Genomic DNA, 55,904 nt, shown 5'->3' on the forward strand with positions numbered 1-55,904 from the left:
GGACACCCAGCTCCCGGGTCATCGCGAGCACCCCGCCCTTGCTGGCGGTGTAGGCGATCTGTGAGGTGGCCGCACCGAGCAGGGGGCGCCGGGCCGGGACCGTTGTCGTAGACCCGCACGACCAGGTCGTCGCCGCTGTACCGCAGCTCGACGTCGACCGCCGCGCCGACCGCGTGCCGGCGGGCGTTGGTCACCGCCTCCTGCACGATGCGATAGGCGGTCAGCTCGATGCCGGGGTCGAGCGGCTGGACCGGGCCGCTGACGATCAGCCGGACGCCGCTGCCGGCCGTCGTGTCCCGGACCTCGTCGAGCAGCGTGTTGAGCTGACGCAACGCGGGCTGCGGGGAGAGTGCCGGTCCGGCGTCGGCGTCTTCCCGGAGCACCCCGAGCAGCCGGCGCATCTCGGTCAGCGCGGTCCGCGCGGTGTCCCCGATCGCGATCAGGCGGCGCGCGCCGTCCGGCGGCAGCCCCGGAGTGGCGAGCCGGGCCGCCTCAGCCTGCAGGGCGATCGTGGTGATGTGGTGCGCGACGACGTCGTGCAGTTCCCGGGCGATGCGGGCCCGTTCGCCGCGGGCGGCGTGCTCCAGCAGCGACGCGGCGGCGTGCTGGGCGGTGGCCCGGTGCCGGCGGTGCTCGTCGCGCAGCCGCAGCGTGGTGCCGGCGGCGATCGCCGCCGCCGCGACGGCAGCCGGCACGAGGACGCCGGGCTGCGGGACCACCACCGCGTACAGCGCGATCGGCCCCAGCGGGGCGGACGCCGCCCAGAGTGGACGGCAGCGGGCGGCGTGCGCGCCGAGCACGGCCAGCGCGACGACACCGGCAGCGGTGACCGGATAGGCGGCCAGCAGGCCGGACAGGATCGCCGCGACAGACAGCACGGCCGCTGTCACGGGCCAGAGGCGCATCAGGGCGAGCGGGACGACAGCGAGCAGCGCGACCAGGGTCGCGATCGCGGTGGGCCCCCGCTCGTACGCACGAGCGACCGCCTCGGCCACCGCGACGGCACCGAGGACCGCCGTCGCCACGGCTGGCCGCACGTTCACGCCTGTCATTGTGACCGTCCCGAACACCGGTGTCGTCCTCCTCGGCAGGGAGGCCTGCTCCCCCACCGGGGGGAGGGAACGCCGGGTGGAAATGCCACTGCGCCGGGACGCGCCGGGACCCGCCGCGCTCGTAGCGTGCCTGCATGGAACCCATCGAGGTACGCGCACTCCGCAAGCGCTACCGCACGACCGTCGCGGTGGACGGGCTGTCGTTCACCGTCCGGGCCGGCGAGGTCACCGGCTTCGTCGGGCCCAACGGCGCCGGCAAGTCGACGACGATGCGGCTGATCCTCGGCCTGGACACCCCCGACGAGGGCACGGCGCTGGTCGGCGGCCGGCCGTACCGGTCGCTGCGCACCCCGTTGACCCAGGTCGGCGCGGTGCTGGACGCCTCGGCGCTGCACCCGGGCCGCAAGGCCCGGGACCATCTGCTCTGGATGGCGCACAGCAACGGCATCCCCAAGGGCCGGGTGAGCGAGGTGCTCGACCTGGTCGGCCTGGCCTCCGCCGCACGCCGCCGCACCGGGGGTTTCTCCCTGGGCATGCGGCAGCGGCTGGGGATCGCCGCGGCGCTGCTCGGCGACCCGCCGGTGCTGCTCTTCGACGAGCCGGTCAACGGGCTCGACCCGGACGGCATCGTCTGGATCCGCGACATGATGCGGGCGCTGGCCGCCGAGGGCCGGGCCGTGCTGGTCTCCAGCCACCTGATGAGCGAGCTGGAGGGCACCGCCGACCACCTGATCGCGGTCGGCCGGGGCCGGCTGATCGCCGACACCAGCGTGGCCGCGCTGCTCGCCGCGGCGTCGAAGGACCGCGTCGAGGTCACCACCGCGCAGCGGGCCGACGCCACCGCCGTGCTCGCCAACGCCGGGGCGACCGTCACCGTCGCCGGGCCCACCGCGGTCGTGGTCGAGGGCCTGCCCGGCGACCGGACGTCGCAGCTGCTCAGTGAGGCCCGCATCCCGTTCTCGGAGATGCGGCGGCACCGTGCCTCGCTGGAGGAGGCCTACATGGACCTGACCCGTGGCGCCATCGAGTTCGTCCCCGGGGAGCAGCGGTGATGACCGCCCACGAGTCCTTCCCGCGGCTGTTGCTGGCCGAGTGGATCAAACTGCGGTCGGTGAGCCGGTGGCTCGTCACCCTGGTCAGCGCGGTGCTGCTCACCATCGGCCTCGGTTACCTGGCCGCGTCCGGCAGCCGCACCGACGTCAACAGGTTCCCCGACTTCGTGACCGGGCCGCGGGGTGAGCCGGTGGCCGACGAGTTCTTCTTCGTGCATCAGCCGGTCACCGGTGACGCCACGCTCACCGTCCGGGTGGCGTCGCTGACGACCGAGGAGGACCGGAGCACCGTGCGGATGGCCTCCGAGGAGCTGAGCCGGCTGGACGACCCCAGCCCGTTCGCGGGGGCGGCCGCCGGTCTCATGATCAAGGACGGTACGCGGCCCGGCTCCTCGTACGCCTCGGTGTCGTCCACCGCCGGCCGCGGCGCACGCCTGCAGTGGGACTTCGACGGCGACCGCCCGGGCAGCGCCGGCGGTGCCGCACGCTGGCTGCGGCTGCAGCGATCCGGCGCCACGATCACCGGGTACGAGTCGGCCGACGGTGTCACCTGGCGAAAGATCGGTACCGCCACTCCGAAGGCCCTGCCCGCCACCGCCGAGATCGGCTTCTACGTCTCCTCGCCTCCGGCGCGGTACACGACCCGCGGCGGCGGCAGCTCCTCGGTCGGCACACGGCCCACCGAGACCGAGGCCGTCTTCGACAACGTCAGCCTCGACGCGGGCGGCGCCTGGCAGGGCGACGCGATCCGGATGGCCACCGGCTCCGGTGAGAAGGAGGCGCCGCTGGTCGACGGCCGGGTCGTCGTGACCGGCAGCACCTACACCGTGACCGGCTCCGGCAAGATCGGTCCGCACCCGCCGGACGACGACATGGTGAGCGCGGCACTGATCGGCACTCTCGCCGGTCTCATGGCGCTCATCGCCGTCGGTGTCCTCTTCGCCACCTCCGAGTACCGCCACGGCATGATCCGGACCACGCTCGCCGCCTCTCCGCGCCGCGGCCGGGTGCTGGCCGCCAAGGCCGTCGTGCTGGGCGCCGTCTCCTTTCTGGTGGGGCTGGTCGGCACCGTCGGATCGTTCCTGGTCGCCGTGCCGGTGCTCCGCGACCAGGGCTTCACCCTGCCGGCCTTCCCCCGGCCGTCGCTCGCCGACGGCGCGGTGCTGCGGGCCCTCGTCCTGACCGCCGTTTTCATGGCCGGGGTCGCCGTCGTCGGGCTCGCGATCGGCATGCTGCTGCGGCACAGTGCGGCCGCCATCACGATCACCGTCGTGCTGGTTCTGCTGCCCCTGATCGCCGGCATGATCCTGCCGGGCACGTCACCGAAGTGGCTGCTGTACACCACCCTGGCGGGTGGCCTGGCCACGCAGCGCGCGAAACCGCCGGCGGTCACGCTCGCCGAGCCGTGGGCCATGATCGGGCCGTGGGCCGGGATCGCCGTGGTCGCGGCCTGGGTCGTGGGAGCCCTCGGGCTCGCCTGGTGGCAGCTGCGGAAGCGGGACTCGTGACCGCGTCGCGGCCGGTGCGGGCGATCCGGGCCGAGTGGACGAAGCTGCGGACCCTGCCGAGCACGGCGTGGCTGCTGCTGCTCGGCGTCCTCGGCACGGCCGGCCCCAGCCTCGCGATCACCGGATCGCTCGACTACCCGAGCTGCGGGACACCCTGCACCCTCGACACCACCCAGGTGTCCCTGGGCGCGGTACGCCTCGGCCAGGTGGCGATCCTGGTCCTCGCGGTGCTGGCCACGACAGCGGAGTACAGCACCCGGACGATGCAGCCCACACTGACCGCCGTGCCGAGCCGGCTTCTCGTGCTGCTCGGCAAGGTCGTGGTCCCGGCGGTCCTCGCCGGCGCCGCCGGGGTCCTGGCCGTGGCCGGATCCCTGGCGGCCGGCCGGACGGTGCTGCCCGGCAACGGGTTCACCGCCGCCCACGGCTTCCCGCCGGTCTCGCTCGGCGACGACCTCACCCGGCGTGCGGCCGTCGGCACCGTGATCTACCTGGTCCTGGTCGCCGTGCTGGGCTCCGGGCTCGGGCTGCTGCTGCGCGACACCGCCGGGGCGGTGACGGTCGCGCTGGCGCTGCTCTACGGGATGCCGGTGGTCGCCACGTTCCTCAACGATCCGGTGTGGCAGCAGCGCCTGCACCGGATCTCCCCGATGGAGGCCGGGCTGACCGTCCAGGCCACCCGCGACCTCGCGGCTCAGCCCATCGGGCCGTGGGCCGGCCTGGGCGTGCTGTCCCTCTACGCCGCAGCCGCGGTCGTCGCCGGACTGATCGCGCTCACCCGGCCCACTGTCGCCGACTGATCGCCTTCACCCGGCCCACTGTCGCCGACGGATCGCCTTCACCCGGCCTACTGGAAGACGATCGTATGGTTCCCGTGCCGGATGACCCGGTCCTCGCTGTGCCACAGCACCGCCCGGGAGAGCACCGCCCGCTCCACGTCGGCGCCGCGGCGCTGCAGCTCGGCGACGGTGTGCGCGTGGTTGACCCGGACCACGTCCTGCTCGATGATCGGGCCCTCGTCCAGGTCCTCGGTGACGTAGTGCGCGGTCGCCCCGATCAGCTTGACGCCGCGCTGCTTGGCCTTGGCGTACGGCCCGGCGCCGATGAACGCGGGCAGGAAGCTGTGGTGGATGTTGATGATCGGCACGCCCACCCGCTCGATGAAGTCACCGGAGAGGATCTGCATGTAACGGGCCAGCACGATGAAGTCGACGTTGCCGGCGAGCAGCCGCAGGTGCTGGGCCTCGGCGGCGGACTTGTCCGGCCCGGCCGGCGACGGCACGTGGAAGAACGGGATGCCGAACGAGCGCACCTCGTCCGCGGTGTCGGCGTGGTTGGAGATCACCATCGCCACCTTGATCGGCAGCTCGCCGCGGCGGTGGCGCCACAACAGGTCCAGCAGGCAGTGGTCGGCCTTGGAGGCGAAGATCGCCACCCGCTGGGGCACCGACAGGTCCCGCAGCGTGTACTCCAGGTCGAACCCGTCGGCGAGCCGTTCCCGCAGGTCGTGCTCGATCTGCGGGAGCACCGCCTTCAGCCCCGGCCGGCCGAAGACCGTGCGCTGGAAGAACGCGCCACCGTGCGGGTTGTCCGAGTGCTGGTCGAGCGACACGATGTTCGCCTCGTGCTTGCCGAGCACGGCGCTGACCGCCGCCACGATCCCGGTCCGGTCCCGTCCGTGCACGATCAGGACGGCCTGATCCGTGCTGGTCTCGGCGGGCCGGTGCGGTGCGGGGGCGTGCTGGGTCAGGGTCACGTGCGGGCGTCCTTCCTGAGGTTCTCGCCGGTCATGCTCCGGTGCGAGGATGCAGGGTAGTCGGCCGGGGCCCGCCGTTCCCACTCAGTTGAACACGACGACGCCCCCGGCGCGCTGCCGGAGGCGTCGCGGCGCTTCAGGACTCGGCCGGCGGCGGCACCTCACGCAGATGCCGGTTGTGCCGCGGCTCCTGCCGGGTCTTCGCGTCGTTGAGGCGCCGGCGCAGATCGTCGCGGCAGTCCATGACGGCGGCGTGCAGGTCCTCCTCGGTCGAGGTGGTGACGACCTTGTCGCGGCCACTGATCCAGCACTCCAGCGTGACCTTCTGACCGCGGGCCCCGCGGTCCTTCACCGAGATCTCCAACTCGGTGGCGTCGGCGTGGAACGCGGCGAGCCGGGCGTCCAGGGTCGCGCACTGCTCGGCGATCCAGACGCGATCACCCTGCGAGAAACCGGCGCCCACCCGCAGGCAGTCCTGCACGGTTGCGGGGTTGGCGACAGCGCTCATGAGACCTCCTCGATCCGGCGAACGGGACGAGAAGGTAGTACCCACACAGATCAACTCGGAACCTCGACCGGGCGGCGGCTTTGCCACCCCGGATGGCGGAACGGACGACCACTACGGTGCGATCCGTACATTCGGCGGTATAGCGTGCGCGCTGTGTACGGGGGCGACGCACCAACGAGCGGCAGTCTGCCGGTGCAGCGCGGTGGCCTGGAGACCACCGACGCCGCCGAGGCGCACGACTACCTCAACCGCACCTACATCGGGCACATCGTCCGGCTGCGCAAGCCGGCCCCGGACTTCGTCTTCCGCTCCGTGACCGCGACCGTTCCCGACCTCACCGTCGGCGAGCTGAGGTACCGGACCGGCGCCGAGGTGACCTCCGAACCGTGCCGGCAGATCACCATCTGCGCCTTCAGCGGCGGGCGCTACGTCATCGACAGCGGCCGTGAGCTGGTGCGCTGCGGCGCCGGCGAAGCCCTGCTGACGCCCGTGGACCGGGGCTTCGACGAGACCTGGGAGCGCACCGAGCTGCACGTCACGCAGGTGCCGCAGGCCGTGGTGCGGCGGGTCGCCGCCCGGCTCGGGGTGGAACCGGCGGTCTTCCGGTTCGACGGGATCGCCGCGGTCTCCCCCGCCATGAACCAGCACTGGCTCGCCACCGTCGACTACCTGCGCCACGCCTTCGCCGGGCCGGAGCCGGTGATCGCCAACCCACTCGTGCACGAGAGCACGCTGGAGGCGGTCGCCGCCGCGGCGGTCGCGGCCTTCCCGAACACCACGATGACGATCGGTTACCTGCCCGGGCCGGGCCGCATCGATCCGCGGGCGGTGCGCCGCGCGGTGGCGTTCATCGACGAGCACGCCGCCGAGCCGATCACCATCGACGACATCGCCACGGCCGCCGGCCTGAGCGCGCGCGGCCTGCAGGCGGCATTCGCCCGGCACCGCGACACCACCCCCACCGGCTACCTGCGCCGGGTACGCATGGAGCGCGCCCACCGTGACCTGCAGAGCGGCGACCGGTCCCGCGGCGACACGGTCGCGGTGATCGCCCGGCGGTGGGGTTTCCCGAACCCGGGGCGGTTCGCCGCCGAGTACCGCGACGCGTTCGGCCACTCCCCCGGTCACACGCTGCGCAACTGAGCCGATCGCAGCCGGCGCTGCCGCATCTGCTCGACGGCGATCGTCCGCAGGCCACGCGCGGCGGCGGTCAGGGCGCTCCCGCGGCGCGCCAGCGGAGAGCCGGCCATCGCCACCTCGGCCACCCGGACGCCGGCCGCGGCGAGCCGCAGGTGGATCAGGGTCTCCACCTCGAGGCCGTCGCCCCACACCGGACCGCCGTCGGCGGGCCGGGGCAGGGCCGGGTCGGGCAGCTCCAGCAGCGGGACGATCCGCCGCCAGAACACGGTGCAGCGGGAGCCGGACAGCAGGCTGCCCAGCCGGGCGGACCGGGCGGCGCGGGCGCAGTCGGCGCCGGCCGTCAGCGCCGCGACGAAGGGTGCGATCCCGGCCGGGCCGTCCGCGTCGATCACCGCGATGATGTCGCCGGTGCAGGCCGCGAACCCGCAGGCCAGTGCGTTGCCCTTGCCGGTGCGGGTGGGCCGGACCACGGTCGCGTCCGGCCGGTGCTGGAGCGTCACCTCGATCGTCCGGTCGACCGAGCCGCCGTCGACGAGCACCACCTGGACCTCGGGACCGAGCCGCTCCAGCAGGTGCGCGATGGTGCGGGCCTCGTTCAGCGCCGGGATCACCACGCTCACCGTCGGTGCAGTGTTGTCGCTCAAGAACCGCTCCCCACGCACGATCACCATGCCGGACTGCGGGATCGTACGCCGATCGATGCGGGCCCGCACCAGCGGTGCGGGCCCGGACCGGTCAGTTGCGCCAGGTGTCGTTCAGGGTGACCCGGCCGCTCGCCGGGACCGTGGCGGTCCGGTTGGCGCCGGACTCCCAGGTGACGCTGCCGTCGGTGTTCTTGCGCAGGTACTTGTACTGGAAGGAGGTGCCGGCCGGCAGCGAGACCGTGCCGGTCCAGACCGGGTAGCCGGCCGCGGACAGCGGCACCGCGCTCGCCGGGGCCCAGTTGCCGAGGGCGCCCTGGTTGCCGACGACGAAGATGTTCTGCCCGAAGCTGGTGGCGGCGTTGACCCCGAACGACGCGCCGGAGGCAGTGCTGCTGGTGACGGACGGGCTCGGCGACGGCGACGCCGGAGCCGAGGTGGCCGGGGTGGTGCCGCTGGCGCCGACGTAGAGGGCGACGGCGTCACCGGCCGGGATCGTCGCGGTGAACTGGCCCGCCGCGTTGACGGCGTACGTCGTCCCGGTGCACCCGCCACCCGGGGTCGGGTCGCCGTGCTGCACGTCGCAGTAGGTGCCGGCGGGCAGCGAGGTCTGGAAGGTGCGGGTCAGCGAGCTGCCCTCGTGGTTGATCGCCACGTAGCCCTTGCTGCCGCGGCCGAAGGCGATCTGGTCGCCGCCGTTGGTCCACCAGTTGGTGACCGCGGTGCCGGAGACCGCGTTGCGGAAGCCGACCATGTTGCCGATCTGCCGCCAGGCGTGCTGGCATTTCCAGCCGTCGGTGTAGCAGGCGTTGACCGTGCCGTTGTTCGGCGGGCCCTGGTCGTGGCCGCTGAACTCGTAGCCGGAGTTGACGTCGGGAGCGCCGTACGGCCAGGCGAGGGTGAAGACCTGGGCGAGCGTGTAGGCCGAGCCGTTCTTGTAGCTGAGCGTGTCGCCGCCGCGCTCGGTGTCGTGGTTGTCCACGAACACGCCGGCCTGGTTGCTCGGCAGGTAACCCCACGCCGTGCCGAAGTTGCTCAGGTAGGCGAGGTTCTCGTTGAGGAAGACCCGCTTGAGGTCACGAGCGAAGCGGAACTCCTGCACGTCGCCGGTGCCCGTGTACTCCGTCGGCTGGACGGCCTCGCCGGCGCCGAAGATGACCTCCTGCTTCCAGAACGCCCCGGTGTTGGACAGCTTGGACTTGATGCCGGCCAGGTCGGCCGCGGACATGTGCTTGGCGGCGTCGATGCGGAACCCGTCGACCCCGAGCGAGGCGAGATCGTTCATGTAGCCGGCGATCCTGCCGCGCACGTAGTCGCTGCCGGTGTTGAGGTCGGAGAGGTTGACCAGCTCGCAGTCCTGCACGTTGGAGCGGTTCGTGTAGTCGTTGATCGCCGACCGGCAGGAGTGGAAGTCGGCGTCGGAGTACAGCCCGGGGTAGTTGTACTTGGAATACGCCGTGCCGGCGGTGCCGGTGCCGGAGCCCGCGCTCATGTGGTTGATCACGGTGTCCACGACGACCTTCACGCCGGCCGCGTGGCAGGTGTTCACCATGTTGGTGAACGCCGCCCGGTTACCGAGCCGGCCACCGATCGTGTAGGACACCGGCTGGTACGACGTCCACCACTGGCTGCCTTGGATGTGCTCCTGCGGGGGCGAGACCTGCACGAACCCGTAGCCCAGCGGGCCGAGGGTGGTGGTGCACTCGCGTGCCACCGAGGCGAAGGACCACTCGAACATCACCGCGGTGACGTCTTTGCCGCCCGGCGGGGCGGCGAGCGCGTCGGGGCCGGTGACGACCGAGGCGACGCCGAAGCCGCCCAGGCCGACGGCGAGGGTGGTCGCCGCCAGCGCGGTCGCGAGCCGGCTCCGGCGCCGGGGACGGGGATGGGGATGGGGATGGGGATGGGTGTTCGGGAGGGGTTCGTCCACAACGATCTCCTGACGGGGGAAGGGGACCTGCGGGGCGTCTTGCAGAAACAGTCTTGAAACTTTCTGCAAATACTTGCGACAAAGATAGATAGACCCCCGAGGCCCGTCAAGAGTGTCGATGTCGGCGTCAGACCAGGCGCCGGATCTCCCCGTAAGCCCGGTAGAAGCCGCCCCGGCTCGCCTCGCGCAGGCCGGTGACCACGTAACGGCTGCCCCGCTCGCGGATGCCCTTGGGGAACTGCACCTGCCAGTCATGGAAGCCGGAGGACACCACCCGGATGCGCAACCGGCCGCCGATCTCGACGCACTCGACCACCACACCGTCGGAGACGTCGTGCACCACCTCGACCGTGGTGGACGGCACGACCGCGGCCATCCGCGGCGGCGCCTTCACGTCGAGCGCCTCCGGCACGGTGCCGTCCACCGCCGCGCGGATCGCGGCCTCGCTCGCGTCGATGCAGGCCAGCGACCCGTCCGTGGTGACGATGTAGAGGCGCTCGTCGCGATATTGCATCGAATAGGCGGAGCCGCAGCCGGTGCCCAGCTTCCACAGCCGGGTGCCGTTCGCGTCGAAGCAGTAGACCGACGACGCGCTGTCGCCGGCGAAGACATAACGCCCGTCCTCGGCGGTGGCGCACGAGAAGACCGGGCCGTCGCACTGGTAGGTCTGCCGCTGCACGCCGTCCTTGCCCAGCTCGACGACCTGCCGGGTGGACGTGCCGGCGTAGAGCGTGCTGCTCTCCTGCCAGCCGAAGAGCACCGGGCCGGTGCGGGTGTGCCACAGCTCGCGGCCGGTGCGCCAGTCGTAACTGGTGATGCCGGCCCGGTTGCCGTGGTGCACGGCGGTCGCGTCGCACCGCACCATCCAGGCCGCCGCGCCGCGGCCCGGGCGCTGCCAGAGGAACTCGTCCTCGTGGTCGATCGCCGAGATGCCGCCGCTCGCGTCGGAGACGCCCAGCACGCCGTCGTGGATGTCCAGCCAGTAGATGTCGATCTCGGGAGCGATCCGGTAGGCCAGGCGGGGCACCTTGCCGGACAGGTCGTAGACGTTGCCGTCGTCGCAGCCGGCATAGATCCAGTCGTCGTCGGCGACGATGCACTTCACCCCGTCGGGCAGCCGGAACTGCTGCAGCACCTGCGCGTCGTGGCTGAGCGTGGTGATCAGGCCGCTCTCGTTGCCGACCATGCACACGTCGTCGTCGACGAAGATGCCGAACGCCGGGCTGCCCGACGCGTAACGCCACAGGATCGGCGCCCGGGTCGCGGTCGAGCGGGTGCTGACGATCTGCCGCCGGGACACCGAGCGTTTCTGCCGGCCACCGGGGACGGCCGGCGCGTAACCCTTGCGGACCTTCTCCCCGATCTTCTTCGCCGCCTCCGCCTTGGCCTTGTCGTTGGTGGTGAAGGTGGACTTCTTGAGCTGGCCCCGGTCGCCGATCCGCCCGTAACGCACGGTCAGCTCCGTCCCGTCGACGGTCACCTCGTAGAACTTGTGCGCGCTCCCGCTGTCTTCGGAGAGCTCGAGATATGTGACGTCGGCCGGCATCGTGGCCACCTTTCCGCGACGGGGATCGATTGCCGGGAACCGTAGCGGTCGGGTCCGACACTTTTCGTTGACCTCAACCGCGGTTGAGGTTTTAGGTTTGCCCCGTGCTGAGCAACACCGAGACCGGCGAACGGTTCCGATCCGCGTTCCGCCGTCATCCGGCCGGCGTCGCGGTGATCTCCGCGATGACCCCGGACGGGCCGGTCGGGCTGACCGCCTCCAGCGTGGCCTCGGTGTCGGTCGCCCCGCCCGCGCTGTCCTTCTCGGTGCTGGGCAGCCGGTCCGCGCGGGGCATCCTCGAGGCGCCGAGCTTCGTGGTCAACCTGCTGGGAGCCGGGCACGCCCGGCTGGCGGACGACTTCGCCCGCGCCGGCCGGCCCCGCTTCACCCCCGACCAGGGGTGGGATCTGCTGCCGACCGGCGAGCCGATCCTGGCCGGCGCGGTGGCCTCGCTGCGCGGCACGCCCCTGCACCTGGTCCCGGTCGGCGAGTCGACCGTCGTCGTCGCAACGGTGCACGAGGTCCTGCTCGGACCCTGCGACGGCCGGCTCGTCTACCACGACCGCGAGTTCATCACCTATCCCGAAGGAATCCGGAACACATGAATCTGCGACGCATCCTCACCCCGCGCACCGTGGTGAGCGCCCACTGCGACCTGCCCTGCGGCGTCTACGACCCGGCCCAGGCGCGGATCGAGGCCGAGTCGGTCAAGGCGGTCTGCGAGAAGTACCAGGCCAGCGACGACCCGGAGTTCCGCACTCGTGCGCTGATCATCAAGGAGCAGCGGGCCGAGCTGGTCAAGCACCACCTGTGGGTGCTGTGGACCGACTACTTCAAGGCGCCGCACTTCGAGCAGTACCCGCAGCTGCACACCCTGTTCAACGAGGCCACCAAGCTGGCCGGCGCCGGCGGCGCGAAGGGCTCGGCCGACCCGGAGGTCGCCGACCGGCTGCTCGCCAAGATCGCGGAGATCACCGACATCTTCTGGGCGACCAAGAAGGCCTGATCTCAGGGCCGCAGAGCCAGCTTCCCGGTGGTCTCGCCGGCCGCGAGCGCGGCCAGCACCCGGGGGCCCTCGGCCAGGTCGTGAACGACCGGGCGGCCGGGCGGATGGACCCCGGCCGCCCGCAACGCCCGCAACTCGGCCATCAGCCCGGCGAACATCTCCGGCGCGGCCCGCGCCAGCGTTCCGATGTGCAGGCCGGTCACCTGGACCGGATGCTCGAAGACCAGGTCGCGGCTGGTGATCGTGGCGGCGCCGGCGGCGAACCCGTAGACGACGACCCGCCCGGTCACCCGCCGGGTCGCCGCCAGCGTCGCGGCGAATCCGGGACCGCCCGCCGACTCCAGGACCAGGTCGGCGCCCGCTCCGCCGGTCAGCCGCCGCACCTCGGCGGCCAGGCCGGGACGGTCCCGCTCCAGCACGTGGTCGGCGCCGAGCGCACGGACCGTCGGGTGCTTGGCCGCGGAGGCGACGGCGATCACGGTCGCGCCGTAGTGCTTCGCCATCCGCACCGCGGCCTGGCCGACACCGCCGGCCGCGGCGTGGATCAGCACGTTCTCGCCGGCGGCGAGCCGGCCCAGCGGCCGCAGCGCGGCCAGCGCGGTGGCCCAGTTCAGCACCAGGCCCAGCGCCTGCTCGTCGGCCCAGCCCGGCGGCACCGCCGCCGCCTCGGCCGCGGGCATCGTCATGAACTCGGCGAACGCGCCGCGACCCGCGCCGATCACATGCGCGCCGGGCGGCCAGCCGGTCACCCCGGCGCCGCGCCCCACCACCACACCCGCGGCCTCGAACCCCGCGAGGTACGGCGGACGCGGGCCACCCGCGTAGGTGCCGTGTGTCTGCATCACGTCGGCGAAATTGACCCCGGCGGCGGTGACCCGGACCAGGAGCTCGCCCGGACCGGGCACGGGCACCGGGACCTCGACGAGTCTCAGGTCGCCGGGACCGCCGGAAGTGTTCTGCCGCAGCGCTCGCATCGTACCCATGCCGGGACGGTAGAAGCCTGACGCTTGCGTCAGGGTCAAGCGCGCTCCCGGGCCGCGCGCAGATAGGCGTCGAGCGCGTCGCGATCGCGGGTCAGGCAGGCGATCCGGCCGTCGAGCTGGTCGCGCTGCCGGGCCACCTCGCCGATCATGTAGGCGCACGGCTCCCGCGGCAGCAGCTCGCCGGGCCCGTCCAGGTAGGGCAGGATCTCGCGGATCAACCGGGTGGGCAGCCCACTCTCGATCATCCCGCGGATCTGCCGGACGGCGGCCACCGCGTCGTCACCGAACTCGCGGTAGCCGTTGCCGCCGCGCTCGGGACGGATCAAACCCTCCTGCTCGTAGTGGCGCAAAGCGCGCACGCTGACCCCGGTCAACCGGGCCAGCTCACCGATTCTCATCCCCCGCACCTCCGGCGCAAGCGTTCCACCGCCCGTGCCGGACCGGCAACCAGGTCGATCTCCCAGTACCGTGCGCATGTGAGTGTGAACCCCACCGGGCGGTGGACAACGCAGCGCTGGTTCGCCGTCCTGCTGGTGGGCATGGCGGTGCTGATCGTGGGCGGCGCGGCGCTCGGCGCGGAGGCGCTGGCACGCACCACCGCGGTGTCCAACCGGCTCGCCGACCGCATCTCCCCGGCACGCACCACAGTGGTCGAGCTCGACGCCGCACTCCAGGAGCAGGCCTCCGGCGTACGCGGCTATCTGCTCAGCGGGCAGGACGCGCTGCTGCGGCCGTACCCCGACGGGGTTGTCGCCGAGCAGGCGGCCGCCGCGCGGATGCGCCGGCTGCTCGCCGGCGAGCCGGACCTGCTGGCCGCGCTCGCCGACCTGGAGAGCCAGGCCGCCAGGTGGCGCAGCGTCACCGCCGACCCGCTCATCGACGTCCGCCGCCGGACCGGCACGGCGCCGGTCGGCACCGGCGAGAACGACTTCGAGACCGTACGGCGGCAGGTCGCCGCCCTGGACCAGCGGCTGATCGCCGAACGGGAGGAGGGCCGCGCCGCGCTCGACAGCTCCCGCCGCAGCCGCGACACGGTCTTCGCCGGCCTGACCGTCCTGTTGCTCGCCGCGGTCGCCTCGATCGCCGTGCTGCTGCGCGTCGTCGTGCTGCGCCCGCTCGGTGAACTGGGCACCGCGGTCCGCCGGGTCGCCGCCGGCGACTTCGAACACCGGCTCACCCCCAGCGGCCCCGCCGACATGGCCGAACTCGGACAGGACGTCGAGGCGATGCGCGGCCGCCTGGTCGACGCGCTGGTCACCAGCCGGCAGGCCCACGAGGAGCTGCGCCGCTCCAACGCCGACCTGGAGCAGTTCGCCTACGTCGCCTCGCACGACCTGCAGGAGCCACTGCGCAAGGTGGCGTCGTTCTGCCAGATGCTGCAGCGCCGCTACGCCGATGCGCTGGACGACCGCGCCCAGCAGTACATCTCCTTCGCCGTCGACGGCGCCACCCGGATGCAGCGGCTGATCAACGACCTGCTGTCCTTCTCCCGCATCGGCCGGGTCTACGACGGCAACCACCCGGTCGACCTGAACGACGTGCTCGACCAGGTCGAACAGACCCTGGCCAACCGGATCGAGGAGAACGGCGCGCGGATCATCCGCCCGCCGCTGCCCACCGTGCCCGGCGACCTGACCCTGCTGACCATGCTGTGGCAGAACCTGCTCGGCAACGCGATCAAATTCCGCCACCCGGATCGCCCACCACAGGTCGAGATCACCGCCTCCGGCGCCGACGGCCTCTGGACCTTCACCGTCCGCGACAACGGCATCGGCATCGACCCGCAGTTCGCCGAGAAGATCTTCGTGATCTTCCAGCGGTTGCATCCCCGCGACCAGTACAGCGGCACCGGCATCGGCCTGGCGATCTGCAAGCGCGTGGTCGAGCATCACGGTGGGACGATCGAGCTCGATCCCGCTTACACCGAGGGGGCCGCTCTCACGTTCACTCTGCCCGGCCCCACCCCGACCGCGCCCGCCCCGGCCGCCGCCTCATCGGCCGCCGCCCTCTGAGCCGCCTTCGGGGTCACGGCAGGCTCAAACGCACAAGATCAACCGCAGAGCCTGCCCAACCGACGCTCACACATCAATCAACGCCCGGAGCGGCGTTGCGGCCGTGAGTGGGTGCCGGCCGGGCCCGGGTGACCGGCTGCTTGAGCCCGGCGGCCGCCGGACGGCCCGGACCGGGCAGGTGGTCGCGCGGGAAGGCGGGAACCACCTGATCCGACGGCACGCACCGAACTCGTACCGGGAAGCGGCGTGATCACCCGGAGGGCGCGCTGGAGACGCCGGGGAAATGGATGATCGCGGGCGAAAGCCGGCGGTGTCAGGCGGCGAGCAGGGCGGGGACCCCGACCGGCGCCAGGTGGTGGAGCAGGGAGCGGGCCGCCTCGACGACCAGCGCGCGGTCGTGGGTGATGGCGAAGTCGAAGCGGCGTTCGGCGTCCGGGCCGTCGTCGCCGAGGTCTCGGGCCACCAGCGCGGCGGCGCGATGGGGACCGACGACGATGACGTTCCATTCGCCGCGCAGGCGGTCGTCGCCGAGGCAGGCGCCGCGCACGCCGGGGGCCGGTTCGGCGGGGAGGCCCACGCCGAGGGCGGCGACCAGCGGGCTGTGTGCGGCGACCCGTTCGAAGCGGACTGCGGTGCGCGCGGTGAAGTGCTGCGCCTCCTGGAAGCAGGCGAGCAGGACGGGCGGTTCCGGGCCGGTGCCGGCGAGGGCTTCCAGGTGCCGGCTCAGCGGCATGAGCTGAGCTTTCGTGGCACGCCCGAGCGGCCGAGCGGCACTGACGATCTCGAACGGGGTGCGGTTGCTGGAGGCCGGCGCGGGCAGCAGCGGCAAAGGCGCTCCGGCCGGGACGAGGCTGGGCAGCGCGGCATGCGGCAGCCCGCCGGCGGCAGACGGCGGCGCGAGGGGAGGCAGCGGGGACGGCAAGGGGGCCGGGCGGCCGAAGTGCCAGCCCTGGCCGACCGTTGCGCCCATGGTGTGCGCCACCGCCAGGTGGTGGGTGGTCTCGATGCCTTCGGCCAGCACCACCGCGCCGCTGGCCTCGGCATACGCCGAGACCGCCGCGACCACCCGGGCGGTCGCCGGGTCGTCGGGGGCGCGCAGCAGGCCCATGTCGAGCTTGACCACGTCGGGGTGGACGAACGGCATCAGCGCGAGCGACATCGGGTCCGCGCCGACGTCGTCGAGGGCGACTCCCCAACCGGCTTCGCGGCAGTTCTCGGCGGCGGAGAGCAGCGCGGCGGGGTCGGCGGCGATGGCCCGCTCGGTCATCTCGGTGACCACCCGCAGGCGGGTGCGGGCCTGGTCGACGATCGGCTCCAGGTCGGCGGGGCAGCCGGAACGCCACGCGGTGGGTTCCATGTTGACGAAGAGCGTCAGGTCCGGGCCGAAGCCGGCGGCGAGCGCCGCGCGGTAGGCGACGGCGCGGCAGATCCAGTCGAGTTCGGCTTCGCGGCCGACCTCGCGGGCCGCGGCGAACAGCGCGCCCGGGAACTCCCAGGGTGTGCCGGCCGGGCCTCGGCTCAGGGCCTCGTAGCCGAGGACCCGGCCGGTGGCCAGGTCGATCAGCGGCTGGAAGACCGGGGTGACGGCACGCAGGTCGAGCAGGTCATGGATGTGCTGCACCGACATATCATCGACCGCCGCGCCCGGCGGTCAAGGTTTCCGCGGGCTCGGCGTCTGCCGATCGCTGGGCGCACGGAAACGGACAGCCTTGTGGGTGCCGTCACAGAACGGCTTGGTCGCCGAGCGGCCGCAGCGGCACAGGGCGATGGTTCCGCGGCCGGGGTCGATCGGCTCGCCGTCGGGCGTGTGCAGTTCGAAGTCGCCCCGCACGATCAGCGGGCCGTCCTCGTAGGGAACGATGGAGGCGGACACGATCTTCCTGTTCCCCCACGTCACGGGTGAGAAACAGATCGTTTGCGGCCGGTTCGGCGGGGAAGCCTGCGCAGCATGAAACTTCCTGCCGCCCGGGGGCCGATGTCGGCCGCGTTGATCGACGTCCTCAGCGGGAAGGGTGGCGCCCTGCCGTCACCGCCGCTCACCTTCGACGAGGAGGATCTGCACCTCACCCTTTTCGTCTGCTACGAATTCGCCTACCGCGGCTGGGACGGGGTGGACGACTCCTGGGAGTGGGATCCCGGGATGCTGCGGCTGCGCGCCGCCGCCGAGAAGCAGTTCGAGACCGATCTGTACGCGCTGGTCGGCGCCCCGGAGCCGGTCGAACCGGAGACGGTGCCGGCCCGTCTGCGGGAGATCGCGGACGCCGACGACGGCCCGTCGCTCTCCGGATATCTGCGGGCCCGCGCGTCGTACGACGAGTTCCGCGAATTCGTCATGCACCGCTCCGTCTACCACCTGCGGGAGGCGGATCCGCACACCTGGGCGATCCCGCGCCTGGCCGGTGACCCGAAGGCCGCCCTGATCGAGATCCAGCTGGACGAGTACGGCGGCGGCGTCACCCCCCGCATGCACCAGGAGCTGTTCAAGCAGACGATGCGCTGGTTCGACCTGGATCTGACGTACGGCGCGTACGTGGACTCGGCCGGCGCCGCGACGCTCGCCACGAACAACCTGATGTCGCTGTTCGGCCTGCACCGCCGCCGCCGGGGCGCGCTGATCGGTCACCTGGCCGCCTACGAGATGACCTCGACGCAGCCGAACCGCGGGTACGGCAACGGCCTGCGCCGGCTCGGCGGCGATCCGTCCGCCACGGCCTTCTACGACGAGCACGTGGAGGCGGACGCGGTGCACGAGCAGATCGCCGCGTACGATCTGGCCGGCGCCTTCGCCCGGGCCGAACCGGACCTGGCCGGTGACGTGCTGTTCGGCGCCCGGTGCGCGCTGGCCCTGGACGCCCGCTGGGCGCAGGGCCTGCTCGCGGACTGGGCGGCCCGCCGCCCGGCGGAGGTCGCCGCATGACCGTCGAGCAGACCGCGACCCGCCCCGAGCTGACCGCCGCCGACACCGCGCTGGTGGAGCTCGGCCGGCGGCTGAAGGCCGACGGTTACCGCTTCACCACGGTCACTCCGGCCACCCACGCGCGGGTCAACCGGCGCCCGGCCAACGCCCGCGCCCGCGGCCCGCGGGACGTCTTCGGCTGGAGCCGCCCGTTCGGCCCCGGCGTGCTGCCGGACTCGATCGTGACGGTGATGGACGAGGCGGGCGTGCTCGACCGGTCCGGGGACGAGTGGCGCAGCCGGGTCCGGTTCTCCAGCTATGACGGGGAGCTGTTCGTGCACTCCGCCTTCCCGACGGACGACGAGAATTCGGTCTTCTTCGGCCCGGACACCTACCGGATGGCGGACGCCGCGGCGGCCTGCCTGGCGGCCCGTGAGCAGCCGGTGCGCAGGGCGGTGGACATCGGCTGCGGCACCGGCGCCGGGGCGATCACGGTCGCGAAGCGGGCGCCGGAGGCGGAGGTGCTGGCTGTCGACATCAACCCGATGGCTCTGCGATATGCCGGCGTCAACACCGCCCTCGCCGGGGTGCGCACGGTCCAGCCGTGCCACAGCGACCTGCTCTCCGGCGTCGACGGCGACTTCGACCTGATCATCTCCAACCCGCCGTTCATGATCGACCCGGCCGGTCGGGCGTACCGGGACGGCGGGTCGCACGGCTACGAGCTGTCCCTGGCGATTCTCGGCGCGGCGCGGGAGCGGCTCGCCCCGGGCGGTTCGCTGGTGCTGTTCAGCGGCACCGGCATCGTCGACGGTGACGATCCGCTGCGGGCGGCCGCCGCCGAGTGCCTGGCCGGCAGCGATCTGCGCTGGTCATACCGGGAGGTGGACCCGGACGTCTACGGCGAGGAACTGGACGGGACGGCGTACGCGCACGCCGAACGCATCGCCGTGGTCGTGCTGACCGCCACCCGGCCGGCCCGGTGACCGGGGCGCCGACGGTCGGTGTCGAGGAGGAGTTCCTCCTGCTCGACCCGGCGACCGGGGAGAACGTGCCGGCCGCCGGCGCGGTGCTGGACGCGCTGCCGGCCGGTCTGCGGGAGCAGAGCCGGCCGGAGTTCCGGCTCAGCATGGTCGAGATGGTCACCCCGGTCTGCACCGGCCTCGCCGAGGTCGGGGAGCACCTGCGCCGGCACCGGCGGGCCGCTTCCGAGGCGGCCGGCGCCGCGGGCTGCTGCCTGGTCGCGGTGGGCGCCACCCCGGTCGCCGAGCCGCGGCTGACCGTCGCGGACGTGCCGCGTTACCGGGCGATCGCCGACCATTACGGCCCGATCGTGCGGGATCCGGCGGTGTGCGGCTGCCACATCCACGTCGGTGTGGCCGACCGGGAGCTGGCCGTCCTGGCCGGCAACCACCTGCGGGCCTGGCTGCCGGTGGTGCAGGCCCTCAGCGTGAACTCACCGTTCCACGCGGGCGCCGACACCGGCCACGCGAGCTGGCGGTCCATGCAGCTGGACCGCTGGCCGACGCTGGGACCGGCGCCGGCGTTCGCCTCCGCCGCCGACTTCGACCGCACGGTCCGGCTGCTGGTCGACTCGGGCGCGATGCTCGACGAGAACCTGGTGCTCTGGTACGCGCGCCCGTCGTCCCGCTATCCCACGCTGGAGGTGCGGGTGGCCGACGTCTGCCTGAGCGTCGACGACACCGTGCTGCTCACCGGCCTGGTCCGGGCCCTGGTCGCCACCGCCACCGAGGCCGTCGCCGCCGGGCGGCCCGCGCCCGACGTGCCGGACGGCCTGCTGCGGGCGGCCCACTGGAACGCGGCCCACCAGGGCCTCGACGGCACCCTGCTCGACCTGGGCCGGCGGGAGCCGCGACCGGCGTGGGACCTGGTCACGGATCTCGTCGAGGCGATCACCCCCGCGCTGGACCGGCACGGCGACCTGGACCTGGTGCACGCCGGGCTGGACCGGCTCCGCGCCGGGGGCACCGGCGCGCGCCGCCAGCGGGAGACCTACGTCCGCACCGGTTCCCTGCCGGCGACGCTCACCGAGCTGGCCCGGCAGACGGTCCGTTGAGCGCGACGGGATGCAGCACGTCGTGCGTCCGCAGGCGCCCGCACATGCCGGGCCGCTCGGCAGGGCTCTGCGGCGACGCGTACTGGGCCGCCTCCCGCAGATGCGAGCCGTCGCCGCCGCTCAACGCCTGGAGCAGCGCTTCCGTGCGCCGGGTTTCCGCCTCCACGGTGGAGCGCCACAGCTCGCGCCACCCGTCCACGGCCGGGCGGACCAGCGCCACCGCCTGCTCGTAGAACCCGTCCAGCAGCGCCGGGTCGGCGGCCAGCCGCAGGAAGCCCGCGACGGCCAGCTCCCGGCGCTGCGGCACGGGCAGCGCCACCGCCTCCCGGTAGCTGTCCGGCTCGGCGAGCACCGACGGCGGGAACGTCATCACGGCATCGCCCGCCTCGGGCAGCCCGGCGTTCGACATCACCACGACGACCCGCAGGTGACCGTGGTTGACCGCGCGGTGGATCGTGCCCGGGGTGAACCACACCGTCGACCCCTCGGCGAGCGGCGTCACCCGGTGCCCGGAGGGATCCAGGGTGTGCAGCTCACCGGCCCCGCCGACCACGACGTAGGCCTCGGTCGAGGCCAGATGCACGTGCGGGGTGCCGCCGGCCAGGCCGTCCGCGGCGCAGGCGTCCGGATAGACCGTCAGCCGCGTCACCGAGGTGCCGCCGGGAAAGGACACGGCGCTCACCAGCGCTTCTCGCTTGCGCTGAGCACGTCCCGGCCACGTTCGGCGAGGGTACGGGTACCGAACTCGCCGTGGTCCCCGGAGGCGATGACGACCGCGTACCGGAAGGCGAGGCTCTGTCCGTCGGGCAGGTCGAGTTCCTCGCTGAAGAACGGCGCCGGGTTCAGGCAGGCGAACTCCTCGCTGCGGGTGAACCACTGCGGCGGGTGGTGCGGGTTCGCGGTGTCGTCGACGATCACGACGGTGGACGCGGTGTCGGTCCCGTCGTGGCGGCCGCGGAAGGCGAACCACTCGGCACGCTTGCCACGCAGGTCGTCGGCGCCGGTGCCGTCGGGCGACTGGACGACGCCGCCGGTGAACGAGCGCGGCCCGCGCCAGAAGAGCCCGCCGTAACCGGCGTTCTCCCGCCCCTTGGTGGTCGGCGAGCCGAACGCGAGGGCGCCGCCGGACACGTTGGTCATCTCGGTCTCGAACATCAGCGTCCAGGCGGTGTCGCCGGCCAGGGCGGCGGTCAGCGCGCGCCGCTCGGTGAGGACCGGCGCGCCCCGCTGCGAGGTCCAGTCCAGCTCGTGGCGCAGCGTCGCGCCGTCGCCGGTGACGGACAGCTCGGTCATCGCCCGGTGGGTGGCGCTGCCGTTGTTGTCGAGCTGCACGTAGAACCGGCCGTGCACATAGGTCGGCCCGCCCCAGAAGTTGTGCTCACCGACGTGCGGCAGCGACCAGGCGATCCCCTTGTGCCAGACGTGGTCGTGCGGACGGTAGAGCGACACCAGCTCACCGCTGCGGGTCCGGATCGGGTGCAGGTAGGGCTTCGGCGACTCCCGTTGCGGAGTGTCCGGGCAGTAGACGTACGTGAAGAGGGGGACGTCGCCGTCCGAGACGGTGACCGAGCTGCCGAGTGTGTGGTCGACCCTCATCGGGCACGCACCGCCTCCCACGGCGCGCCGGTCCCGTTCATCCGGGCGGCGAACGGGCTGTCCGGGCCGATCTCGCCGCGGCGCACCGGCGCACCGGTGAACGCCGAGGCGTAGAGGGCGGCGATGAACTCCATGGTCCGTCTCGTCTCGTCGAGGGTGACCGGCGGCGGGGCGCCGGTGTCGAGGGCGTCGAGCACCGCGCTGAGCTGCCCGCCATGGCCGCTCACCGGGCTGCCGGGATCCGGCTCCCAGCGGATCTCGTGGCCGGGCGCCGGGGTGACGGTCCAGTCGGCGTCGGTGTAGCCGTAGAGGTGGTCCAGTTCGACGGTGGCGTGCTCGTAGTCGAACCGCAGGCGCGACGTCTGCCGTGGCGAGACCACCGAGTTGACCACCGAGGCGACGGCGCCGTCGGCGAAGGTCACGATCGCCATCGACACGTCCTCGGTGTCCACCTGCCGATCGCGGCGGGCGGCGACCGCGGTGACCTGCTCCCACGGGCCGAGCACCGACAGCAGCAGGTCGAACTGGTGGATGCCGTGGCCCATGGTCGGCCCGCCGCCCTCGGTCTCCCATCGGCCGCGCCACGGCACCGCGAAGTAGGCGGCGTCGCGGAACCACTGGGTCTCGCAGGTGGCGAGCAGCGGGCGGCCGAGCTCGCCGGCCGCGGTCATCGCCCGCAGCCGCACCGCCCCGGCGCCGAACCGGTGCTGGAACACGGTCGCCACGTGCGCGCCGGTGTCGCGGGACACCTCGGCGAGCTCGTCCAGCTCGGCCAGCGACAGCGTCGGCGGTTTCTCGACGAGCACGTGCACGCCGGCCTCCAGGCACTGCCGGGCGAGCGGCGCGTGCGTCGACGGCGGGGTGCAGAGATGGACGAGGTCGAGCTCGCCGCCGGCCAGCAGGGCGGTCAGGTCGGTGGCCACGGCCGGCGCGTGCCAGGCCTCGGCGAACGTGCGCGCACGATCGGCGTCGAGGTCGGCGACCGCGGTCAGCCGTACCCGGTCGGGGTGGTCCTGGATGGCCTGGGCGTGCGCCGCGGCGATGGCGCCGGTGCCGACGACGGCCGCGCGATATCGGGGGTCAGACATGCTTCCGTAGCTCCTCGCAGGTGCAGGAAAGCGCTTTCCTTCATCGTCCAGCAGCACTGGTCGGCGGTCAATAGAACGTTTCAACGGTGACACAGGACAAAGTGTCTTGATCGCGATAGAACTCCGGCCCGGGCGGGAGCAGGCTGTTCGGCGTCCCTCGATGTCTTGGAGAAGTCATGCTGGAGTCCACAATGCGCCGTCGTGCCCTGTTCGCCGCGGGTGGCGCCGTCGCCGGATCGATCGCTCTCGCTGCCACCCCGGCCGCCGCCTCGGGCCAGCGGCCAGAGACCCCGCGCGCCGCCCTGCGCGCGCTGATAGAAGGAAACCGCCACTTCGTCGCCGGGCGGGCCCGGCACCCGCGGCAGGGCCCGGAGCGGATCCGCGAGGTCGCCGCCGGTCAGGACCCGTTCGCGGTGATCCTGGGCTGCGCCGACTCCCGGGTCGCGCCGGAGCTGCTCTTCGACCAGGGCATCGTGACCTGTTCGACAACCGGGTGGCCGGCAACATCGTCGACGACCTGCTGCTCGGCAGCATCGAATACGCGGTGGAGGAGTTCGCTCCCCCGCTGGTCGTGGTCCTCGGCCACGAGCGGTGCGGCGCCGTCTCCGCGACGATCAACGCCATCCGCACCGGCACCCAGCCGCCCGGCCACATCGGCGCGCTGGTCGACGCGCTGCGCCCGATCCTCACCCCGTTCGCCAACGACCCCAACGGCGTCGAGCTGGGAGTGCGGGCGAACATCCGGGCACAGGCCGAGGCGCTGGTCGAGCAGAGCGAGATCGTCCGCGAGGCGGTCGAGCACGGCACCACCGCGGTGGTCGGGGCTCGCTACGACCTCGACACCGGCCTGGTCACCATCGTCTGACAATCGCTCGGTGGAGTTGCGGCGCGCTCCGCGCCGCAACTCCACCCAGGCACAACTTGCGGGTGAGGTCGCGGCGCGGCATCACACGGTGGGTAGGTCGCGGATCCAGAGGTCGAGGCGCCGAGACGGGACGGTGGGGTCGTCGGCGTCGACGACGGCCAGCAGGCGGATGCCGTCGGCGGTGATCTCGCGCACCGCCAGCCCCTCCACCTTGTCCGGCTCGGGCAGTTCGGCGACCGCGACCACCCGCTCCCCGTCGAGCAGGGCCACCGCCGCGCCGACGACCGGGCCGTCGTCCACGGCGTTCGGGGTGTCCTCGGCGGCCGCGCTGACCAGCACCCGGCCGTCCGGCAGCGCCACCGCGTCGGTGATCGCCAGCGCCACGCTGCCGATCGTGCCGAGGTCGTACCGTCGTACCCCATCGATCTTGATAGGGGCGGCGGCCTCGCCGCTGATCGCGGCGAGCAGCGCCGCGAGATCGACATCGACGCTCGCGGTGGGCGCTCCGGCCGCGAGGTTGGCGCGCTGGAACCAGCGCAGCCGGTCGCCGACCAGGCAGGCACCCTCCAGGTTCAGCTGGTCGGGACGCAGGTCCAGGGCAAGGGCCACTTCCCGGTACGCCGAAGTCACGTCCGCAGTCGCGAACGACGCCCCCGGCCGCACCAGGGACGCCCGCATCCGCGCCGGCGACGAGCCGGAGCCGAGCAGCAGCACCCCGGACGGGACCGGGCAGGCCGCCTCGAAGTCCGGCTTCAGGTGTTTCGTGCCGGCCGCCTCGCTGAACACCTCCAGACCCTCGACCGGTTCGGCGACGCGCACCGCCACCGTCGATCCGGGCCGCACCCAGGCCGCGTGGGTGGCGTCGTCCTGCACCACCAGCCATCCGTCGCCGAACGGCGCGACCGCGGAGGCCGCCCGCACCGGCGAGCCGTCGTCGAAGGTCAGGTCCGTCTTGTCTGCCACCTCTACCCGCACGCCTCCACCCTCTCAGGTTTCGGCGAGCCAGTGGCGGGCCTCGTGATACGCCTCCAGGCTTGACTCGCCGACCACCTCGCTCGCCTCGAAGATCCGGACGCCGTCCATCCGCACCAGCGTCCGGTTGCGTTCCACCTGCCGGACCACCGCCGGGTCGACGCCGCTGAGGTAGAGCCGTCCCCCGCCGTCGGCCAGCCGCTCGGCGTAGTCGGCCAGGACCGCGAAGGCGGTCGCGCCGAGCATGACCCGGCCCCGCAGCCGGAGCACCACGGCGGGACGGTCCGCTCCGGCTGGGTCGGGCAGGCGGGACTGGAGGGTCCGGGCGCCGGCGTAGAAGAGGCTGCCGTAGACGTCGAGCAGAACGACCCGCCCCGACTCCAGCCGGGGCGCGGCCGGCCGTTCGAGGAAACCGCCCCGGTGCGGGACCAGCTCCACCACCCGCAGGTCGATCGCCTCCTGGTTGAGCTGCATGAGCAGGGACAGCACCAGGCCCAGCCCGACCGCCGCGGCCACCGGCAGGAAGAGGGTCGCCACGAACGTCGAGATCATCGCGATCTGGGAGATCCGCCCGGTGCGCAGGATGGCCCGGGCCGCTCCGGGCCGCAGCGACCCGACCGCCGCGAAGATCAGCACCGCGGCCAGCGTCGACATCACCACCGCCCCGACCAGCCCGGAGAAGAGCAGCAGGATGAGGGCCATCCACAGGCCGGAGAAGATCGCGGCCCAGCGTCCCGCGGCGCCGGCCGAGAGGTTCAGCGCGGTCCGCCCGACCGAGCCGCCGACCGGCTGGCCACGGAAGAGCCCGGCCAGCACGTTGCCGACGCCCTGCGCCACGAAGTCGCGGTTCGCGTCGGAGCGGCTGCGGTCCGGGTTGGGCGCGGACTCGCTGACCCCGGCGCCCTGCACGAGCACCACCGCGGCGACCGCGAACGCGCCGGTGAGCAGGCTGAACGAGAAGTCCTCGAGCCGGGGCAGGACCGGCATGGGCAGGCCGCTGGGGATCTCGCCGATGTCACGGACCCGGGGCGCCCCACCGGCGGCCAGCACGGCCACCGCGAGGCTGGGCAGGATCAGCGCGATCAGCGTGGAGTACGCGGCCACCCGGGTGCGCCGCAACACCACCAGGATCGCCAGGGCGCTGATCCCGGCCAGGGCCGCGGCCGGCTGCACCCGATCCGGGTTCAGGATCAGGTCCCACGCCTTGGCCAGCGCGAACGGCCCGCTGGTGTCGGCGCCCACGAGGTGCGGGAGCTGCCCGAACACGATGTTGGCGGCCACCCCGGAGAGGAAGCCGATCATCACCGAGTGCGGCACGAACCGGGTGTAGCGGCCCAGTTTGGCGATCCCGGCGACGATCATCAGCGCCCCGGCGAGCACGGTCAGCAGGAACATCGCCCGCGGCCGGTCCTCATCCGGGACGGACGCCAGCGCCGACCCGGCGGCGAGCGCGGCCGCGCTGGTCGTGGTGATCACCATGAGGCGGGTGCTGGACGTCAGGCCCCCGCCGACCGGGCCGGCGATGCTCGCGTAGAGGCCGTGCACCGGGTTCACCCCGGCCAGCACGCTGGCGGCCATCCCGTCCGGCACCCCGCTGATCGCCCCGGGCAGGCCGGCGACGACGTCTTTGCGCAGCGTGCCCCGCTCCGGCGCCACCCGGCGCAGCCATCCTGTCGTCGCCACCCGGCCAGTGTGGGTGTGCCGGGCGGGCCCGGACCTCATCCGGCGCGGGTGAGGCCGGGCGCGCCCGGATGGGACAGGCTGGGCCGATCCGATCTCAGGGGTGGTGGATGCGATGTCCCGAGCAAGGGATCCGAAAGTCGTCGTGATCAAGGCGCGTGCCGCGGGCCGCAACCTCTCGGCGCTGGGCAACCGAGCCGGCCGGCAGGCGGTGGTCATCGGCGCGGAGGGCGCCCGGCGTACCGGTGGGGCGTGGACGGTGCTGCGTTACGGGCCTCCGCCGTCACGGCGCCGCCGGCGGACGGTGCTCTTCAGCGCGATCGTCGCGGCCGGGGCGATCGGCGCCGCCGCGGCGCTGGCGGTGCAGCGCAGACTCGCCGCCGAGCCGGTTCCCGCTCTCCACACCACGACGCCGGCGCCCGATCAGGGTGGCGTCCGTACGTCACCCTGAGATCGTGGTACGCCTCATTCTCAACATTCTCTGGTTCATCTTCTTCGGCTGGGCGCTCGGTATCGCGTACGGGATCGCCGCTCTGATCTGTTTCCTGCTGATCGTGACGATCCCGTTCGGTGTCGCCTCGCTGCGGCTGGCCGTCTACGCCGTCTGGCCGTTCGGGCGGACCATCGAGAGCCGTCCCGGTGTGCACGTCGCCTCCGGGATCGCCAACATCCTGTGGCTGGTGCTGGCCGGGTGGTGGATCGCCCTCACGCACATCCTTGCCGGGATCGCCCAGTGCGTGACGATCATCGGCATCCCGTTCGGCATCGCCAACTTCAAGCTGGTCCCGGCGGCGTTGTGGCCGCTCGGCCGGGAGATCGTCACCCTGCCGTAAAGGCCGCTGTGGGGATTTCGGGTGCGCTGGGCGCCCGAAGTCCCCACGATCATTTGGGCAGGCCGGCCAGGAGCTTCTCGGTCAGCGTGGTCAGCGTCGCCAGCTCGGCCGGGGTGAGAGCGGCGAACCACTCGGCCACCGCCGCCTCGTCGTCCGCGTCCCGCTCGCTCCAGTAACGGGCGCCGTCCTCGGTCGCGGCGAGGCGGCGCCGGCGCCGGTCGGCCGGGTCCGGCTCGGTGCGCAGCATGCCCTTGCGCTCCAGCGCGGCGACCAGCTGGGCCACGTTCTGATGGGTGGTGCCGAGCGCGGCGGCGGCCTCGGTCAGCGCCGGCCGGTCCAGCGCCCGGACCACGGTGAGCAGGGCGGCCTGCTGGGTGGTGAGCCCGTCGGCGCGCAGGCGGTCGTCCATCAGGTAGCGCAGCCGCTGGGCCAGCACCAGGCTGGCCCGGAAGGCGCGCACCGGCGGGGTGAGCCGGGAACCCTCGCCCAGGTCGAAGAGGCTTGACATTCGCAATATATTACACACATGGTCAGCAATATATTGCGCAACTCGATCTGCCTGCTGCCGCACTGCGCCTACCTGTCGCAGACCTCCCGCATGATCGAGATCTACCGGGCGCTCCAGCAGCGCGGCGTCACCCCGCGGGTCGCCACCTACGGCGGCACCTTCGAGTCCGCCCTGCGCGCCGCCGGCATCGACTACGACCTGATCGGGCCGCGGATGGACGACGAGCGCTGCTCCCGTTTCCTGCGCGAGCAGCCGAGCAGCGGGCCCGTCCGGCAGAGCGCCTACAGCGACGCGGAGCTGCGGGCGTACGTGACGGCCGAGGCGGAATACTTCACCCGCCACGGCATCGGCACGGTGGTCACCGGCTTCTCCCTGACCGCCACCCTCTCCAGCCGGCTCGCCGGCATCCGCCTCGTCACCGAGCACTCGGCCAGCTGGGCGCCGCCGGTCTTCCGGAGCCGGCCCCTGCCGCCGGCCGTCCGGCTCACCGGCGCGCTGCTGAGCCGGGTGCGCTTCTACTGCGGTGGCTTCAACCGGGTCGCCGCCGAGCTGGGCGTGCCCGGGCTGCCCAGCACCGCCGCCCTGCTGCAGGGCGACCTCACCCTGGTCACCGAGGCGCCGGAGGTGCTCGGTGTGCCGGCGGAGCGGATCGAGGCCTGGCGGCCCGGCCGCGGCTACCGCCCGGGAACCCGGTTGCGGGTCACCGGCCCGCTCTTCGCCCACCTCCCGGTTCCCCTTCCGGACGAGGTGGAGCGGTTCCTGGACCAGCCCGGCCCGGTCGTCTACGTCGCCATCAGCTCCAGCACCGCCGGTCTGGTGCGCGCGACGGTCCGCGCCCTGCGCCCGCTCGGCGCCCGTGTCCTGGTCGCCGGCACGGTCCACGACCTCAGTGACCTCGCTGACGACCGGGTGCTGGTCGGCGGCGTCCTGCCCAGCCACCTGGTGATGCCCCGGGTGGATCTCGCCGTCACCTCTGGCGGGCAGGGCAGCGTGCAGACCGCGATGGCCGCCGGGGTGCCGCTGCTCGGCCTCCCGTTACAGATCGAGCAGCAGCTCAACGTCAGCCTGGTGCGGCGGCGCGGCGCCGGCCGGTGGGTGCGGCCCCGCGACGCCGGCGGCCCGCGCCTGACGGCGCTCGCCGGCGAGCTGCTCACCGACGGTCGCTACCGGCAGGCCGCTGAGGAAATCCGCAAGGTGTACGCCGACATCGACGGTCCCGCCAACGCGGCCGATGCCATCCTGGCCGGAGGGTAGAGTTTTCTCCCCCTCCGATCCGGGTGCAGGCATCAGCGATTACCAGCGGTTTCCTCCCTAGCGTCGTAGCCATGACAACGACAGTGGACACCACCACCGCGGTCTCGCTGCGCGGGGTGACACGCACGTACGGACGTGGCTCCGCGGCGATCCGCGCGGTCGACGACGTCGACCTGGACCTGCCGCGCGGCGGGTGGACCGCGGTGATGGGCCCGTCCGGCTCGGGCAAGTCCACACTGCTGCACCTGGCCGCCGGGCTGGAACGCGCCGACGCGGGCCGGGTGGTGGTGGCCGGCACCGATATCACCGACGCCGGCGACCAGCAGCTCACCGAGCTGCGGCGCACCCGGATCGGCTTCGTGTTCCAGAGCTTCAACCTGATCGGCTCGCTGACGGCCGAGCAGAACGTGGCGCTGCCGCTGCGGCTGGCCGGGCACGCGCCGCGCCGGGCCGAGGTGCGCTCGGTGCTCACCGCGGTGGGGCTCGCCGACCGGGTCCGGCACCGGCCCCGCGAGCTCTCCGGCGGCCAGCAGCAGCGGGTTGCGATCGCCCGGGCCATGGTGACCCGGCCGGAGGTGCTCTTCGCCGACGAGCCGACCGGCGCGCTGGACTCCACGGCCGCGCGTACCGTGCTGGACCTGCTGCGGGCCATGGCGGACGGCGGGCAGAGCATCGTCATGGTGACCCACGACCCGGGCGCGGCGGCCCGCGCCGACGCGGTGGTCTTCCTGCGCGACGGCCGGGTCGTCGACCGGCTGGCCGGCGCGGACACGCACGCGGTCGCCGAGCGGCTCGCGGCCTGGGAGCGCTGAGGTGCTGCGACTCTGCTGGGCCGGGACCGAACGGGTTTCCTTCGGTTTTCCGCCGCGGGTAGGCATCGCCGAGCGATGGACCCTGTTCGTCGGCGCCGCCCTGTCGGTGTGCCTGGGTGTCGCGCTGGTGCAGTCCTCGCTGCTCCTGCTGATCACCGCGGCCACCATGGACCCGCCGCCGGGCCTGTCCCCCATGGCGCAGATGCGCTTCGACGACGGCCGGTCGGCCGCCGTCTCGATGCTCGGCGTGGTGATGGGCGGCGCCGCCTTCCTGGCGATCTTCATCATCAGCTCGACCTTCGCCTTCACCGTGGAACAGCGCCGCCGTGACCTCGCGCTGCTGCGCCTGGCCGGCGGCAGCCGGGGCCAGTTGCGCCGGCTGCTGCTCGGCGAGGCGGTGCTGCTCGGCGGGCTCGGCGCCGGCCTGGGCATCCCGGCCGGCCTCGGCGTGATGGCGGTGCACGCCTGGCTGATGCGCCGGATGGGCTTCGTCCCGGACGGCTTCCACGGCGAGTGGCGCAGCTGGATCATCGGCGCGTCGCTCGGCACCGGCCTGATGCTGGCCGTCGCCGGCGCGCTGGCCGCCGCGCACCGGGCGGCCCGGGTGCGGCCCCTCGACGCCCTGCGCGACTCCGGCGAGGCGGCCCGGGTGATGACCGCCGCGCGCTGGGTCTTCGGCCTGCTCTTCCTCGGCGGGGCGCTGGCCCTGATGATCGTGGCGCCGCACGGTGGCCCGGACGGCGGCCAGGCGATGGCGATGAACGTGCCGCTGTGCGCCGCGGTGGCGGCCGCCGCGTTCGGCCCGCTGCTGGTGCCGGCGGTGGCCCGGCTGATCCCGGCCGGTGCGGGTGGGCCGCTCGGCTCGCTGGCCCGGGCGAACCTGCGCGACGGGCGGCGGCGCAGCGCCTCGGTGGCGGCGCCGGTGACGGTTCTGGTCGCGCTCGTGGCCGGGCAGGCCGGTGCGTCGGCGTCGTTCACCACGTCCGGTGTGGAGCAGTTGCGCCGGGCGACCGCCGCCGACCTGGTCGTCGAGTCGTCCGGGCCGGCCGGCGAACGGATCGCCGCGGTGCCCGGGGTCGCGGCGGCGTCGACCGAGATCGAGCTGCCGGCCCGCGCCACCACCGGGGACGCTGACGAGCGGGAGACCGACACGATCACGGTGCTGGTGGTGGACTTCCCGGCGTACGCGGAGATCCATCCCGGCAGTGCGGCGCTGCGCGGCCTGGACCCCCGCACGGCCGCGACCGGTCCGGGCGGCGACCTGGCCGCCGGGACCGCGCGGGTCGAGCTTCCCGGTCTCGACCTGGGCGACCTTCCGGTCGCCGCCGGCGTGCCGGCCGCCGCGAGCGGCGGCGCGGACCTTCTGCTTGCGGCCGGCCTGGTGCCGCCGGCTCAGCTCGCCGCGGCCTCCAGTGCCACTTTCGTACGGGTACAGCCCGGCGCCCGGCCCGACCTCACCGCTTTCGGGACCGTCTCCACGGTGGACGAGTGGCTCGCCACCGACGCCGCGAACCGCAACGCCACCAGCAACAAGATCATGGTGCTGGTGCTCGGTCTCGGCGCCCTGTACGCCCTGGTCGGCGTGGTGAACTCGGTGGTGATCGGCGCGGCCGCCCGGCGCCGCGAGTTCGCCGAGGCGCGGGTGACCGGGCTGTCCCGGGGCCAGGTGATCCGGTCGGCGCTGGCCGAGTCGTCGGTGGTGACGGTCGCCGGCATCCTGCTCGGGCTGGTCGCGGCGGCCGGCGCCTTCGTCGCGGCGATGACCAGCACAGCGGCGATCACCGGGACGGCGACACTCGACCCGCCGTGGTTGCTGCTGCTCGGGCTGACCGGGGTGACTCTGCTGGCGACCGGCGTGACCAGCGTGATCACCTCGTGGTCGGCGACCCGGGAACGGCCGGTGGCGCTGCTCGGGGCGCGCGAGTGAGCCGATCACGGACAGTAAGTTCACCTTGCGTTGGGTGACAGGTAACCGTGAGGTCGCCTAGGTTAACCCTCGGTGTCGCACGAGGACACCATCTGACGTGAGAGGGGGGCTCACCATGGCGAAGAAGTCGAAGAAGGACAAGAAGAAGGACAGCAAGAAGAGCAAGAAGAAGTGATCATCCGCCGGTGGCGACCGCTGTGGCCGCCACCGGCGCACTCTCTCTGGAGCTTCCATGCGACCGGGCCCCGACGAGCCGGCGGCGGGACCGTGGCGGATCTCGGCGCTCTCGGACTTCGCCCGAACACTGACGACCTCCGCCGCCCGGCCCGCCGGGCGGCCGCTGATCGTGGCGATCGACGGGCGCGGCGGAGCGGGCAAGTCCAGCCTGGCCGGGCGTCTGCAGTCGGCGCTCCCCCGGTCGGCCGTCGTGCACACCGACGACGTGGCGTGGTGGCAGTCCCGCTTCGACTGGGCCGATCTGATGGCCGAGCACGTCCTCACGCCGCTGCACGCCGGGCGGGCGGTCAGCTTCACGCCGCCGGCCTGGCGGGAACGCGGGCGGGCCGGCGGCATCGAGGTGCCGGCCGGACGCAGCGCGGTCCTCGTCGAGGGGGTGGGCGCGTCCCGGAAGGAGCTGACCGCGCTGATCGACGTCGCGGTCTGGGTTCAGTCGGACTTCGCCGGCGCCGAGGAGCGCGGCCTGCGCCGCGACGTGGAGCAGGGGCTCGACCCGGAGACCGCCCGCCGCGAGTGGGACGAGTGGATGGCCGAGGAGATCCCGTTCCTCAGCCGGGACCGCCCGTGGGAGCGTGCCGACTTCGTCGTCGCCGGCACGCCCACGCTGCCCCACGACCCGCTGCACGAACTGCTCCTGGCGCCCCGCATGCGATAGGGCGGCGCCGGAACGGCTCGGGCGTCAGTCGGGTGCTTCGGTGGCGCCGGCTTTGCGGGTCACGTCGGAGTCGCCTTCGGGGACCTCGCGGTCGTCACGCTCGGGCAGCGGCAGGTCCGGCACCACCAGATCCTCCTGTCCCGGCGGGGCCGGCGGGTCCGGGCTGAGCGGTGGGCGCGGTTCGGCTTCGTCGGTCATGTCCGTGCTGTTTCCCGATTCCGGCTGCGACAATCCCCCGCGTGATCAACGTGCATGTCGTCTATGCGCATCCGGCCGAGCACGGCTTCACCCGGGAGGTGCTCGACGCCTTCCGGGCCGGGCTCGACGAGGCCGGGCACCCGCACACCGTGTCGGATCTCTACGCGATGGGCTTCCGGCCGGAGCTGACCCGGTCGGAATACCATCGTCGCGACGGCGACCCGGTTCCCGCGGACGTGGCGGCGGAACAGGCCCGCCTGGACGCCGCCGACGTGTGGGCGTTCGTCTACCCGGTCTGGTGGGCCGACTGCCCGGCGCTGCTCAAGGGCTGGTTCGACCGGGTGTGGACGGTCGGCTGGGCGTACCGGCCGATGCGGCTGCGCCCGGCTCGCGCCGCGCTCGTGCTCTGCACCGCCGGTTACAGCGTCGCCGAGCTGGAGGCCTCCGGCTGTCACCAGGCCATGCGCACGGCGATGATCACCGACCGGATCGGCGCGCGGGCCGAGCGCGGCGAGTTCGTCGTGCTCGGCGGTTCGACGCTGCGCGGCGACGATCCGGGACGCTGGGCCGAGGTCAGAGCAGCACACCTGCGGCGGGTGGGTGAACTGGCCCGGGATCTGTGACCCTACGGGCGTTCTTCTGCTGGTAGAGGCGGGCGTCGGCGGCCGCGTACAGGGTGTCGAAGTCGGCGCCGTCCCGGTCGAGCACGGCGACGCCGATGCTGACCCCGGTCCGTTCGGCCAGCGCGGCCCGCAGGAACTCGGCGACCGCGTCGGGCCGGTCGCCGCCGACCAGCATCACGAACTCGTCCCCACCGAGCCGGCCGACCACGGCGTCCGGGCCGGCGCCGTCCTGGAGGGTGGCCGCGACCCAGCGCAGCAGGTCGTCACCGGCGGCGTGCCCGTGCAGGTCGTTGAGCTGCTTGAACCCGTCCAGGTCGGCGACCAGCAGGGCGGCGTGGCGAGCCCGCGCGGTCTCGGCGGCGAACCGTTCGCCGAATCCGCGCCGGTTGAGCACTCCGGTGAGCACGTCGACCCGGGCGAGCCGGGTCAGCATCCGCCGCTGCGTGGCGGCCATCCGCCCCTGCAGCGCGCAGGCGACCGCGGTGGCGGCGGTGCCGAGCAGGTTCGTCGCGACGTACCAGCCGCTGGAGGCGCCCTCGGCCACGGCCAGCGCCACGTAGAGCGCGCCGGCGGCGACCGCGACCGGCGCCGCGACCCGGGGCCGCATGCTGAGCATCAGCAGCGGGATCGGCAGCAGCATCCCGACGCCGAGGGTGCTGCTCACCCCGCCGTCGAGGAAGGCGATCGCGGCGAGGCTGAGGAACGAGCTCACCGAGAACGCCAGCATCAGCGGGCGGGCGGCCCGCGACCGGCTGAGCCACGTCGCGCCGAGCACCACCGCCAGGCCGGCGGCGAAGCCCCAGAGGCAGATCGTCAGCATCACGCCGCGGTGCGGGTTCCCGGCGGTGAACAGCGCCAGGTAGACCAGGGCCACGCAGGTCTGGGCGACGGACATCCAGCCGGGGTCGGCGATCGAGTGCCGTCGCCGTTCCCGGCCGCCGACGGTCGCCGCGGGCCCGGTCGTTCCGGATCCGGCGCGGGCCCGGGCCACCTCCTCGGCGGTCGGCGCCCGGCGTACGCGGGCCGCCTTGTCCGCGTAGAGCCGCCGGTCGGCGACGCTCGCCAGCCCGGCCGCGTCCCGGGCGTCCCGCGGGCAGGTGGCGGCGCCGAAACTCGACGGCGCCCCGGTGCGCAGCCGGTCCCGGACCTGGTCCACGATGCGGGCGGCCGCGGCGCTGTCCACGCCGGGCAGCAGAAGCGCGAACTCGTCGCCACCGAGACGGCCGGCGACAGTGGGGAAGGCTCGTAGCTCCTGACCCACCCAGGCGAGCAGCTCGTCGCCGGCCCGGTGCCCGTAGGCGTCGTTGACCTGCTTGAAGTGGTCGAGATCCAGCAGCACCAGCGTCACCGGCCCAGCGTCGGCCAGCGCGGCCGCCACCCGCTCGTCGAAGCCGCGCCGGTTCAGGCAGCCGGTGAGCGGATCGGTCCGTGAGTTGTCGGCGAGGCGCCGGCGCAGCGACGCCAGCGTCATCGAGTGGCGCAGGCAGAGCACCGCCGCGGCGCCGAAGCCGAGCGCGTGCACCAGCCAGTACCCGGGTGGCGCGGGGTCGCCGTACACGACGACCAGTCCGTACCCGATCGCGTTGAGCGTCACCACACCGAGGAAGGCGCGCGGCAGCAGGACCGTGGCCAGCAGCACGGTCGAGGTCGGGATGAGGGCGCCGAGCGGGCCGGCGATCCCGCCGTCGAGCAGGGCGAGCACGACGTAGCCGACCAGGTTGACGAACGCCCCGATGTGCTGGGGCACCATCCACCGGCGGGACGCGACGATCCTGGTCGCGACCGCCCCGGCGAGGGCGGTGGCGACCAGGATCGTCAGCGCCACGGTGAGCATGGCGACCCGGCCAGGCTCGCCCCACGTGGCCGCCGCGTAGACGACGGCCAGCAGGGCGGGCGAGCAGCAGTACAGGGCGCCGGCACGGATCGCCCGTATCCGCTGCTCGTGCACGGGCACCTCCACGGCCGGGACTCGACCCCGCACTGATCGGCCCGGCACGCCGGAGGTTTAAGGATTTCTGGTCAGCAACCGGCGGGGCACCGCTGCGGCCAGCGCGGCGTACCCGGCCGGGTTGAGGTGCAGGTTGTCACCGGTGTTGTAGGCGTCGGCGATCCGGCGTGGCTGTGCCGGATCCCGGACCGCGGCGTCGAAGTCCACGTACGCGTCGAACAGCCCGCCCCGGATCGCCCGGTTGACCGCCTGCCGGGACTGCTCACGCAGCCCGCCCGCGTCGTCGTAGATGTTCCCGCCGAACGGGGTGAGCGTCGCCCCGTACACGGTCAGGTCCTGCGCGTGCGCACGCAGCACCATCTGCCGGTACGCGCCGATCAGGTCCGCCACCACCCGCTGCTGCGCCGCCTCGGTGGCCTCGGCGGTGCCGATGTCGTTCACCCCCTCGAAGACCAGCAGCCAGGTGGCCCCGGTGACGGCGAGGACGTCGCGGTCGAGCCGGGACAGGGCGTTCGGCCCGAGCCCGTCGCGCAGCACCCGGTTGCCGCCGGCCGCCTGGTTGAGCACCGCCACGTCGTTGCCGCGCAGCCGGGCCAGCAGCTGGTCCGGCCAGCGGTCGTTGCCGTTGGCGGTGGAGCCCCGGCCGTCGGTGAGCGAGTCGCCGAGCACCACCAGCCCGGCGACGTTCACGGCGGTCACCTCGACGCCGCTGATCAGGTACCAGTGGTCGGTCGGGGTCGCCCCGGCCAGCGTGGTCTCGTGCACCGCGTCCCCGTGCACCAGCCACGACGTGGTCCGCGAGCCGGGGTGCGAGGTCAGTTCGAGGGTGGCCTGCCCCTCGGCCAGGAAGGTGGTCACGGTCAGGTTGGCCGCGCCCGCCACCGGCATGTCGACCGGGTCGGACACCATCTGCGCGCCGACCGGCACCACCACCGAGCGGTGGCCGCCGAAGGTGAGCGGACGCGACGTGCCCGGGCGGATCTCCGCCACCCCGGCGGCGCCGCCCGCGGGCAGCGCCACGGCGGCCGCGGTGATCGGCAGGTCGGCCCCGCCGAACGCGTTGGAGAACCGGACCCGCAGCTGCCGGCCGCCGACCGTGGTCCGCAGCGTCTGCCGCATCGTGGTGTTCACCAGCACCGAGTCGGTTCCGGTGAACGGCGCGGGCGGCAGGTTGTGCGGTTCGGTGAGCTGCGGCATCGCGGTCCAGGTGTGGGTCCAGCGGGGTCGCGACCCGATGCCCTTGCCGAGCAGCACGGCCGAGGCGGCGGCGCCCCCGGAGGCCAGAACGGTACGTCTGCGCATGGCTCAGTACCTCCGGCTCTCGGGCGGGCCGAGGTAGCTGTACTTCACGCCGCCGGTGTCGACGACCAGCCGCTGCAGGATCACGGTCGGGTCGACGGCGTGGAAGGTCAGCGTGTGCACGCCCGGCTTGTCGATGGTGTGCGTGGTGGTGGTGATGTTGATGTTGTCGGAGGTGTTGCGGGCCCACTGCCGGTTCATCGCGGTGTCGTCGGCGCCGGTCGCGGCGATGATGTCGACCGTCTGCGCCGGCTGGCCGTCGACCGAGACCGCGTAGCGCAGGCCCGGCGTGGGCAGCACGTTGTTGCGCGGCGACAGCCAGGCGGACACCTTGACCGGCCCGGTGGTGGTCAGCGTCATCCGGTATTCGAGCTTGGCGCCCTCGCTGAGCGGCGTCAGCCCGTCGGTGCTCTTGCCGATGTGCGGCAGCAGCCGCCAGTCGCCGACCTTGCGGTGGTAGTGCGCCGCGTCGATCGCGACGTAGCCGTTCGCTTCCGCGAAGCCTTGCGGCTTGATCTCCGGGTTGCGCACCGAGGCCTGCACGACCTGGGTGCCACCCGCGCCCTCAACCGTGATCGGTACGGTCGTGACACCCTTCGGTGCCTTTCGCCAGTCCACCGCGACCGTGGCCCGGATCTGCTTGTCCACGCGTCCCGAACTCGGTGTCACCTTCAGCCACGGCTGACCAGTGGTGATCCGGTACCGGAACGGTGTCGTGCCCTTGTTGTAGACCTCCAGGAACTGCTGGGGCTGCGACTGCCACGGGCTGAACTCGGGCAACGTCTCGGTGACACCCATGGCGGCGGTGGACGGCACCTCGATCCGCTTCAGGTGCGGGTAGATCTCGTCCGGCAGGGCCACGTGGTTGTCGGTCTGCGGCTGCTGCCACGACGCGTTGTTGTAGCGGGCCGCGTTGCCGTACCCGATCTTGGGCTGAGTCTGCCAGCCGGCCCACTTCCCGCCGGCCAGCTCGTTGTTGTAGTAATCGCTCAGCGCCTGGTCCTCGGCGAAGCGGGCCTCCGCCTCGTCGGCGAGGTCGTTGGTGGCCGCCCGGCCCTGCGCCGCGTACATGATGTTCGTGAATTCGGCGCGCCGTAGCTCGTACAGATTGGCGGTCGCCTGGACCTGGTAATCGACGAGCTGGAAATAGGCATCCTGCCGATCGGCGGGAATCCGCCGTTTGATCCGCTCGGCCTTCGCGGCGAGCGCCCGCCACTCGGCGACCACCCGGTCCATCTCGCGATAGTCGGTCAGAGTGAACGTGCTCTCCTGGTCGTTGTAGACCACGGTCTGCGCGTCACCGGAGATCCGCCGGTTCAGCGACTCCGGCTTGCGGCGCGACTGCAGGTAGCCGTACTGGCTGAGGACCTCGGCGATCTCGCCGGCCAGCGCCGGACCGAAGTTCTCCGCCGCGTAGCGGCGTTCCCAGTCGCCGATGCGGTGCAGCGGGATCGCGTCCGGGTTCCAGGCGTAGTCCAGGAAGAACTGCGTGGGGAGCTCTTCGTTCTTCAGGTCACCCACGTTGACCACCCAGAGACGGTCAACCCCCTTGGTGTACGCCAGATGCAGCTGCTCCCAGGTGTTGGTGAGGTTGACGGTGTCGACCCACTTGTAGTTGCGGCCGTCGCCGACGTAGTCGAAGTGGTAGTACAGCCCGTAACCGCCGCTGCGGGCCGGCAGACCGGCGTGCGGCAGCTTGCGCATGTTGCCCCAGTTGTCGTCGCAGAAGACGACGGTCACGTCCTCGGCCGGCTGGTAGCCCTTGTCCCAGTAGCGCTGCACCTCCTTGTAGAGGGTCTGCACCTGGGGCGCCTCCTGCAGGCCGAACTCGCGCAGGATCTCCCGCTGGGTATCGATGATCGTGCTCATCAGGTCGATGCCGTCACCGTCGGGCAGGCTGACGTCACCGTTGCCGCGCATGCCCAGCGTGATGACACCCTCGAAGCCCTGCTCCTTCATCCGCTTCGCGCCGTCGCGCCAGTAGGCCACGATCGCGTCCCGGTTGCGGCGGAAGCTCCACTCGCCGGTCCCGCCGTAGGGGTCGCTGCCGGGGGTGACGATGTTGCCGTTGGCGTCGCGGACCGCGGCCTTGGCGTGCCGGTTCCACTCCTCGATGCCGCGCATCATCGGCGCCTCGTGCGAGGTGCCCATGACCACGCCGTACCGGCTGGCGGTCTCGTGGTTGAGCGGGTCGTCCTCGGCGAACGCCCGGCCCCAGACCGCCGGCCACAGGTAGTTGGCCTTCAGCCGCAGCATGGTCTCGAAGACCTTGGCGTAGTAACCGGCGTTCAGGCCGCCCTCGTAGCCGGGGACCTTGCCGGGCCCGAAGTAGCCGGGCGCCCAGGTGCCGGTCGCCGGGTTCTCGTCGTTGATGAAGAAGCCGCGGTATTTCACCTTCGGCGTGCCCTGGCTGTGCCGGCCGGGCAGCGCGTACCACGCGTCGGAGCGCGGGACCGGCACGTCGTCCCAGAAGTGCCAGGGCGAGACCCCGATCTTGCGGGACACGTCGTAGACGCCGTAGATGGTGCCGCGCTGGTCGCTGCCGGCGATCACGAACGCCCGGCGCACGCCCGGCAGCGGGTTCTCGACGACCTGTTGCAGGGAGGTCTCCCAGCGGCCGGCGATGCCGCGCACGTCGAGGCGGCCGGCCTTGATCAGGCGGTCGATGAGGGTGCTGCGGCCGATCGTGCCGACCAGGATCGGCTCGCTGCCGGCCGGGATCTCGCCGGTGGTGCTGACGGTGGGCTGCACGCCGGTGGCGGCGTGCAGGTCGGATCGGAGGTCGCCGGCCACCCGCAGGACGCCGGCGTGGTCGTTCGCGGCGGTCACGATCGGCGCGGCGGCACCGCGGGCGACCAGGGGGAACCGGCCGGGTCCGGGCCGGGTGCTCAGATAGCTGCTGTCGCCGTGGCCGGTGGCGGGGCCGGCAGTGGCTGGGGATGGGGAGACGGCAGGGGCGAGGGTGAGCGCGACGAGGACGGCCGACGCGCTCGCGAGGAAGCTTCGCATGGGGATACGCTCCAGGCAGGCACCGAAAGTTTCGGACTCAAATCGATAGCGCTCCCAAAACGTATAGCCGTGTATCTATGACGTCAACCCGCGCGCCGCAGGCAGCACGAAAACCGCGAGCCACGTTGGGTTGCGGTCGCGATTGCCGAAACTTTCGGACCCTCAGGATTCCGTCCGGCCGGCGTGCACGGTGTCGCCGCCGTGCCAGGACCGCCACAGCGCCGCGTACGACCCGCCGGCCGCGACCAGCTCGTCGTGCGTGCCCAGCTCGATGATCCGGCCGTCGTCCATCACCGCCACCCGGTCGGCGTCGTGTGCGGTCTGCAACCGGTGCGCGATCGCGATCACCGTGCGCTCGTGCAGCACCGCCGCCAGGGCCCGCTCGGCGGTCCGCGCCGCGGTCGGGTCGAGCAACGCCGTCGCCTCGTCGAGGATCACCGTGTGCGGGTCGGCCAGCACCACCCGGGCCAGCGCCAGCTGCTGCGCCTGCGCGCCGTCCGGCGGCTGCTCGCCGAGATCCCGGTCCAGGTCGTCGGCCCAGTCCGCGCCGACCGTGGCGAGCGCCCGGCGCAGCTCGCCGTCGGAGGCGGGCACCATCAGGTTGTCCCGCAGCGACTCCCGGAAGACGTGGTGCTCCTGGGTGACCAGCACGACCTGGCGGCGCAGCTCGTCCGGCGGCAGGTCAGCGACCGGCACCCCGCCGACGGTCACCGAACCCGCGGTCGGCCGGTCCACCCCGGCGATCAGCCGGCCCAGAGTGGACTTGCCGGCGCCGGAGAGCCCGACGATCGCCAGCCGCTCCCCCGGCCGGACCGTCAGCCGCACGTCGTGCAGCACGTCGCGGCCCCGGTCGTAGGCGTACCGCACCCCGGTCACCTCGATCACCTCGTCGCGCGGGGTGTCCGTGGTGGGCGGCGGGCCGGCCGGGATCACGCTCAGCCCCTCCACCCGGGCGAATGAGGCGAGGCTGCTCTGCATCAGCTCGATCCGGATCAGGATGGTGTCCAGCGGGTTGACCAGCTGCCGCAGATAGAGCACGGCCGCACCGACCGTGCCGAGGCTGACCTGGCCGTCGATGTAGAGCAGCCCGCCGAGCAGCAGGATGAGCACGGTCGGCACCGCGTACGACGTCTCGGCGAGCGGGAAGAAGACACTGCGCAGGCGGAGCGTGGCGAGCCGGGTGCGACGGGTCTCGGTGATCGCCTCGTGTCCGGCCGCCAGGCGGCGGCCGGCCAGGCCGAACGCCTCCACGGTGCGGGCGCCGGCGGTGGTCGCCGCCAGCTCCTCGGCGAGCCGCGAGTTCGCCGCGCCCTCGGCCAGATAGGCGGCCCGCGCCCGCCGCAGGTACCACTGCGTCACGAACCAGATGCCGGAGAGCCCGAGCACCCCGACCACGCCCAGCAGCGGGTCGAGCAGCACCACGGCGACCGCCACGAACAGCAGCTGGATCACGGCGATGAAGACGGTCGGCAGGATGTCGCGCAGCGTGGTGGCGACCGCGTCCACATCGGTGGTGCCGCGGGCCGCGAGGTCACCGGAGGGCACCCGCTCCAGCACCGCGGCCGGCAGGTTGAGCGCCCGGCGCAGGAAGCTCTCCCGGATCCGGGCGGCGGTGCGCTCGCCGAAGCGGTAGCCGATCGCGAGCGCGTACCGCGACAGCAGCGTCTGCACGACGGCACAGCCCAGGACGGCCAGAGCCAGCAGGTCCACCTGCCCGGCACCGCTGCCGGCGGCCACCGCGTCGATGATCCGGCCGAGCAGCCACGGCCCGCCCAGCGCGGCGAGGGCGGCCAGCGAACTGACCGTGATCAGCCCGGCGACGGCCCGCCGGTCGACCGCCACCAGCCGGAGAGCGGCCCGCCGGACCGTGGGCTGATCCGCGATCGGCAGCGCCGCGCTCATAGCTCGTCCTCCCCGAAGACGCGAGTGACCAGGGTGCGATAACCCGGTTCGGTGGCCAGCAGCTCGTGGTGCGTGCCGGAGGCGGCGACCCGGCCGGCCACCAGGTAGTGCACGACGTCGGCCCGGTCCAGGAAGACCGGCGAGGTGGTCGCCACCACGGTGCCCCGCCCGGCCCGCGCCTCGGCCAGCCGCTCGGCGATCGCCACCTCGGTGTGCGCGTCCACCGCCGAGGTCGGCTCGACGGCGAGCAGCATCTCCGGGTCGGTGTAGACGGCCCGGGCCAGCCGGACCCGCTGCCGCTGCCCGCCGGACAGGTTGCGCCCGCCCCACTCGACCGGGCGGTCCAGGTCGTCGGCCACGTCGTGCGCGACGGCGACCCGGATCGCCTCGCGGACCCGCGCGTCCTCCGGCTCGTGCCGCCCAGCCACCACCTCGCGCAGCGAGCCGGCGAACAGGTCGGCGTCGTTGACGGCCACCAGGATCCGCTCCCGGATGCCGGCCATCGCGATCCGGTCCAGGCGGCGGCCGTCCCAGGTCGCGGTGGTCACGCCGTAGCGCCCGAGGCGGTCGAGGACCTCGGCTGCGTCGGCCGGGCGGGCGCCGGCCAGCGCGGTCAGCCGGCCGGGCTCGGCGGTCACGCCGGACTCCGGGTCGTGCAGGACCGCCGGGCCGGCGGGTGCCGGCTCGCCGGACGGGTCGTCGACGGGCAGCCGCAGGAAGTCGGTCACCCGGCGGGCCGCCACCAGGCCGTGCGCCAGGTCGAAGCCGCAGAAGATGAAGACGCTCACCGGCACGACCAGCATCGCGGTGTAGCCGTACACCGCGATCAGCTCACCGACGGTGAGCTCGCCGGCGGCCGCGAGCCGGGCGGCCAGCCAGATCACCACCGCGAGGAAGACCACCGGCAGGCCGTCGCCGAGCGCGCCGATCCAGCTCGACGGCCGGCCCACCCGATAACCCTGCTCGCGGACCCGCGCCGACTCCCGCTCGTAACGCTCCAGGTGGGTCTGCTTGCCGCCGAGTCCGTTGAGGATGCGCAGGCCACCGACCACATCGACCAGACGCGCGTTCAGCGCGCCCTGCCGCTCCCGGTAGTGCGACCCGGCGCGCTGTGTGCGGTGCAGCAGCGGCCCGACGACCAGCCCGAGCAGCGGCACCCCGATCGGCACGACCAGGGCGAGCACCGGCGACGTCCGGAACAGCAGCACGGCGACCATCGAACAGGCCAGCAAGGCGGCGACCCCGACGCTGCCGACGTTCATCGCCCGGCCGATCGTCCACACGTCGGAGATGCCGATGGTGACCACCTCACCGGCGGTCACCCGGCGCGGCAGGGCCGCGCCGAGCCGGGTGGCGTGCGTCATCACCTCGTCGGCGGTGCGCAGCGCGGCGGCCAGCCGCAGCTTGGTCATGCTGCGGTGCCGCATGATCCCGAGACCGGCGCTGGCCACGCCGAGGACCAGCACCCCGGCGGTCCAGGCGAGCAGCGCGGGCACGCTGCGCGGCCGCACGCCCTCGTCGACGGCCCGGGAGATCAGGTACGGCGTGAACGCCAGCGTGAGGAACCAGGCCGAGCCGAACAGGGTCCCGGCGGCCACCCGTCCCTTGCACTGTCGCGCCAGCCACCACAGAAATCGCCCCGGCCCCCGTAAGTCCACGCCGGTCATGCTGCCCATCCGGCCGTACCGTTGTCGACCGGTTTAGGGGTTATCTGCGGGTGAAGAACCGCCGGGCCGAGGCGGGCGCGGTGAGCGCCAGCAGCATCCCCACCGCGACCGCCAGCACGGTCAGCCCGGCCCCCGGGAACTTCCCGTCGACCAGCGGGGGCAGCAGCATGATCCCGCCCCACAGCGCGGCCAGGCCGAGCAACGGCATGCAGGTGATCCAGGCCCACTGCCGGCCCTGCCAGAGGAACCAGGCGAGCAGCAGCACGAAGAGCGAGAAGAGCACGGTGATCGCGTTCAGTCCGACGTAGAGGATCCGCGCGGCGTCGCCGTAGGAGGTGTGCGACAGGTTGTAGGGCACCTGCACGACGGCCCGGACGATGTTCAGCACGGCGAGCAGGGCCAGCCCGATCACCACGACCTTGACCACCGGCGGCGCCGCCGGGCGGACAGCGACTTGCGCCATCGTCACATTTCCCTTCGTCGATCGAATGTCCGCGACGATCCTACGAAAGGCGACCATCCCATCAAACTGATTTGATGTAATCTGGCGGGGTGGCGTCCCACCCACCGCCTCCGGCGTTCCTCCGGCTGGCCGCCCACCCGCTGCGGTGGCGGCTGCTGACCGAGCTGGCCACCAGCGACCAGCGCGTCCGTGACCTGGTCGCGCTCAGCGGCGAGCCGCAGAATCTGGTCTCCTACCATCTGCGGCTGCTGCGCCAGGCCGGGCTGGTCACCACGGTCCGGAGCACCTTCGACGGCCGCGACACCTATTACCACCTGGAGCTGGACCGGTGCGCCGGCGCGTTCCGGGCGGCCGGCGCGGCCCTGCACCCCGCCCTGCACCCGTCGTCCGGCGGCGGCACCGCGCGGGGCCGGGTGCTCTTCGTCTGCACCGGCAACAGCGCCCGCTCCCCCATCGCCGAGGCCCTGCTGCGCCACCGCACCGGCGACCGGGTCGAGGTGACCAGCGCCGGCAGCCGGCCTCGGCCCGCCGGCCTGCATCCGCACACCGTCCGGGTGCTCTCCGAGGTCTACGGGATCGACGTCGCCGGCCGGCCGGCCCGGCACTGGGACACGCTCACCGGCCACCGCTTCGACTACGTGATCAGCCTCTGCGACCGGGCCCGCGAGGCCCTCCCCGACTTCCCGGGACGTCCCCGGCGGGCGCACTGGAGTCTGCCCGTCCCCGGCGACTACGCCGGCCACGTCCGCATCGCGGCCGACATCGACACCCGCATCAGGCACCTACGACCGCTTCTGGAGGAGGTTGCGCCATGAGTCAGTACGCGAGCGTTCGCTATCTCGTCGACGACGTCCCGGCCGCCGTCGAGTTCTACACCCGCCATCTCGGCTTCACCCCCGGCCCCAGCGCCAACCCGGCCTTCGCCGACGTGCTCCGTGGCCCGCTGCGGCTGCTGCTCTCCGGCCCGGCCAGTTCCGGCGCCCGGGCCACGCCGGACGATGCCCGGACCGCCGGCGCCAACCGCATCCACCTGGAGTTCGACGATCTGGCCGCGGAGATCGACCGGCTGCGCGCCGCGGGCGTGTCCTTCACCGGCGACGTGGTCACCGGTCCCGGCGGCAGCCAGGTCCTGCTCACCGACCCGGCCGGCAATCTGGTCGAGCTGTTCCAGCCCGCCGGCCGCTAGCCGGTCCACCGCTTCCGAGCCGGGGCCGAAGTCCACACGGTGGGGTCTCAGGCGCAGGCCCGGGCGGCGGCGGGCGGGATCGCCAGGCCGGCCCGGAAGAAGTGGTCCGGGTCGTAGGCGGCCTTGACCCGGCACAGGGCGTCCCAGTTGGCGGCGGTGAACGCCGTCGCCACCCGGGACGGGTCGGGCAGGAAGTTCAGGAAGCTGCTGCCGATGCCGGCGCCCCGCAGCGCCTCGGCGGCCCGCGCCGACGGCACGGTGTCCAGGATGACCGAGAGCGGGGCGTCCCGGTGCGCGCCGGCGCCGCTGTCGCGGGCGATCCGGCCGCCCCAGTGGCGGATCTCCACGGTCGCTCCCGGCTCGCTGACCAGCGCGTCCACCAGGTCGTCGTCGAAGGTGCGCACCTGGTCGAAGGTGCGGGCGAAGGTGCCGCCCATCGCCGCCTCGGCGTAGTCGACCACCCGCATGGTGTCCTCGCGGACCGGGCCGGCCGTGCGCCACAGCGGTTCCAGCAGGTGGCGGCCCCGGTCGGCGTCGCCGGCGTACATCGCCTTCACGGTGAGGTTCCCGTCGCGGGTGAGCACGATCGCGGTGCTCATCTCGTCGGGCACCCGCTCGATCCAGCGCCGGTAGTGGGCCAGCGTCTCGGCGGCCCGCTCCCGGCCGAAGGTGACCGCGCCGGCGTACACCCGGGTCACCGGGTAGAGGCGGAACTCGAGGTCGGTGACCACGCCGAACGAGCCACCGCCGCCCCGCAGCGCCCAGAACAGGTCGGCGTGCTGGTCCGCGTCGGTGGTGAGCACGTCGCCGTCGGCGGTGACCACCCGGGCCCGGAGCACGCTTTCCGCCGCCAGGCCGTACCGGCGGGCCAGCCAGCCCAGACCGCCGCCGAGCGTGTAGCCGGTCACCCCGACGTCGGGCGACGAGCCGGAGAGCGGCGCCAACCCGAACGGCGCGGCCGCCGCGAGCACGTCGCGCCAGCGCGCGCCCGGGCCCACCCGGGCGACCCGCCGGTCCGGGTCCACCAGCACGGCAGCCATGCCATTCGTACGCAGCAGCACCGCCCCGTCGTGCGCGACGTGGGTGCCGTGCCCGGTGGCCTGCACCGCGAACGGCAGCCGCTGCCGGCGGGCGGCCAGGACGGCCGAACGGACGTCCGCCACGCTCGTGGCCAGCACGATGGAGGCGGGGTACGGGTCGAGCGCCGGGTTCAGCGCCTTGCGGTTCTCGTCGTAGCCCTCGTCCCCGGGGCGCAGGTGAATGCTCATGCCGGTCAGACCACCGCCGCGCGCGGAACTCATCGGTCAGCCCGCGACCGGAGTGAGTTAGGCTCGCCTAACCTCAACAGACAGGGTGACAATGGCACAGCCGGAATCGCTGACGCAGTTGCTCGACGGGCGGCGGGCGGCGGTCGACGCCTCGCTGCCGGCGGTCGGGTTCGTCGCCGGCTACCTGCTCGGCGGCCAGTCGATCTGGGGCGGCACCATCGGCGCGGCGGTCTTCGCGATCGGCATCGCGGTGTGGCGGCTGCGCAACGGCGACCGGCCCCGCGCGGTCCTGATCGGGCTGCTGGGCGTCTCGGTGGCCGCGCTGATCGCCCTGCGCACCGGCAAGGCCGAGAACTTCTTCCTGCTCCAGCTCTTCAGCAACGCGGCCAGCGCGCTGGCCTGGGCGGTCAGCATCGTGATCCGGTGGCCGCTGCTCGGCGTCATCGTCGGTGCCGTGCTCGGCCAGAAGACCCGCTGGCGGCGTGATCCGGCGCTGCTGCGGGCATACTCGCGGGGCAGCTGGGTGTGGGTGATGCAGTACCTGATCCGGATGGCGGTCTTCCTGCCGCTCTACACCGCCGGGCAGGTCGCCGCGCTCGGCGTGGCCCGGGTCGCGCTGAGCTGGCCGCTGGTCGCCGCCTGCCTCACGGTGAGCTGGTGGGTGATCCGCCGCAACCTCCCGGCCGGCCATCCCGGGCTGCGCCACCCGGTCGACCAGCCCGCCTGAAACCCGGTTGCCCGGCCGGCGCCCGCGCAGTGAACTTCATCCATGGACTGGGTCAGGGGCTTCTACTCACGGACCGGGGCGTGGTGGGGCGACGCCGAGGCACGCCTCACCGAACGTGACCACCGGCGGGTGCGCCTGCTGCACGAGCACGCCGGCGACGGGCCGCGGCGGGTGCTCGAACTGGGCTCCGGCTACGGCACCACCGCGACGGCGACGGCACAGGCCGGACACGCGGTCACCGCGGTGGAGATCAGCGAGCGCGCCGGCCGCTTCCGCGGCGACGTCGCGCCCGGCTCACTCACCGTCATCAACGACGACTTCTACGAGGTACGGCTGACCGGCGACTTCGACGTGGTCAGCTACTGGAACGGTTTCGGCGTCGGGTCGGACGCGGATCAGCGCCGGCTGTTGCGCCGGATCGCCGGATGGCTGCGGCCGAGCGGGGTCGCGCTGATCGACGTGTTCAACCCGTTCGTGTGGGCCCGGTGGGACGGCGACCGCACCCACCGGACCCCGGATCCGCAGCGGGGTTACGCGCATGAGCTGTTCGAGCTGACCACCTTCGACCCGGTGACCTGCACCGCGGTCGACACCTGGTGGGAGGCGGGCCGGCCGGAGGACCGGATCAGTCAGGTGCTGCGCTGTTACACGCCGGCCGACCTGGGGCTGCTGGTCGAGGGCACCGGGCTGCGGCTGGCCGGGATCACCGGCGGCCCCGCGGCGCAGTTGCTGCGGGAGCACGCCGAGTACACGGCGGTGCTGAGACCTGCCGAGCCACGGTGACCCCTGTGGCGCCGATGCCAGATGCGGAGTAGCCGGCTTCTGGGGGCCGGCTACTCGTACGATCGCGGGGTTTTGTCAGTCGGCCGCAAGGCCGTCGCTGTGCTTGTCGAAGCCGATGTAGAGGCGGGCCGCGGCGTTCGCGCCGAGCGCGCCCAGGGTCTCCAGCTCGCGCAGGCGCAGCAGGGCCGGGTGCTCCGCATAGGCCTCGGCGGCGGCCGCGAGCCGGCGCAGCGCGTCGACCTCGGCATCGGCGCGGATCCGCGTGGCCGCGGCGTCGGCCTCGGCGGCCAGCCGGGAGGAGTCCGCCTTGGACGCCGCCTCCAGAGCCTCGCGGTCGGCCCGGGTGCGCGCCTCGACCATCTGCGCCTCGGCCAGGCGCTGCGCGGTGAGCACCCGGTTCATCACGTCCTGCAGGTTGCCCGGGAAGACCAGGTCCTTCACGTCGGCGCGGATGATCTCGACACCGTAACCGGCGGAGACACCCTCGACGTCGCGCAGGATATCCTCGCTGAGCTGGTTACGGTTGGTGAGGATGGCCTCCAGCGTCATGGACGCCAGCGACCGGCGGGCGGCGAGCTGCACGTCGCTGTAGACCCGGTCGGCGTAATCGGCGACGCGCTCGATCGCGGCCACCGGGTCGACCACCCGGAAATGCGTGATGATGTTGACCCGGACCGCGACCTTGTCGGCGGTCAGGATCTCCTGGCCCTTGATGTTGAGCTCACGCTCGCGCAGGTCGACGAAGACGACGTCGACGGTGGGCACCCGCTGCCCCGGGAACCGCCGGGTGGGCAGCTCGTAACGGCCGGGCTCGAGCACCTGGTCGAATCGGCCGTCGACATAGCGCAGGCCACGGAATCCGCTGCGGATGATCACCTCACGGGTCTTGGACATGGTTCACCTCTGTGACAAAGAGAAAAGGGTGGCCCCGTAGCGGTTCCGACGGGAAGGATCCGTCGCCCGGAAGGCAGCGGGACGAGCGTGGTTTGAGCGCCAGTGCGTCCGCTGTGGAGGCGCTTTCTTCTGGAATCGCCGGGGCCGCACTGAGAATGGCAAGATTCCCGATCAGCCACAACGCAATATCGACGCGAGGGGCACCCATGCTGGCCGAGTACGTCCGCGACGCCGCCATGACCGCGGCGATCTTCGGATTCTTCACGATGGTCTGGTTCGGCTGGGCTCTGGAGGCGCCGCCACCGGCCTGGCGGCGCTACCTCTACGCCGGGCTGACCGCCGGCGTGCTGGCGATGGCCGGTGGCGCCGTGCAGGCCGCGCTCCACTGGTCCGACGGCACCGTGTTCGACGAGTCGGTCAGCCGGACCTACGGCATCGTCGTCGGCATCGAGTTCGCCGTCGCCGGGATCGGCGCCGCCATGCTCGCGGTGGCGAAGCGGCCGTCACTGATCCCGGTCTGGATCTCCTTCGTGGTCGGGGTGCACCTGTTCCCGCTCGCGGCGCTGCTGCACTATCCGGTGATCCACGTGGTGGGGGTCCTGGTCACCGCCACGTCGCTCGCCGCGATCCCGATCTCCCGGAAGACCCGGTTGCACCCCAGCGCCGTGGTCGGTGTGGGTTCCGGCGTCGCGTTGCTCGCCGGCGCCCTGCACTCGCTGTGGACGACGTTCCTCAACTGGTGATGGTGATGGCGCTGGTCGGGCAGACCGCCTCGGCCTCACGCACCATGCCGTGCTGCGGCGGATCGGGCTCCGGGTCGAGCAGCACCACGATGCCGTCGTCCTCGCCCTGGTCGAAGACGTCCGGGGCGAGCAGGACACACTGACCGGCGCCGCAGCACTTCTGCCGGTCGACGCTGACGTGCACGGGCACCTCCGCCTCAGTCATGGAAGGTGGCACCACCGTCCACCGTCCAGGTCTGCCCGTTGACCCACTCGGCGTCGTCGGACAGCAGGAACGCCACGGTCGCGGCCAGGTCGGCGGGGCGGCCCAGGCGGGTGCTGCGGCTGCCCGCCAGTCCGGCCGCCTGGAACTCCTCGCTCATCGTGGCCAGGGCGGTCTCGCTCATCACCATGCCCGGCTGCACGCCGTTGCAGCGTATCCCCTCCTTGCCCCACCGGGACGCGACATGCCGGGTCAGCGCGTTGATCCCCGCTTTCGCGGCGGCGTACGCCGGGCGGGTGGCCTCACCCACGCAGGCCGCCAGTGACGAGGTGTTGACGATGGCGCCGCCGCCGTTCGCCAGCAGCACCGGGATGACCGCGCGGCAGGACAGCGCGTAACCCAGCAGGTCCACCTCGAAGGTGCGCCGCCACACCGCCGGGTCCATCTCCAGCAGGTCGCCGTCGCGGCCCACCGTCTCCGGCGACAGGTCGGCACCCACGTTGAACAGGCCGTGCACGGTGCCGAACTCGGTCACCGCCCGGTCGATCAGCGCCCGGATCGACGCCTCGCCGGCCAGGTCGAAGGTGACCGCCAGCGCCTCACCACCGGCCGCTTCGATCTTGTCGGCGGTCTCCCGCGCGCCGTCGGCGTTGAGGTCGCCGACCACCACCCGGGCGCCCTCGGCCGCCAGCCGCTGCGCGGTGGCCGACCCGATGCCGGTCGCGCCGCCGCAGACGACGATGCTCCTGCCGGTCAGGCCGCGCATGACGTCACCACCGCACCATCACCCGTTCGATGCCGCCGATGATCAGCCCTTCGCGGCGGGGCAGCTCCTCGGCGGGCACGTCCAGGCTCAGCCCCGGCAGCCGGTTCAGCAGCACGGTCAGCGCGGTCTGCAGCTCGGTACGCGCCAGCGCCTGCCCGATGCAGGAGTGCGGCCCGGCGCCGAAGGCCAAGTGCGGGTTCGGCGAGCGGCCCAGGTCCATCTCGCCGGCGTCCGCGAAGGCCGTCTCGTCCCGGTTCGCCGCCGCCATGCTGCTGATCACCGTGGTGCCGGGCGACAGGGTCGTGCCGCCCACGTCGATCTCCTCGGTGATGTACCGCGGCATCCCGAAACCCGGGTTGGCGTCGAAGCGCAGCGCCTCCTCGACCGCGGTGCGCACCAGCGACCGGTCGGCCAGCAGCCGCTCCCACCGGGACCGGTCGGCCAGCAGCATCGCGGTCATCTTCCCGATCATGTTGGCGGTGGTCTCGTGGCCGGCGATCAGCAGGCCCTGCGCGGTGCCGACCAGCTCCAGCTGCGACAACTGCCCGTCCTCGGCGTCGGCCACCACGATCAGGTCGCTGATCAGGTCGTCGCCGGGGTCGGCGCGCTTGCTGTCGATGTGGGCCCAGATGTACTCCCCGAACTCCAGCTGGGCGGCGTTGATCTCCTCCTGCCGGTAGCGGGTCAGGCTCAGCATGTGGTCCGACCAGTAGGCGAACTTCGCCCGGTCCCGGTCCGGCACGCCGAGCAGGTCGCAGATCACCCAGACGGGCAGGGGGAACGCGTACGACGAGACGAGGTCGGCCGGGGCGCCCCCGGCAACCATGTCGTCGACCAGCCGCTCGGCCATCGCCTCGATCCGTGGCTGCATGGCCGACATCCGCTTGGCGGTGAAATACCGTCCCACCAGCCGCCGCCAGCGCTGATGCCCCTCACCGACCGGCGTCTTCTCGGCCTGCTCGGCCCCGAACACCCCGCCGGACTCGTTGGCGGTGACCCGGGCGGCGTCCTCGGCGTTCAACAGCCGGCTGAACCGTGGATCGCTGAGCACCTGGCGGACATCGGCATAGCGAGTGAGCACCAGCGCCGGGTCCCCGCTGGCCAGCCGCACCTCGGCGACCGGGCACTTCGACCGCAGCTCCGCCCACTCCGGCGGCGGTTCCAGGGCGGTGGGCTGGGGGAACGGGTACTCCGGGAGATCGATGGACATCGCGGCTCCTCGCTCAGCGTTCCACTGACAATCGTCAATCTAAGACGGCCGTCTTAGGCTGACAAGGGTGAAGACCAGGGACCTGATCGTGGCCACCGCGGAACGGCTCTTCGCCCTGCACGGCGTCGCCGCGGTCTCCAACCGGCAGATCAGCGAGGCGGCCGGGCAGGGCAACAACTCGGTGATCACGTACCACTTCGGCTCCCGCGCCGACCTGATGCGGGCCATCGTGCGCCCGCACAACGCCGACATCGAGCAGCGCCGCACCGCCCTGCTGGCGGCCGGTGTCCCGGACACCCTGCCCGGCTGGGCCGGCTGCCTGGTCCGGCCGATCACCGACCACTTCGCCTCGCTCGGCCCGCAGAGCTGCTACGCCCGGTTCGCCGCGCAGGCGACCACCGACCCGTTCCTGCGCGATGTGATCACCGAGGAGGCGCTGTCGACGCCGTCCACGCAGCGCACGCTGCGCGAGATCACGCTGCGCACGCCGGAGCTGCCGCCGGCGGTGCAGCGGTTGCGCACCGACATGACGCGCGTGCTGGTGGTGCACACTTGCGCTGAACTGGAACGCGCTCTGCACGACGGCACCGCCGAGGCGACCTGGCCGGAGGTGGCTGACGGCCTGGTCGACGCTTTGACGGGCTTGTGGACCGCACCCGTCACGCTTTGACGGTCGCCGCTTCACGTTCTAGACGGTCGCCGCCCTCTCCGAGACCCACCGACCAGACTTCGCGCGCGAGCCACCCCGCCGTTGCGGCGGTCGCGGACACCTGCCACCGCATCGTCTGCGCCGCTCGGTCAGCCAGCCGTCAGAGGTCGATCAGCTCGACGGTCACGGTGGCGACATCGCCGGCGGCGAGCTTCTCGGCGGTGCGGATGGCGCGCTTGACCGGCAGCACATAGGCCCCGCGACCGCTGTCGGGGAAGATCGACGTCGTCCAGCTGCTGCCGCCGATCGTGGCGCGCACCCGCACCGAGCCGAACCCGCGTGGCTGCCCGGCGGTCAGGTCGCGGATCTCCTCCGAGTCGTCCGCCGGCAGGCTCACGAAGGTCCAGCTGTCCCCACGGCGAGCGTCCCAGATCCACAGCTCGGCCTTGAAATCCACCTTCACGCCGGCAGCATGCCACGAGGGTCTGACAAGTTCCGCCGCCCGGCCGGCGAAGCGACGGGCCATGCCTGGGCCGAATCCGATCCTCATTGACGGCTCGGGCGGATCGCGACCTTCGGATCCCGGCGACCGTTCGGGCGAGCCGCGAACCTGGATCCCAACAACCGGTCGGGCAAGCCGCGAACCCGGATCCCAACAACCGGTCGGGCAAGCCGCGAACCCGGATCCCAACAACCGGTCGGACGAGCCGCGAACCTTTGGATCCCGGCAACCGGTCGGGCGGGCGAACCTCGGATCCGGCGACGGTTCAGGCGGGCTGCGAACCTTGATTGCCAGCGATGGTTCGGGCGAGCCGCGCCGCCTCGGTGACCAGCCGGCTCTTGCCGCGTCGGGCAGCGACCTCGGCGACTCCCGGCAGCTCTTCCGCAGCACCGATTCCCGATGCGGCTGATTCGGCCAGGGCCAGCAGGTCAGGGGCGCCCGACCCGGGGGTTGCGGCCGCGAGCACGACCGGCACCAGTTCGCGGGCCAGCGCCCACACCTGTTCGGCGGCCCCGGCACGGACCGCCTCCACGAGGCTTTCCGCGACTCGTTTCAGCACCAGGATGTTCGCCGAGTAGAGCTCGGCCAGTTCGCGGCCGACCAGGCCGCCGTCGAGCAGGCCTCGGGCTGCGAGCAGCACGAACGCATCGGTGGCGGTGATCCGGTAGCCGGGGCGGCCGGCGGTCAGCCCGTAGGCCAGGCAGAGGGCCATCGCCGGGCCGAAGGGGCCGTCGGTGCGAGCCAGGACCGGCAGGATCTCGACCTCGCCGCGGTTGGTGCCGTCGGCCACGGCGGTGAGCAGCGGCTGCGCGTGGGCGGCCACGATCTCGCGGTGGCTCGGCAGCATCATCGGCCAGGCAGCCATCGGACTCTCGGCATGGCGGAAGCCGAACGCGCGGTCCTGGGCCTGGTCGGCCGGCAACCCGAGAAGGCCCGCCGGCACGGTCAGCGACTCGTGTTCCACCGGCTCGAACGCGACGGTCCGTCGCGCGACCGGCGCCAACAGGCAGTAGCAGAAATGGCCGTCGTGGCAGCCGCCGCAAAGCTTGCGGCCGACCGTCACGGTGACCACCTCGGGGTCGGGCAGGCCGTCACGCAGATAGGCGGCGAAAGCCCGGCCGGCTGGTGAACCGAGACGCTCGGCACCCTCCCGGACGGCCGGATCGACATCCCGTGGCAGCCGGAGCAGGGCTTGCGACAGGTCCCACGGACCCGGCTCGCAGCCCTCCGCGAGCAGGGCGAGAACGCGGGCCGGGTCGACGTGCCCGTCCATGGTGGCCGGGGTGGCCAGCAGCGCCGGTGGCAGTGTGCCGCGGAGTTGATGCGTCAGCTCGGCCATCCGCCCGACGATCATCCAGAACGGTGGCGCGGGCCGGACCTGGCCTGGTTCAAGCTCCGGCTCCCACGACGCCCGGTCCTCCCCGGCGGCAGCCCACAGCAAACTGACCAGAGGGCTGTCCCAGAACTCGGGGATCACCGGCCGCAGCGCCTCGGCCAGCGCCGCACGGTCGCTGTGCGCGAACCGCAGCAGCCCGGCCAGCAACCTCTCGATCAACACCGGGTCGTCCGGCGTCTTGTGCAACATCGTGACGACGATGCCGGTCAATTCGGCGATCGAGGTCACCGCCGCGGGCATCGGCGCCGCCGGCGCCACCGCTGGCAGCGGCACGGTGCCAACTCGCCCCGGCACCGCCTCGGCCGGCCTCCGCGGATCTCCGCCGGCCCCGCCCACCTCACTGCCGAGGCCCGCCGCAGCCGGATCATCCACTGATCCACCCGGCGCGCCTGCAGCGTGCCGATGCGGATTCTCGGCGGCCCCACTGCCGAATCCCACCGTAGCCTGATCACCTACCAAGCCAGCAGGCACTTCCGCCGCCTGCCGATGCGCCTCCCCGGCCAACTCAGCCGCACCGCCGCCGAATCCCACCGCAGCCTGATCACCCACCAAGCCGCCCGGCACCCCTGCGGCCTGCCGATGCGCATCCCCGGCCAACTCAGCCGCACCGCCGCCGAATCCCACCGCAGCCTGATCACCCACCAAGCCACCCGGCACCCCTGCCGCCTGCCGATGCGCATCCCCGGCCGGCCCGGCCGGATCAGTCACCAAGCCGGAAGCATCGTCACCGGGGGCGGCTGCGGCCCGGCGGTGTGGTGGCCCGGCCTGACCGCCCGGCCCGCCGAGGTCGCCCGCTGATCTGTGCAGCACCGCCTCGGCCTGCCGGCGCAGGTCGCCCTCCAGGCCGGCCGCCGCGTCGGCGAAGGTAGCTCGGCCCTGCGGGCCGACGGCCGGCAGATGCTTGGCGGCGAGTTTCAGCGCCCGCTCGGCCAGGTCGACCGCCTCGTTGGCCAGGCCCGCTGCCAGCCCGTCGAACAAGCGCGGGTCGGGGGCGCGGGCCAGGGCCGCGCCGAGCCAGTCCAGCTGGGCGCGGACCAGTTTCTTCTCCGGGCGGGGTAGCACCGCGAACGCCGCCTCGGCGATGGCGTCCACGTCCAGTTGGCCGGTCTCGTCGACGGTGCGCAGGGCGCGCAGTGCCAGCTCGGCGACGGCCACGTGCGGGCTGGACAGCATGCCCAGGTATTCCTGGCGGTGGGCCGCCAGCTCGGCCGGCGCCGGGTCGAGCAGCCGGTGCAGCTCGACCACCGGCTTGACCGCTGATGGGCGGTCGCCGGCGCGCAGGCGCAGCAGGCAGCCCTCCAGCAGCGCGGTGCGGTCGTAGTCGCCGTCGGCGCAGAGGCGGGCCAGCGCGGGCGGCCACTCCTGGCCGAGCAGCGCGCCGACCCGCGGGATCGTGAAGACGTGCGGCAGCAGCTGACCGGTCCGGGGTGAGTCGCGCAGCTGGCGGGTCAGGCCGCCGGGGCGGAAGGAGCCCATCCAGCCGCGCACGGTCGCCTCGGTCGCCGGGGTGGGCAGGCCGGTCTCGTCGAGCAGCCGGGCGACGATCGGCCACTGCCGCTCCACCTGGGCCGGGCGCAACTTGTCGGCCAGGCTCTTGGCGACGGCCTCGATCGACGGCCGGCCGGGTGCCCGCAGCACCGCGACGACGGCGTCGATCGACGCCGGCAGCGGGTCGAGCCAGAAGCGGTCGGAGCGCAGCCACGTCACCACATCGGCCGCGCGGGGCAGGCAACCCGCGCCGGCGACCCGCAGCGCGCCCTCGCGGCGGCGCCGGAAGGACTCCCGCTGCTCCCACGCGCGCTGCTGACGGGGGTAGTAATCCATCGGGTCCTCGCCGGGCAGCGGCTCCGGCTCCGGCCACTCGTGCGGGAACTCCAGCTCGATCTCCTTGACCGGGCCGGCCAGCGCACGCCGCTCCGGCTCGCCGAGGGCGAG

General features: G+C 73.0%; 53 protein-coding genes and 2 pseudogenes (1 of these 55 running past the window's edge). 24 read left to right on the forward strand and 31 right to left on the reverse strand.

Annotated features, from left to right (window positions below):
- Together AB0F81_RS22120 and AB0F81_RS22125 are read right to left on the reverse strand one after the other, a co-directional pair.
- Positions 1-82, reverse strand: a pseudogene (locus tag AB0F81_RS22120) (short-chain dehydrogenase); the annotation flags it as partial.
- 7 nt (positions 83-89) lie between these two features.
- Positions 90-1,052, reverse strand: a pseudogene (locus AB0F81_RS22125) (histidine kinase); the annotation flags it as partial.
- A gap of 134 nt (positions 1,053-1,186) precedes the next feature.
- On the opposite strand from AB0F81_RS22125, the gene AB0F81_RS22130 reads away from it, so the two are divergent.
- The 3 genes from AB0F81_RS22130 to AB0F81_RS22140 are packed head-to-tail and all read left to right on the forward strand — an operon-like array spanning position 1,187 to position 4,412.
- On the forward strand, positions 1,187-2,104 hold the full coding sequence (locus tag AB0F81_RS22130; RefSeq protein WP_360200100.1) for an ATP-binding cassette domain-containing protein: 918 nt from the start codon (positions 1,187-1,189) through the stop codon (positions 2,102-2,104).
- Positions 2,104-3,612 (forward strand): ABC transporter permease subunit, encoded by a 1,509-nt coding sequence (locus tag AB0F81_RS22135; RefSeq protein WP_360200102.1) that lies wholly within the window; start codon positions 2,104-2,106, stop codon positions 3,610-3,612. Before AB0F81_RS22130 ends, AB0F81_RS22135 begins: the two co-directional genes overlap by 1 nt.
- Entirely contained in the window at positions 3,609-4,412 is an 804-nt protein-coding gene (locus AB0F81_RS22140; RefSeq protein ID WP_360200104.1) for an ABC transporter permease, read from the forward strand. The genes AB0F81_RS22135 and AB0F81_RS22140 overlap by 4 nt, the downstream gene beginning before the upstream one ends.
- 47 nt (positions 4,413-4,459) lie before the next feature.
- Here the strand turns inward: AB0F81_RS22140 and purU are convergent, their stop codons facing one another.
- Both purU and AB0F81_RS22150 read right to left on the reverse strand, forming a co-directional pair.
- Positions 4,460-5,368, reverse strand: coding sequence for a formyltetrahydrofolate deformylase (gene purU / locus AB0F81_RS22145; RefSeq protein ID WP_360200106.1), 909 nt, complete (start codon positions 5,366-5,368; stop codon positions 4,460-4,462).
- A 136-nt stretch (positions 5,369-5,504) separates the two neighbouring features.
- Positions 5,505-5,876, reverse strand: coding sequence for an HPF/RaiA family ribosome-associated protein (locus AB0F81_RS22150; RefSeq protein ID WP_360200108.1), 372 nt, complete (start codon positions 5,874-5,876; stop codon positions 5,505-5,507).
- A 153-nt stretch (positions 5,877-6,029) separates the two neighbouring features.
- Between AB0F81_RS22150 and AB0F81_RS22155 the strand changes: the two genes are divergently transcribed.
- Positions 6,030-7,019, forward strand: coding sequence for an AraC family transcriptional regulator (locus tag AB0F81_RS22155; protein ID WP_360200110.1), 990 nt, complete (start codon positions 6,030-6,032; stop codon positions 7,017-7,019).
- On the opposite strand, the gene AB0F81_RS22160 is transcribed toward AB0F81_RS22155, so the two are convergent.
- From AB0F81_RS22160 to AB0F81_RS22170, 3 genes are all read right to left on the reverse strand, one after another.
- Positions 7,001-7,660 carry a glycosyltransferase family 2 protein gene (locus AB0F81_RS22160; protein WP_360200112.1) on the reverse strand — a complete coding sequence of 220 codons (660 nt, stop codon included), beginning with the start codon at positions 7,658-7,660 and terminating at the stop codon, positions 7,001-7,003. The two genes, AB0F81_RS22155 and AB0F81_RS22160, sit on opposite strands and share 19 nt — an antisense overlap.
- 91 nt (positions 7,661-7,751) lie before the next feature.
- Positions 7,752-9,587 (reverse strand): carbohydrate-binding module family 20 domain-containing protein, encoded by a 1,836-nt coding sequence (locus tag AB0F81_RS22165; RefSeq protein ID WP_360200114.1) that lies wholly within the window; start codon positions 9,585-9,587, stop codon positions 7,752-7,754.
- Positions 9,588-9,714: 127 nt separating this feature from the next.
- Positions 9,715-11,133, reverse strand: coding sequence for a WGR domain-containing protein (locus AB0F81_RS22170; protein WP_360200116.1), 1,419 nt, complete (start codon positions 11,131-11,133; stop codon positions 9,715-9,717).
- A 104-nt stretch (positions 11,134-11,237) separates the two neighbouring features.
- Here AB0F81_RS22170 and AB0F81_RS22175 point away from each other — a divergent pair, with 104 nt between their 5' ends.
- Positions 11,238-11,738, forward strand: coding sequence for a flavin reductase family protein (locus AB0F81_RS22175; RefSeq protein WP_360200118.1), 501 nt, complete (start codon positions 11,238-11,240; stop codon positions 11,736-11,738).
- Positions 11,735-12,139 carry a superoxide dismutase, Ni gene (sodN, locus tag AB0F81_RS22180; protein WP_360200120.1) on the forward strand — a complete coding sequence of 135 codons (405 nt, stop codon included), beginning with the start codon at positions 11,735-11,737 and terminating at the stop codon, positions 12,137-12,139. Before AB0F81_RS22175 ends, sodN begins: the two co-directional genes overlap by 4 nt.
- 2 nt (positions 12,140-12,141) lie before the next feature.
- Here the strand turns inward: sodN and AB0F81_RS22185 are convergent, their stop codons facing one another.
- Positions 12,142-13,122 (reverse strand): zinc-binding dehydrogenase, encoded by a 981-nt coding sequence (locus AB0F81_RS22185; protein ID WP_360200122.1) that lies wholly within the window; start codon positions 13,120-13,122, stop codon positions 12,142-12,144.
- A 35-nt stretch (positions 13,123-13,157) separates the two neighbouring features.
- Entirely contained in the window at positions 13,158-13,520 is a 363-nt protein-coding gene (locus tag AB0F81_RS22190; RefSeq protein WP_360200124.1) for a MerR family transcriptional regulator, read from the reverse strand.
- A gap of 78 nt (positions 13,521-13,598) precedes the next feature.
- Here AB0F81_RS22190 and AB0F81_RS22195 point away from each other — a divergent pair, with 78 nt between their 5' ends.
- A complete protein-coding gene (locus AB0F81_RS22195) occupies positions 13,599-15,134 on the forward strand; it encodes an ATP-binding protein (protein WP_360200126.1) in 1,536 nt (511 codons plus the stop codon).
- A gap of 313 nt (positions 15,135-15,447) precedes the next feature.
- Here AB0F81_RS22195 and AB0F81_RS22200 read toward each other — a convergent pair whose 3' ends face one another.
- Both AB0F81_RS22200 and AB0F81_RS22205 read right to left on the reverse strand, forming a co-directional pair.
- The gene (locus AB0F81_RS22200; RefSeq protein ID WP_360200128.1) at positions 15,448-16,755 is read right to left on the reverse strand and encodes an EAL domain-containing protein; all 1,308 of its coding nucleotides are present in this window, start codon (positions 16,753-16,755) and stop codon (positions 15,448-15,450) included.
- Positions 16,756-16,785: 30 nt separating this feature from the next.
- Positions 16,786-17,007, reverse strand: a complete 222-nt coding sequence (locus AB0F81_RS22205) for a CDGSH iron-sulfur domain-containing protein (RefSeq protein ID WP_360200130.1) — start codon at positions 17,005-17,007, stop codon at positions 16,786-16,788.
- Between the two features lie 75 nt (positions 17,008-17,082).
- Between AB0F81_RS22205 and AB0F81_RS22210 the strand changes: the two genes are divergently transcribed.
- From AB0F81_RS22210 to AB0F81_RS22220, 3 genes are read left to right on the forward strand one after another with little or no spacing between them, the layout of a single operon-like run.
- The gene (locus tag AB0F81_RS22210) at positions 17,083-18,051 is read left to right on the forward strand and encodes an iron-containing redox enzyme family protein (RefSeq protein WP_360200132.1); all 969 of its coding nucleotides are present in this window, start codon (positions 17,083-17,085) and stop codon (positions 18,049-18,051) included.
- A complete protein-coding gene (locus tag AB0F81_RS22215; RefSeq protein ID WP_360200134.1) occupies positions 18,048-19,016 on the forward strand; it encodes a class I SAM-dependent methyltransferase in 969 nt (322 codons plus the stop codon). The genes AB0F81_RS22210 and AB0F81_RS22215 overlap by 4 nt, the downstream gene beginning before the upstream one ends.
- Positions 19,013-20,107, forward strand: a complete 1,095-nt coding sequence (locus AB0F81_RS22220; RefSeq protein WP_360200136.1) for a glutamate--cysteine ligase — start codon at positions 19,013-19,015, stop codon at positions 20,105-20,107. The genes AB0F81_RS22215 and AB0F81_RS22220 overlap by 4 nt, the downstream gene beginning before the upstream one ends.
- On the opposite strand, the gene AB0F81_RS22225 is transcribed toward AB0F81_RS22220, so the two are convergent.
- From AB0F81_RS22225 to AB0F81_RS22235, 3 genes are read right to left on the reverse strand one after another with little or no spacing between them, the layout of a single operon-like run.
- The gene (locus AB0F81_RS22225) at positions 20,076-20,789 is read right to left on the reverse strand and encodes a cupin domain-containing protein (protein ID WP_360200138.1); all 714 of its coding nucleotides are present in this window, start codon (positions 20,787-20,789) and stop codon (positions 20,076-20,078) included. The genes AB0F81_RS22220 and AB0F81_RS22225 overlap by 32 nt on opposite strands.
- Entirely contained in the window at positions 20,786-21,703 is a 918-nt protein-coding gene (locus AB0F81_RS22230) for a PmoA family protein (protein WP_360200140.1), read from the reverse strand. Before AB0F81_RS22230 ends, AB0F81_RS22225 begins: the two co-directional genes overlap by 4 nt.
- Positions 21,700-22,791, reverse strand: a complete 1,092-nt coding sequence (locus AB0F81_RS22235) for a Gfo/Idh/MocA family oxidoreductase (protein ID WP_360200142.1) — start codon at positions 22,789-22,791, stop codon at positions 21,700-21,702. Before AB0F81_RS22235 ends, AB0F81_RS22230 begins: the two co-directional genes overlap by 4 nt.
- 493 nt (positions 22,792-23,284) lie before the next feature.
- On the opposite strand from AB0F81_RS22235, the gene AB0F81_RS22240 reads away from it, so the two are divergent.
- Positions 23,285-23,656: a carbonic anhydrase gene (locus AB0F81_RS22240; protein WP_360200144.1), complete on the forward strand. Its 372-nt coding sequence runs from the start codon at positions 23,285-23,287 to the stop codon at positions 23,654-23,656.
- Positions 23,657-23,737: 81 nt separating this feature from the next.
- Here the strand turns inward: AB0F81_RS22240 and AB0F81_RS22245 are convergent, their stop codons facing one another.
- On the reverse strand, positions 23,738-24,619 hold the full coding sequence (locus tag AB0F81_RS22245) for a hypothetical protein (protein ID WP_360200146.1): 882 nt from the start codon (positions 24,617-24,619) through the stop codon (positions 23,738-23,740).
- 24 nt (positions 24,620-24,643) lie between these two features.
- Positions 24,644-26,311, reverse strand: a complete 1,668-nt coding sequence (locus AB0F81_RS22250; RefSeq protein WP_360200148.1) for a SulP family inorganic anion transporter — start codon at positions 26,309-26,311, stop codon at positions 24,644-24,646.
- Between the two features lie 112 nt (positions 26,312-26,423).
- On the opposite strand from AB0F81_RS22250, the gene AB0F81_RS22255 reads away from it, so the two are divergent.
- Positions 26,424-26,759, forward strand: coding sequence for a hypothetical protein (locus tag AB0F81_RS22255; protein ID WP_360200150.1), 336 nt, complete (start codon positions 26,424-26,426; stop codon positions 26,757-26,759).
- A gap of 4 nt (positions 26,760-26,763) precedes the next feature.
- Entirely contained in the window at positions 26,764-27,141 is a 378-nt protein-coding gene (locus AB0F81_RS22260; RefSeq protein ID WP_360200152.1) for a YccF domain-containing protein, read from the forward strand.
- A gap of 49 nt (positions 27,142-27,190) precedes the next feature.
- On the opposite strand, the gene AB0F81_RS22265 is transcribed toward AB0F81_RS22260, so the two are convergent.
- On the reverse strand, positions 27,191-27,649 hold the full coding sequence (locus tag AB0F81_RS22265; protein ID WP_360200154.1) for a MarR family transcriptional regulator: 459 nt from the start codon (positions 27,647-27,649) through the stop codon (positions 27,191-27,193).
- A gap of 18 nt (positions 27,650-27,667) precedes the next feature.
- On the opposite strand from AB0F81_RS22265, the gene AB0F81_RS22270 reads away from it, so the two are divergent.
- The 4 genes from AB0F81_RS22270 (at position 27,668) to AB0F81_RS22285 (ending at position 32,534) form a co-directional block, all read left to right on the forward strand.
- Positions 27,668-28,903, forward strand: a complete 1,236-nt coding sequence (locus AB0F81_RS22270) for a glycosyltransferase (RefSeq protein ID WP_360200156.1) — start codon at positions 27,668-27,670, stop codon at positions 28,901-28,903.
- A gap of 71 nt (positions 28,904-28,974) precedes the next feature.
- Complete coding sequence (locus tag AB0F81_RS22275; RefSeq protein WP_360200158.1) at positions 28,975-29,715, forward strand: ABC transporter ATP-binding protein; 741 nt, start codon at positions 28,975-28,977, stop codon at positions 29,713-29,715.
- 1 nt (position 29,716) lies between these two features.
- Positions 29,717-31,642: an FtsX-like permease family protein gene (locus AB0F81_RS22280; protein WP_360200160.1), complete on the forward strand. Its 1,926-nt coding sequence runs from the start codon at positions 29,717-29,719 to the stop codon at positions 31,640-31,642.
- A 232-nt stretch (positions 31,643-31,874) separates the two neighbouring features.
- Positions 31,875-32,534: a hypothetical protein gene (locus AB0F81_RS22285; RefSeq protein ID WP_360200162.1), complete on the forward strand. Its 660-nt coding sequence runs from the start codon at positions 31,875-31,877 to the stop codon at positions 32,532-32,534.
- Between the two features lie 24 nt (positions 32,535-32,558).
- On the opposite strand, the gene AB0F81_RS22290 is transcribed toward AB0F81_RS22285, so the two are convergent.
- Positions 32,559-32,732 carry a hypothetical protein gene (locus AB0F81_RS22290; protein WP_360200164.1) on the reverse strand — a complete coding sequence of 58 codons (174 nt, stop codon included), beginning with the start codon at positions 32,730-32,732 and terminating at the stop codon, positions 32,559-32,561.
- Positions 32,733-32,773: 41 nt separating this feature from the next.
- Here AB0F81_RS22290 and AB0F81_RS22295 point away from each other — a divergent pair, with 41 nt between their 5' ends.
- Entirely contained in the window at positions 32,774-33,355 is a 582-nt protein-coding gene (locus AB0F81_RS22295) for an NAD(P)H-dependent oxidoreductase (protein ID WP_360200166.1), read from the forward strand.
- Here the strand turns inward: AB0F81_RS22295 and AB0F81_RS22300 are convergent.
- From AB0F81_RS22300 to AB0F81_RS22325, 6 genes are all read right to left on the reverse strand, one after another.
- On the reverse strand, positions 33,306-35,315 hold the full coding sequence (locus AB0F81_RS22300) for a GGDEF domain-containing protein (RefSeq protein ID WP_360200168.1): 2,010 nt from the start codon (positions 35,313-35,315) through the stop codon (positions 33,306-33,308). The genes AB0F81_RS22295 and AB0F81_RS22300 overlap by 50 nt on opposite strands.
- Before the next feature lie 45 nt (positions 35,316-35,360).
- Complete coding sequence (locus AB0F81_RS22305) at positions 35,361-36,605, reverse strand: SGNH/GDSL hydrolase family protein (protein WP_360200170.1); 1,245 nt, start codon at positions 36,603-36,605, stop codon at positions 35,361-35,363.
- A 3-nt stretch (positions 36,606-36,608) separates the two neighbouring features.
- The gene (locus tag AB0F81_RS22310; RefSeq protein WP_360200172.1) at positions 36,609-39,611 is read right to left on the reverse strand and encodes a glycosyl hydrolase 115 family protein; all 3,003 of its coding nucleotides are present in this window, start codon (positions 39,609-39,611) and stop codon (positions 36,609-36,611) included.
- 162 nt (positions 39,612-39,773) lie between these two features.
- On the reverse strand, positions 39,774-41,513 hold the full coding sequence (locus AB0F81_RS22315; protein WP_360200174.1) for an ABC transporter ATP-binding protein: 1,740 nt from the start codon (positions 41,511-41,513) through the stop codon (positions 39,774-39,776).
- Entirely contained in the window at positions 41,510-43,111 is a 1,602-nt protein-coding gene (locus AB0F81_RS22320; RefSeq protein ID WP_360200204.1) for an ABC transporter ATP-binding protein, read from the reverse strand. Before AB0F81_RS22320 ends, AB0F81_RS22315 begins: the two co-directional genes overlap by 4 nt.
- A gap of 109 nt (positions 43,112-43,220) precedes the next feature.
- Entirely contained in the window at positions 43,221-43,643 is a 423-nt protein-coding gene (locus tag AB0F81_RS22325; RefSeq protein WP_360200176.1) for a hypothetical protein, read from the reverse strand.
- 89 nt (positions 43,644-43,732) lie between these two features.
- On the opposite strand from AB0F81_RS22325, the gene AB0F81_RS22330 reads away from it, so the two are divergent.
- Both AB0F81_RS22330 and AB0F81_RS22335 read left to right on the forward strand, forming a co-directional pair.
- A complete protein-coding gene (locus tag AB0F81_RS22330) occupies positions 43,733-44,458 on the forward strand; it encodes an ArsR family transcriptional regulator (RefSeq protein ID WP_360200178.1) in 726 nt (241 codons plus the stop codon).
- Positions 44,455-44,829, forward strand: a complete 375-nt coding sequence (locus AB0F81_RS22335) for a VOC family protein (RefSeq protein ID WP_360200180.1) — start codon at positions 44,455-44,457, stop codon at positions 44,827-44,829. The genes AB0F81_RS22330 and AB0F81_RS22335 overlap by 4 nt, the downstream gene beginning before the upstream one ends.
- 47 nt (positions 44,830-44,876) lie before the next feature.
- Here the strand turns inward: AB0F81_RS22335 and AB0F81_RS22340 are convergent, their stop codons facing one another.
- The gene (locus AB0F81_RS22340; protein ID WP_360200182.1) at positions 44,877-46,130 is read right to left on the reverse strand and encodes an FAD-binding oxidoreductase; all 1,254 of its coding nucleotides are present in this window, start codon (positions 46,128-46,130) and stop codon (positions 44,877-44,879) included.
- A 58-nt stretch (positions 46,131-46,188) separates the two neighbouring features.
- Here AB0F81_RS22340 and AB0F81_RS22345 point away from each other — a divergent pair, with 58 nt between their 5' ends.
- Both AB0F81_RS22345 and AB0F81_RS22350 read left to right on the forward strand, forming a co-directional pair.
- Entirely contained in the window at positions 46,189-46,824 is a 636-nt protein-coding gene (locus AB0F81_RS22345; protein WP_360200184.1) for a DUF3159 domain-containing protein, read from the forward strand.
- Between the two features lie 42 nt (positions 46,825-46,866).
- A complete protein-coding gene (locus AB0F81_RS22350; RefSeq protein WP_360200186.1) occupies positions 46,867-47,607 on the forward strand; it encodes a class I SAM-dependent methyltransferase in 741 nt (246 codons plus the stop codon).
- A 75-nt stretch (positions 47,608-47,682) separates the two neighbouring features.
- On the opposite strand, the gene AB0F81_RS22355 is transcribed toward AB0F81_RS22350, so the two are convergent.
- Complete coding sequence (locus tag AB0F81_RS22355) at positions 47,683-48,501, reverse strand: slipin family protein (RefSeq protein ID WP_360200188.1); 819 nt, start codon at positions 48,499-48,501, stop codon at positions 47,683-47,685.
- A 206-nt stretch (positions 48,502-48,707) separates the two neighbouring features.
- On the opposite strand from AB0F81_RS22355, the gene AB0F81_RS22360 reads away from it, so the two are divergent.
- Positions 48,708-49,244 carry a hypothetical protein gene (locus AB0F81_RS22360; RefSeq protein WP_360200190.1) on the forward strand — a complete coding sequence of 179 codons (537 nt, stop codon included), beginning with the start codon at positions 48,708-48,710 and terminating at the stop codon, positions 49,242-49,244.
- Here AB0F81_RS22360 and AB0F81_RS22365 read toward each other — a convergent pair.
- The 3 genes from AB0F81_RS22365 to AB0F81_RS22375 are packed head-to-tail and all read right to left on the reverse strand — an operon-like array spanning position 49,234 to position 51,422.
- Positions 49,234-49,449, reverse strand: coding sequence for a ferredoxin (locus AB0F81_RS22365; protein WP_360200192.1), 216 nt, complete (start codon positions 49,447-49,449; stop codon positions 49,234-49,236). The two genes, AB0F81_RS22360 and AB0F81_RS22365, sit on opposite strands and share 11 nt — an antisense overlap.
- Positions 49,442-50,212, reverse strand: coding sequence for an SDR family oxidoreductase (locus AB0F81_RS22370; RefSeq protein ID WP_360200194.1), 771 nt, complete (start codon positions 50,210-50,212; stop codon positions 49,442-49,444). Before AB0F81_RS22370 ends, AB0F81_RS22365 begins: the two co-directional genes overlap by 8 nt.
- Positions 50,213-50,216: 4 nt before the next feature.
- Positions 50,217-51,422, reverse strand: a complete 1,206-nt coding sequence (locus AB0F81_RS22375; protein ID WP_360200196.1) for a cytochrome P450 — start codon at positions 51,420-51,422, stop codon at positions 50,217-50,219.
- A 67-nt stretch (positions 51,423-51,489) separates the two neighbouring features.
- Here AB0F81_RS22375 and AB0F81_RS22380 point away from each other — a divergent pair, with 67 nt between their 5' ends.
- Positions 51,490-52,092, forward strand: a complete 603-nt coding sequence (locus AB0F81_RS22380) for a TetR/AcrR family transcriptional regulator (protein ID WP_360200198.1) — start codon at positions 51,490-51,492, stop codon at positions 52,090-52,092.
- Positions 52,093-52,231: 139 nt separating this feature from the next.
- Here the strand turns inward: AB0F81_RS22380 and AB0F81_RS22385 are convergent, their stop codons facing one another.
- Both AB0F81_RS22385 and AB0F81_RS22390 read right to left on the reverse strand, forming a co-directional pair.
- The gene (locus tag AB0F81_RS22385) at positions 52,232-52,534 is read right to left on the reverse strand and encodes a DUF1905 domain-containing protein (protein WP_360200200.1); all 303 of its coding nucleotides are present in this window, start codon (positions 52,532-52,534) and stop codon (positions 52,232-52,234) included.
- A gap of 304 nt (positions 52,535-52,838) precedes the next feature.
- Positions 52,839-55,904 carry the 3' portion of a DUF6493 family protein gene (locus AB0F81_RS22390; RefSeq protein WP_360200202.1) on the reverse strand. 69 nt of this gene lie beyond the right edge of the window, so only the last 3,066 of its 3,135 coding nucleotides appear in the window; the start codon falls outside the window, past its right edge; its stop codon occupies positions 52,839-52,841.

The sequence above is a fragment of the Actinoplanes sp. NPDC024001 genome, from assembly GCF_040638955.1.
GTDB lineage: Bacteria > Actinomycetota > Actinomycetes > Mycobacteriales > Micromonosporaceae > Actinoplanes.

Excerpts from the sequence above, each read along its gene's own strand:
- AB0F81_RS22130 (WP_360200100.1), top strand. The coding sequence starts at position 1,187 with ATGGAACCCATCGAGGTACGCGCACTCCGCAAGCGCTACCGCACGACC.
- AB0F81_RS22365 (WP_360200192.1), bottom strand. The coding sequence starts at position 49,449 with ATGACTGAGGCGGAGGTGCCCGTGCACGTCAGCGTCGACCGGCAGAAG.
- AB0F81_RS22170 (WP_360200116.1), bottom strand. The coding sequence starts at position 11,133 with ATGCCGGCCGACGTCACATATCTCGAGCTCTCCGAAGACAGCGGGAGC.
- AB0F81_RS22350 (WP_360200186.1), top strand. The coding sequence starts at position 46,867 with ATGGACTGGGTCAGGGGCTTCTACTCACGGACCGGGGCGTGGTGGGGC.
- AB0F81_RS22355 (WP_360200188.1), bottom strand. The coding sequence starts at position 48,501 with ATGTCCAAGACCCGTGAGGTGATCATCCGCAGCGGATTCCGTGGCCTG.
- AB0F81_RS22335 (WP_360200180.1), top strand. The coding sequence starts at position 44,455 with ATGAGTCAGTACGCGAGCGTTCGCTATCTCGTCGACGACGTCCCGGCC.
- AB0F81_RS22235 (WP_360200142.1), bottom strand. The coding sequence starts at position 22,791 with ATGTCTGACCCCCGATATCGCGCGGCCGTCGTCGGCACCGGCGCCATC.
- AB0F81_RS22215 (WP_360200134.1), top strand. The coding sequence starts at position 18,048 with ATGACCGTCGAGCAGACCGCGACCCGCCCCGAGCTGACCGCCGCCGAC.
- AB0F81_RS22265 (WP_360200154.1), bottom strand. The coding sequence starts at position 27,649 with ATGTCAAGCCTCTTCGACCTGGGCGAGGGTTCCCGGCTCACCCCGCCG.
- AB0F81_RS22270 (WP_360200156.1), top strand. The coding sequence starts at position 27,668 with ATGGTCAGCAATATATTGCGCAACTCGATCTGCCTGCTGCCGCACTGC.
- AB0F81_RS22360 (WP_360200190.1), top strand. The coding sequence starts at position 48,708 with ATGCTGGCCGAGTACGTCCGCGACGCCGCCATGACCGCGGCGATCTTC.
- AB0F81_RS22375 (WP_360200196.1), bottom strand. The coding sequence starts at position 51,422 with ATGTCCATCGATCTCCCGGAGTACCCGTTCCCCCAGCCCACCGCCCTG.
- AB0F81_RS22310 (WP_360200172.1), bottom strand. The coding sequence starts at position 39,611 with ATGCGAAGCTTCCTCGCGAGCGCGTCGGCCGTCCTCGTCGCGCTCACC.
- AB0F81_RS22345 (WP_360200184.1), top strand. The coding sequence starts at position 46,189 with ATGGCACAGCCGGAATCGCTGACGCAGTTGCTCGACGGGCGGCGGGCG.
- AB0F81_RS22315 (WP_360200174.1), bottom strand. The coding sequence starts at position 41,513 with ATGAGCGCGGCGCTGCCGATCGCGGATCAGCCCACGGTCCGGCGGGCC.
- AB0F81_RS22340 (WP_360200182.1), bottom strand. The coding sequence starts at position 46,130 with ATGAGTTCCGCGCGCGGCGGTGGTCTGACCGGCATGAGCATTCACCTG.
- AB0F81_RS22150 (WP_360200108.1), bottom strand. The coding sequence starts at position 5,876 with ATGAGCGCTGTCGCCAACCCCGCAACCGTGCAGGACTGCCTGCGGGTG.
- sodN (WP_360200120.1), top strand. The coding sequence starts at position 11,735 with ATGAATCTGCGACGCATCCTCACCCCGCGCACCGTGGTGAGCGCCCAC.
- AB0F81_RS22290 (WP_360200164.1), bottom strand. The coding sequence starts at position 32,732 with ATGACCGACGAAGCCGAACCGCGCCCACCGCTCAGCCCGGACCCGCCG.
- AB0F81_RS22185 (WP_360200122.1), bottom strand. The coding sequence starts at position 13,122 with ATGGGTACGATGCGAGCGCTGCGGCAGAACACTTCCGGCGGTCCCGGC.
- AB0F81_RS22255 (WP_360200150.1), top strand. The coding sequence starts at position 26,424 with ATGTCCCGAGCAAGGGATCCGAAAGTCGTCGTGATCAAGGCGCGTGCC.
- AB0F81_RS22305 (WP_360200170.1), bottom strand. The coding sequence starts at position 36,605 with ATGCGCAGACGTACCGTTCTGGCCTCCGGGGGCGCCGCCGCCTCGGCC.
- AB0F81_RS22210 (WP_360200132.1), top strand. The coding sequence starts at position 17,083 with ATGAAACTTCCTGCCGCCCGGGGGCCGATGTCGGCCGCGTTGATCGAC.
- AB0F81_RS22190 (WP_360200124.1), bottom strand. The coding sequence starts at position 13,520 with ATGAGAATCGGTGAGCTGGCCCGGTTGACCGGGGTCAGCGTGCGCGCT.
- AB0F81_RS22230 (WP_360200140.1), bottom strand. The coding sequence starts at position 21,703 with ATGAGGGTCGACCACACACTCGGCAGCTCGGTCACCGTCTCGGACGGC.
- AB0F81_RS22275 (WP_360200158.1), top strand. The coding sequence starts at position 28,975 with ATGACAACGACAGTGGACACCACCACCGCGGTCTCGCTGCGCGGGGTG.
- AB0F81_RS22370 (WP_360200194.1), bottom strand. The coding sequence starts at position 50,212 with ATGCGCGGCCTGACCGGCAGGAGCATCGTCGTCTGCGGCGGCGCGACC.
- AB0F81_RS22325 (WP_360200176.1), bottom strand. The coding sequence starts at position 43,643 with ATGGCGCAAGTCGCTGTCCGCCCGGCGGCGCCGCCGGTGGTCAAGGTC.
- AB0F81_RS22285 (WP_360200162.1), top strand. The coding sequence starts at position 31,875 with ATGCGACCGGGCCCCGACGAGCCGGCGGCGGGACCGTGGCGGATCTCG.
- AB0F81_RS22135 (WP_360200102.1), top strand. The coding sequence starts at position 2,104 with ATGACCGCCCACGAGTCCTTCCCGCGGCTGTTGCTGGCCGAGTGGATC.